Raw genomic sequence first — 56,510 nt, forward strand, 5'->3', positions numbered from 1 at the left:
GCCGTGAGCAGATCACCAACTTCGAAGGCCTCAACGGTGCGCCAGCCTGGTCGCCGGATGGTTCGCGCCTGGCGTTCGTGCTGTCCAAGGACGGCAACCCGGACATCTATGTGATGAACATGGGTTCGCGCGCGATCAGCCGCGTAACTGCCGGCCCTGGTATCAACACCGAGCCGTTCTGGGGTAAAGACGGCAACACCCTGTACTTCACCTCCGACCGTGGCGGCAAGCCGCAGATCTACAAAACTTCGGTCAGTGGCGGTTCCGCCGAGCGTGTAACGTTCGTGGGTAACTACAATGCCAACCCGAAACTTTCGGCGGACGAGAAGACCCTGGTGATGATTCACCGCCAACAAGGCTTCACCAACTTCAAAGTGGCGGCCCAGGACTTGCAACGTGGAAGTGTAAAGATTCTCTCAGAGACCAGTCTTGACGAGTCCCCCACTGTTGCGCCCAACGGCACCATGCTAATCTACGCCACCCGCCAGCAGGGCCGGGGAGTCTTGATGCTCGTCTCTCTCAACGGACGCGTGAGGCTCCCGCTTCCTACCGCGCAAGGCGAAGTCAGAGAACCGTCCTGGTCCCCTTACCTGAACTGATTGCGGCGTTACACCGTTTTGCTTAACACACTGGGGTTTCATTAGGAGTTTCACGATGGAAATGCTGAAGTTTGGTAAATTCGCTGCGCTGGCTCTGGCCATGGCTGTAGCTGTAGGTTGCTCTTCCAAAGGTGGCGACAACGCCGGCGAAGGCGCTGCTGTAGATCCTAACGCTGGTTACGGTGCCAACACTGGCGCTGTTGACGGTAGCCTGAGCGAAGAAGCCGCCCTGCGCGCAATCACCACCTTCTACTTCGAATACGACAGCTCGGACCTGAAGCCAGAAGCCATGCGCGCTCTGGATGTTCACGCCAAGGACCTGAAGTCCAACGGCAGCCGTGTTGTTCTGGAAGGCAACACCGACGAGCGTGGTACTCGCGAGTACAACATGGCTCTGGGTGAGCGTCGCGCCAAAGCCGTACAGCGTTACCTGGTTCTGCAGGGCGTTTCCCCTGCACAGCTGGAACTGGTTTCCTACGGTGAAGAGCGTCCAGTTGCCACCGGCAACGACGAGCAATCCTGGGCTCAGAACCGTCGCGTAGAACTGCGTAAGTAAGTCCTATGCGTACGTGCCGCCGTGCTTTGACCGTCCTCGCACTCAGCCTGCCCTTCACGGCGTGGGCTGCAGTCCCTGTAGTAGATGACAACGCGAGCAGTTATCCGCCCGCGGGTTATGGCACGAGCGGCGCCTATGCCGGAGCAGGGGCTTCAACCCCTGCTTCTGCACAGGGTCAGTTGTTCATGCAGCTGCAACAGATGCAGGATCAGATTTCCCGCCAGCAAGGCATCATCGAAGAGTTGCAAAACGATGTGTCGCGCATGAAGCAGGAAAACCTGGAGCGATACCAGGATCTGGACCGTCGCATTTCAAGTGGTGCCGCGCCTGCCGCGACTCCCGATAATTCTTCAACCGGTGGCGCATCCAATGCTGCTACCGGTGCAGCAGCCGGCGCCGCTGGCGCTGCTGCGCAACAACCGGCCGCGGGTAGCGAGCCGGCTGATCCGGCGAAAGAGAAGCTCTATTACGATGCTGCTTTCGACCTGATCAAGCAGAAGGACTTCGACAAGGCCAGCCAGGCGTTTACCGCCTTCCTGCGCAAATACCCTAACAGCCAGTATGCCGGCAACGCGCAATACTGGCTGGGTGAGGTGAACCTGGCTAAGGGCGACCTGCAAGGTGCAGCTCAAGCGTTTGCCAAGGTCAGCCAGTCGTATCCGAAGCACAGCAAGGTGCCTGACTCCTTGTACAAGCTGGCCGACGTCGAACGTCGCCTGGGTCGTACCGACAAGGTCAAAGGCATTCTGCAGCAAGTGGTTACTCAGTACCCCGGCACCTCCGCCGCGCAACTGGCGCAACGCGACCTGCAAAAGCTCTAAGTAGCCCGTTTGTGAGAAAACCCGCGCCTGGCGCGGGTTTTTTCGTTAGACTCTTGGCCCTTTTACGTAAACACGCTGCTGCGGATAACGCCTTGTCGAGTCCGCGACAGTGCCTGACGGAGGCGGACAGCCTGTTTAGCTGTCACGCCCGTGGCGATCATGCAAGATACCTTACGCATCACCGAAGTCTTTTACTCGTTGCAGGGTGAAACGCGCACGGCTGGCCTGCCCACTGTGTTCGTTCGCCTGACTGGTTGCCCGTTGCGTTGCCAGTACTGCGACAGCGCCTACGCCTTCACCGGCGGCACGATTCGCAGCCTCGATTCGATCGTGGAGCAGGTGGCGGGCTTTCGTCCGCGGTATATCTGCGTAACCGGCGGCGAGCCGCTGGCTCAGCCCAATGCATTGCCGCTGCTCGAGCGTTTGTGCGATGCAGGCTATGAGGTGTCGCTCGAAACCAGCGGCGCGCTGGATATTTCCAAGGTCGACAGCCGCGTCAGCCGCGTGGTCGATCTGAAGACCCCGGCCTCGGAAGAATCGCACCGCAACCGCTACGAGAACATCGAGCTGCTCACCCGCAATGACCAGGTCAAGTTCGTCATCTGTTCGCGCGAAGACTACGACTGGGCTGTTTCCAAGCTGATCCAGTACAACCTCGATCAGCGCGCAGGCGAAGTGCTGTTCTCGCCTAGCCATCATCAGGTCAGTGCCAGTGATCTGGCTGACTGGATCGTTGCCGACAACCTGCCCGTGCGCTTCCAGTTGCAGCTGCACAAGCTGCTGTGGAATGACGAGCCCGGCCGCTGAAACCCAAGGACCAAGACATGACTGACAAACGCGCGGTAATCCTGCTTTCCGGTGGCCTCGACTCGGCTACCGTGGTCGCCATGGCCCAGGCCGATGGCTACAGCTGCTACACCATGAGTTTTGACTACGGCCAGCGTCATCGCGCCGAGCTCGACGCAGCCGCCCGGGTGGCCCGTGATATGGGTGTGGTCGAGCACAAGGTGATCGGTCTTAACCTCGATGGCATCGGCGGCTCGGCGTTGACCGACAGCAGCATCGACGTGCCTGAGGCGCCTGGCGAAGGCATCCCGGTCACCTACGTGCCCGCGCGCAACACCGTGTTCTTGTCGCTGGCGCTGGGTTGGGCCGAGGTCCTGCAGGCGCGCGATATCTTTATCGGCGTCAACGCGGTGGATTACTCGGGCTACCCGGATTGCCGTCCTGAGTTCGTCGAGGCATTCGAACGCATGGCCAATCTGGCCACCAAGGCCGGTGTCGAAGGGCAGGGCTTCCGCATTCAGGCGCCGCTGCAGAACATGAGCAAGGCGCAGATCGTCCAGGCCGGTGTTGCCCGCGGCGTTGATTACAGTCTGACCGTGTCCTGCTACCAGGCCGATGATCAGGGCCGCGCCTGCCGCAAGTGCGACAGCTGCCGCTTGCGCGCCGACGGCTTCAAGGCCGCTGGTGTGCAAGATCCGACCCGTTACTTTTAAGCCTTTTTGCTGATGGGGTGTTGATTTATCTTTATAAATCAGTATTATACGCGCCATCAAAAGGGTCGTTAGCTCAGTTGGTAGAGCAGTTGGCTTTTAACCAATTGGTCGTAGGTTCGAATCCTACACGACCCACCATATTTGCAGCGGTCTGTGATGTACCAGGGACTATTCTCGCGGTAACGCAGCCGTACAGAGCAAGCCTCTAGCTTGTTCCGAAGTGAAATCAAGAAGAAAAGCCCGCCTCTCATGGCGGGCTTTTTCGTTCTGGGTGCTCGGATTTCGGCTTACGCCACTGGCGTAGCGGTTGTTCATCTACAGCATCGACCTGTCAGGCTGTGTCCAGCTGTTGCCTATCTGAAGAAGATCCTCGCGTGAATGCTCGGCCTCAAGGGTCAAAAGACCGCGTTTCTTGTCGATCCCGCCGCTGTAGCCGCTGAGTGTTCCATTGGCAGCAATCACGCGGTGGCAGGGCACGATGATCGAAATCGGGTTAATGGCATTGGCCATGCCAATGGCTCTGGCTGCGCCAGGTTTGCCCAGGGTTCTGGCCAGCTCGCCATAGGTCGTGACTGTGCCGTAGGGGATCTGAGCAAGCAGTGCCCAAGCCTGTTTCAGAAAGGGGCTGCCGCGCGGTGCCATGGGCAACGAGAAATCACGGCGGGCACCGCTGAAATACTCAAGTAACTGCTGCCTGACCTCGGCAACTGCATCCTGGGCTTCACGTGCTTGCGCGTACTCGCTGCCTGGTCCGGCAGCATCTCGCAGACGGAAATCCACGCGCAGTACTGCGCCGTGGTGATCGACCAGCATGTCGATGCGCCCAAGTCGAGTATCCAGGTGGCCACGTGCCTCCTGCGGCATAATCAGCTTTGCCATGGCGGGTTCCCTCAGAGTCGCCCGCGCGCAGTCACGCGGGCGGTGGGGGGTGGCATTACCAGTGCTGGGCCAGGGGTGTCGGGCCTGGCAGCGAAGGGAATAGCGGCAGTACATCGCTGGCCAGTTCATCGATGATCTCGGCGGGTGGTCGTTGCGCCATGTGCATGCCCAGTGCGGCATGGTTGACGCCGGCCTCCTGCCATTCTTGCAGCAGCGCGATCAAGCCTTTGCGCCCGGTCTTCAATACATAGCCGCCATGCAATGGCGTGCGCGGAAAGTTCGGATTCTCATCGAGGTCGATCCATTCGTTGGTGACGTGCGGGCGGAAGCCCTGGTCAGGAATCATGGCGCGCCATGCTCGGACTTTTTCGGCCAGGCGCTTGGGTCCAAGGCTGTTCTGGGTCGACTCCGGATAGGTCAGCCAGCCATCTGCGTGGGTACCCAGCCACTGCGGGGATTGCCTGGAAGAGCCGGTCACCAGCAGCGGGATGCGGCCAGTTGCCGGCCTTGGCAGGAGCCGCGCATTGTCCAGCTGCCCCAGCGAAGAGTTGATCGGGGAGCCATCGCCTTGCGTCAATTGCCGGAAGTAGTCGACCGCCTCGGCAAAGCGTTCGCCTCGGCTCGCATGCTCGATGCCATAGGCTGGAAACTCGACGGGCCGGTCGCCGGAAGCGATGCCCATCACCAGTCTCCCGCCAGACAGCTGGTCGATGCTGGTGGCAGCCTTGGCCAGGTCGATGGGGTGGCGCAAGCTGAATATTGCGCTGCCGGTAGCCAGGCTGATGTGGCGAGTCTGCCCGGCTAGAAATGCCAGGTAGGTAAAGGGATCGAACAGCTGCCCTGCATCGCCGAAATAAGGGTCGAACAACGGCACATCGCGTACCCAGGTGGCTGCAAAGCCGCGGGCGTCCAGCTGTTTGACCAGTTCGGCCTGGCCGGCCAACACGTTCATATCGCCTTCATAAAAGCGCAGCGGGAGAAAGATGCCGAGGGTCAGTTGGCCCTCGGCAAACATCCGCCGGTATCCCGGATGGCTGGCAAATGCCGGTGCGCTGGCGCCGGTAGTGGTAAAAGTTGGGTTTTCGATCACGGGCTGGTTCATGTCAGGTTCCTTCCAGGGGCATGTTCAGGGGCCGGTGGCGGGGTGGGGCAGGCTGATACCGCGCTGCACCGCAGGGCGTTCGGTCATGCGTTGGTACCAGGTGCTCAAGTGGCTGAACTGGCTGAAATCGAAATCGATCAGGTGGGCGATGTGCATCCAGCCGAACGTGGCGATATCGGCAATGCTGTAGGTATCGCCGGCCAGCCAGTGGTTGTCCTTGAGTTGGTTGTCCAGGGTCGCGAACGCCTGCTCGGTCAGCGTTCGAAAACGTCGCGCTACAGCCGGGTCAGACTGTTTGTCGAAAATCTCGTAATGCACCCGTTGCCCAAGAATAGGGCCGGTGCTGGAGGCGTGGAACATCAGCCAGGTGATGGCTGCCCAGCGTTGCTGCGGTGGGTCGGGAAGCAGCCGCTGGGTTTTCTCGGCCAGGTACAGCAGGATCGCGGCGGATTCAAACAGCACGATGTTGCTGCCTTGATCGACCAGCACCGGGATGCGCCCGTGCGGGTTGAGCCGCAGAAATTCCGGCAGGTGGTGCTCGCCGTGTTCGATGCGAACGTGCCGTAACACGTAAGGCAAACCCAACTCTTCGAGCGCAATAGTTATCTTGAAGCCATTAGGTGAGCTATCGGTATAAAGAATCAGGTCTGGCACTTTCATTTGCGTTCAACCTTCTATTCTCGGCTTTCTATCAAATGTATGTGGCGCTATCCTAGAGCTGCTGGGTACCTATGAGAAACGATGAATTCTTCATTCTCGAGTTAGAAAATCTAAATAGTGAGGTGCCTATGGGCGCTGTACTGCCGTTACTTGCTCTGCGGGCTTTCACCGAAACAGGGCGCTTGGGGAGTTTGAAAGCCGCTGCCGAGAGCCTGGGTGTGACGCCCGGGGCAGTCAGCCAGCAGATCCGCCTGCTCGAGGATCGCATTGGCGTGCCGCTGTTCGTCCGCGCGCGCCACGGTGTCTACCTCACCGAAGCCGGTGCACGGGTGCACCCGGGATTGCTCCGTGGGTTCGACCAGATAGAGAAGTCTCTGTCGACCTTGCAATCGCTGGCGTCGGAGAAGGCCATAACGATCAGTACCGTGCCCTCGTTTGCCTCGGCCTGGCTGGTGCCGCGGCTTGGGCGCTTTCATGAACTGCATCCGCATATCGAGGTGCGTGTCGAGGCTTCTGCCAAGATTGTCGATTTCAAGCGCGATCGGATCGACGTCGCCCTGCGCCACGGGCTGGGCCATTACCCGGGCCTGGAATCCATCCGGTTGATGGCACCCGTGCTGCTACCTGTGGCAAGCCCGGCGCTGCTGGCCAAGGGGCGTCCTATCGAGAACCCGCTGGACTGCCTCGACTACCCGCTGTTGCAGGATGCCGACCGGGCTGACTGGACGCTCTGGTTGCAGGCCCTTGGAGTGGACGCGGGCGAGCAGGCCAAGCGCGGTGCCAGTTTCGAGGAAGACCTGCTGCTACTGCGCGCTGCAGCAGCAGGGCAGGGTATCGCGCTGGTGCAAGATACCCACGCTCAGGAAGACATCGACTCAGGCAGGCTGGTGGTAGCCCTCGACAAGCCATGGCCATCGCGCTTTGCCTATTACATCGTGTGCCGTCAGGAGTCGTTACAACGGGCCGAAGTGCAGGCGTTCATCAGCTGGATCAAAGACGAAGCGGCAGTTGATGCCGACCTGCCCGCCTAGCGGGCGAAGGCCGGAGCCCGCAGGCAAAAAGGGCTAATCGCGCTCGGCCAGCAGCCTGCCTTGCTGTTCGGCTGCAAGTTGCCAGCCGCCGCCCAGGGCCCTGATCAGTTTCACGGTGGTACGGGCTTTTTCTGCCTCCAGGCGCGCTGTTGCCAATTGCTGGGCCAGCAAGGTGCGGTCCGCGTCGATCGTATCGAGTTGGCTGTGGCTGCCTTCACGGTATTGCAGGTGAGAAAGCTGAGCCGCCCGCTCGGCAGTATCCAGGGCAATGCGCTGGGCGCGGGACTGTTCGGCGATGATACGCAGGCCGGCCAGTTTGTCCTCGACTTCGGCAAACGCCTTCAGCACTACCTCCCGGTACCGGGCGACATCTTCTTCGTACGCTGCCCGCGAGTATGCGACCGTAGCCTTGCGCCGGCCACCGTCGAACAGTGGCAGGGTCATCACCGCACCTGCCAGCGGGCCCAGCAGGAAGGCACGGTTGGACCACTCGAAGAGGTTGCCCAGTTCCCGCGATTCAAAGCCGCCGGTTGCGGTCAACTGCAGCCTGGGGAAATAAGCCGCTTTGGCGATACCGATCCGGTAGTTGGCCGCAGCCATTGCATGTTCTGCGGCCGCGATGTCCGGTCGTCGTTCAAGTAGCGCCGAGGGCAGCCCGGCGGGGATGCGTATATCGCGCAGGGCAAGGCGCTGTGGCTGGAGACTGAACTGCGCGGGGGGCAAGCCAAGCAGCGTTGCCAGTGCATGCTCTGCCAACAGCCTGTTGTGTTCGATTCCCAGCGCTTCAACTCGGGCGGCTTCCAGTTCGCTCTGCGCTCGCACCTGATCAAGTTCACCCGCGTCGCCATTGTCGTACCGGTGTTTGATCAGCCTGTATGTATCGCTGCGCAGGGCCAGGGTTCCTCGGTACACCTCCATCTGCGTGTCCAGTTCGCGCACAGTGAAGTACAGCTCTGCAACGTCGGCCTGCAAGGCCATCAGCACGCTGCGGTACAGCGCACCGCTGTTGTCCAGCTCGGCGCTTGCCGCCCCCACCTCGGCATCGATCCTGCCAGCCAGGTCGGCTTCGTAGCTTATGCCCAGTTCTGCCCGCCAAAACCCGAATGTGTTGGCTGCCTGCTCGCCATTCAGGCCTTGCGCAGCGGCAGATTCGCGTTGGCGCATCGGGCCGAATGCTGCATCCAGACGGGGTAACATGTCAGCTTTTGCGCTGCGCTGCAGCGCGCGCGCCTGCTTGAGCCTGGCTGCAGCGATTTCCAGCCCCGGGTTGGCTTGTATCGCCTGAGCCTCCAGCGTATCCAGCTGCGGGTCGTTGAATATTGTCCACCACTCGCCGCGCATTTGCGCTTCGCCAGGCTCGGCAGATTTCCACGAGGTTTCGGCTGGCGTTGTCTGGCTCTCCTTGAACAGCCAATGCTGCGGCTCGTCCGGACGGATGTGCTGGGGGACTTGCGAACAGCCTGCCAGCATTGCCAGGAGCAGAGGTGTAAGCCTGGCCTTGCGCGCAGTGAAATAGCGTGGGGCTTTGAGAATGATCATGGGATGTCCTTTCCACGGCTCAGATGGGATTGCTGACCGGTTGTGCAACTGCACCTGCCGGGTCGTGCTGCGGGCTCAGCTGTCGGCCAAAACGGGCATAGATGGCGGGCAATACAAACAAGGTGAATAACGTACCGACCAGCAACCCTGAGATGAGTACCACCGCCAATGCACTTTGGCTGCCTGCACCTGCTCCGCTGGCAAACAGCAGCGGCAGCAGGCCACCGACCATTGCTGCCGTCGTCATGAGGATCGGGCGGATACGCGTGCGCGCTGCAGCTTGTGCTGCCTGCTGGCGATCAAGGCCTTGCTTGCGCTGAGCCATGTTGGCGAACTCGACGATGAGGATGCCGTGCTTGGCGATGAGGCCAACCAATGTCACCAGGCCGATCTGGGTGTAGATGTTGAGTGTGGCGAAGCCAAAGAACAGAGCCGCCAAGGCGCCGCAGGCAGCCAGTGGCACGGTGGTCAGAATCAGTAACGGGTCACGTACGCTTTCGAACTGAGCTGCCAGTACCAGGAAGATGAACGCCAGCGCGAATGCGAAGGTGATTGCGAAGCCGCCTTGCTCCTGCAGGTACTGGCGCGACTCACCGAGGAAGTCGTGCTGATAGCCAGCGGGCAGTTCGCTGGCTTGTTGCTGCAGGAACGCCACCGCCTGGCCCAAGGTAACGTCAGGTGCCGGGATTGCCACCAGGGTCGAGCTGTTCAGCTGGTTGTACTGGGTCAGCGCGTTGGCCTCCACGCCACGCTCCAGGCTAACCACTGTCGACATCGGCACCTGGGTGCCACCGGCTGTACGCAGGTAATATTGTTCCAGCAGTTCCGGAGTCAGGCGCTGGTTCCTGGGCGCCTGTGGGATGACGTCATACGCCCGCCCCTGAGCGCCAAAGCGATTGACATAGGACTCGCCGACCAGCCGGGCGAAGGTGTCACCTATCTCTTTCATGTCCAGACCGAGGTCGTGTGCTTTGGAGCGGTCCACGCGTACCAGCACGGTAGGGTTGGTAAAGGTCAGGTCCGAGTCGATGAAGGCAAACAGGCCACTGCTGCGTGCCGCGGACTTGAGCGTCTCCATGGCCTGGAACACGTCTTCGTGCTTGAGCGAGGACGTCAGCACCATCTGCACCGGAAAGCCGCCTACCGAACCCGGGAGCGGCGCGGGCAGGAATGCGGAGCCGGCTATGCCCTCGACCGACGCCAATTGTTCCTGCAGCTCGCCCATGATGTCTTCGGCGCTGCGTGAACGTTGATCCCAGGGCTTGAGCATCACCCCGGCCCAGCCCTTGTTCAGCGAGGCGCCGACGCCTGTTACACGATATACGGTGCCCGTTTCCGGAATCGCCAGCAGCAGGTCTTCGACGCGCTTCGATTGCTCTTCCAGAAACTCCAGGTTACTTGCCTGGGGGGCTTTCATATCGACCACGATTTCACCCTGGTCCTCGGCTGGCGCCAGTTCTGATTGCAAGCCGTTGAACAGGATCGGCAAGCTGAGCAGTGCGCCTGCACCGATTACCAATGCCAGGCGGGTGTCCTTGAGAACATGGCCAAGCAGCCGGTCGTAGCGCTCGACCAGGTTGTTGGTGACGCGTTCGACCGCGGATGCAAAGCGCCCGGGACGATCGTTGGCCAGCAACCTGGCTGCTACAGTTGGGGACACGGTGAGGGCGACGATGGCCGACACGGCCACAGCAGCGGCCAAGGTAAACGCAAACTCGCTGAACAGCGCGCCTGTCAGGCCGCCGACCATGCCCAATGGTGCATAGACTGCGACCAGGGTAGCGGCCATGGTAAGTACCGGGCCGGCGATTTCGCGTGCGCCATTGCGCGCGGCTTCCAGAGCCTGCTCGCCTTCTTCCATGCGCCGGTGCACGTTTTCGACCACCACGATGGCATCGTCCACGACCAGGCCGATGGCCAGTACCATCGCCAGCAATGTCAGCAAGTTAAGACTGAAGCCCAGTGCCAGCATGATGGCAGCAGCACCCAGCAGCGACAGCGGAATACTCAGTACCGGGACCGCTACGGCGCGCATCGAACCCAGGAACAGGAAGATCACCAGCACCACCTCCAGTGCTGCGACAACGAACTTGAAGGTTACGTTGCTGATGGCCGCGTCGATGAATACCGTGACGTCGTAGGGTATGGCCATCTTCGCTCCGGCTGGCAACTCCAGCCCGCCCAGGATCTGTCGTGCCTGATGGGCGATGGTCAGCGGGTTGCCGCCAGGTGTGGCCATGACTTCAAGGTAAACCGCTGCCTCGCCGTTCATGCCCGTGACCTGATCGCGGCTCTGGGTGCCGATTTCAACAGTGGCGATGTCTTCCATGCGCACCAGGCTGTCGCCTTTTTTCACCACCAGCCGGCGGAAGCCTTCGATGGAGTCCAGGCTGGTATCGATACGCACATTGGCCACCACCAGTTGGCCGCGGATCTGCCCAGGCGCTGCCTGGTAGTTGTTCTGCTCGATGGCGCGGTCGACGTCGGCTGTGGTGACGTCGTGCGCAGCCATGCGCAGTGGGTCCAGCCAGATCCGCATGGAGATGTTCTGCCCGCCCAGCACGTTTACCGCCGCCACACCGTCAATGGTGGTCAGCATCGGGCGCGCCACCCGCATCAGATAATCGGTGATGCCCGTCAGGGGTTGGTCGGCCGCAGGGCTGAAACCGGCATAGATAACCCCAATGGCACCCGGAGACTGGCGTACGACCACCGGGTCGTAGGCTTCCTTGGGCAGCAGGTAGCGAACCTCGTTGACCTTGGCCAGTACCTCGGTCAATGCAGCATCGGAGTTGGCATTCAAGCGCAGGTAAGCCGTGATTGTGCTCAGGCCTTGCTCCGACGAAGAGGTCAGGTATTCCACCCCCTGGGTCGTGGCAACTGCCTGGGCGAGGGTCGTGGTGACGAAACCTTGCATCAGTTCCGCAGGGGCACCGGGGTACTCGGTGGTGATGGTCACCACGGCGCTTTCAATTTTCGGGTACTGACGCAACGGTAGATCGAACAGTGCGCGAATACCCACCAGTGCGATCAGCAGGGCAAACGCCAGTGTCAGCACCGGGCGCCGAATGAACAAGTCAGTGAAGGACATGGCGGCTATCGCTCCTTGCGGTTGTACAGGCCCAGCGCGCGCTCGTCGACGGCTGGGGCGTCGGCGATGCGGGTCGTGACCTGTGCGCCATCCTGCAAGTTGATCTGCCCAGAGATCACTACCAGATCGTCCGGGCCGATGGCCTGACCAAACACCTCGGTGCGGTCCTCGCTCTGCTGACCTGTGCTGACGGCCAGGCGATGGGCGGTTTGACGTTCTCCGTCAGTGCGCAGCACGTACACGAAGTCGCCTGTCAGGGAGCTTTCCAGCGCGACGGTTGGCACAGTGGTGGTCGGTGTGCCAGGCGGCAGCTGCAGAGACACGTGAACAAATTGGCCAGGCGAGATCGGCGCCTGTGGCGCCAGCGTGGCCCGTACCCGGATGGCGCGGTTTTCCTTGCTGATCTGCGGGTCTATGGCGGTGACCCTGCCAAGGTTGGCGGCCTGCTGCGGGTCGTGTCCCTGAATGCGTGTGACCAGTCCGGTCTGCAGCAGCTCGCGGTAGCGTTCGGGGACGCTGAAGTCGACATGCAATACGCTTGAGTCGATCAAGGTCGCAATCGGTGTTCCCGCCTCCACGTATTGCCCAAGGTTGACCTGGCGTACACCCAGTTCACCGTTGAACGGCGCGCGGACCAGGCGTTGTGCCGCCTCTTCCCGGGCTTGTTCAAGCAGGGCCTGGGCTTCGGCACTGGCGGCTACATAGCGTTCGTAGTCTGCGCTGGATAGGGTCTGGCCATGCAAGCGCTTTGCTCGCTCAAGGTCTGTCTGCGCCAGGCGCACGGCAACCTTGCGCCGCTCAATCTCGCTGCGCAGCGGGCCATCATTGAGTTGCACCAGCGCTGTGCCGCTCTTGACCTTCTGGCCGCTGGTGAAGTGGATCTGAGTGATGCGCCCGGAAACTTCCGCGGCAACCAGTACCTGGTGGTCTGCGACCACGGTACCGATGGTTTCCACCTGCCGTGCCAGCGGTGCTCCGCTGGCGCTGGCGACTACCACGGGCACCGCTACCGGTTCACCCGCGGCAACCGCGGCTGCCTGAGCTTCATGCTTGCGAAGCAGGTCGTAGAGATATAGACCGCCTAATGCGCCAGCCAATACCAGAGCGGTCAGGATCAGCTTGCCGCTGACCCGCTGCGTGACGCTGCTCATGCCGCACCTCCATTTACCTTGGAATGCGCTGGTGCGGGCCTCGCGGTGCTAATCACCAGGTTACGGGAACGCCAGGTTCCGGGGGTGCCTTTCCTAAGCATGTGCTTCTCCAGTGTGTTGAGTTCAGCTAAAGCCAGGTCGGCTCAGTGTCAACGGATACTAGAGATAAGGCCTCGTCAGCGAAAACGATATTCCGTGAGTTAAATGGATAGAAAATCTAAAGCCTGAAGAGCATTTTGATTGTGATGAATGCTCGCTGGGCTTAGTCCGTAACCTTGTAACGTGCTACCGCTGCGGCTGCAGGGGCACAAGCACTGCGATTGGTCTTGGCATGATGAACAGTTGAAGAGCCGATGTGCTCAGGGAATAAACTAAAGTTTGTGAAATATTTAGTAACGATAATGATCCATTTACAGGGTCGGGAGTTGTACTAATTTTTGACGGCGGGAATTCGTCGCGCGGGTAAAAGTTTAGCGATCGCATGTGAATCTATAGTTTCAGTGAGGCAGTTATTTGCGCATTAGAAAATCTAAAGCGTACGTTTAGATAAAATGGTTATGCGTGTTTTAGTTCCGATGGTAGCGTGCCTCCCCGTTGCTATTAGGTTCGCCGCGGCGCATAAGTTCACACAGTCGATAGATGCAGTTTGTGATGTGTCTGCTAGTGACAGAGCGGGGTAAGCGCCCGTGTGCGGATAATAAGACGAGACCATCAGGCAGGGAGGCAGTACCGTGCAAAGGGAACACTACGATGTGGTGGGTATCGGCTTCGGTCCATCCAATATTGCAATGGCGATTACATTGGAAGAAGAAGCGGCAGGTCTGAAGTGCTTATTTCTTGAGAAAGAAGCAAACAGTGAATGGCAAACAGGGCTGCTGTTGGCCAACTCGGATATTCAGAACCACCCCTTGCGAGACCTGGCGACGCCGCGTAACCCGCGCAGCCACTATTCGTTCACCAATTACTTGTTCGAAAAACAACGGTTGTTCGAGCACCTGAACATGGGCTTGTACTACCCGTATCGCTATGAATACCGCGATTACATTCGCTGGGCGGCGGACCACTTCGATGAGCAGGTGCGCTACTCGACCACTGTGACCGGCGTTCGCGCATTGACCACTCAGGCCGGGGGTGCTCGTTTTGAAGTGAGCACGAGCGATGGCCAGACCTACACCTGTGCCAATCTGGTCGTCGCAGGCGGTCGTACACCTTTCGTTCCGCCGGTGCTCGCGGCTGTAGAGCCTGACAAATTGGTTCACGGTGTTCGATTCAGGACGGTTGTCGACCGCCTTGAGTCGGGACAAGTGCAGAGCGTGGCGGTGGTCGGTGGCAGTCAGTCGGCCATCGAAATCATGATCTACCTCGCCGACAAGTTTCCACAGCTCCAGGTGCACGGGGTATCTCGAAAGTTTGGATATTGCCTGAAAGATTCGTCTCCCTTTACCGGTGAAGTTTACTTCCCCGAATTCGTTGACCTGTTCCACGACAGCAAACCCGCGCACCGTCGTCGGTTGCAGGACGACTTGCGCGCCACCAACTATTCGGCGTCGGATGGCGATGTGCTGGATGAGTGGTACCGCGTACGTTATCGCGACAGGCATTTTGGCCAGCAGCGCCTGCATGTGCACAACTCGGTGGATATTGTTAGTGCAGTTTCAGTGGGCTCGAAAGTGTCTCTCGAATTAATGGCGGCGCACAGTGACGAGCAAATTACCTCGCTGGAAGTCGACCTGATCGTTACCGCAACCGGTTTCCGCGATTTCGGCCCCGGCTCGCATCAGGAAGTATGCCCGGCGTTACTTGAAGGGCTCTATCCGATGATGGAAAAAGAGCCGGATGGGCAAATTAAAATTCAGCGCGACTATCGAGTTGCTCTGCAAGGCATGGAACTGGGCCTTTATCTGAATGGCCTGTGCGAGTCCAGTCACGGTATGGGTGATGCCGGCTCTTTGAGCCTGGTGTCATTACGCTCACAACACATCATCAAATCAATTGAGGCACGCCATGCTGCGGCAGTCGGCGATGGCGCAATTATCAAGGAAGAGGCTTAACCATGGACCGGATCAGAATAGCCAGTGAAGTACCCGGACCGCGTTCGCAGCAGGCGTTGGCTCGCCAGCATGAGCGTGAATCAACGGCCGTGTCCTACCCGAAACGTTTGCCTATTTCGTTGGCGCGCGGCCAAGGCTGTTACGTGCAGGATCTGGACGGCAACGTGTTCATCGATTTCCTCGCAGGTGCAGGCTCGCTGCCGTTGGGCCACTGCCCAGAAGACGTGGTCGGCGAAGTAATCGAACAGGTTGGCACCTTGTGCATGGGCCTGGACTTCCCAACTGTAGCCAAGGAGCGTTTTACCGATGCCCATCTTGGTATGCTGCCGGCGCACTTGCGTGAAGACTACCGCGTCCATTTCTGTGGGCCGACCGGGGCAGATGCGGTAGAGGCGGCGATCAAGCTGGCCAAGGCGACCACAGGTGCGGATGAGATCATCAGTTTCCGCGGTGGATATCACGGGTGTACCAACGGTGCGCTGTCGCTGACGGGCAACCGAGCAATGAAGCGCAACGTGGCGGGGCGTATGCCGGGAGTGCATTTCCTGCCGTTCGGATCCACATCACAGTCCTCCCGCAGTGCCGTGCTCAGTGCCAGCCAGGTTGATGCAGCCCTGTTGCTGGAATCAGCCCTGGATGACGTCAACTCTGGCTTGGGCAATGTTGCCGCGATCATCCTCGAGCTGGTTCAGGGCGAGGGCGGCGTATACGTGGCGGATCAGCAATTCGTTGAACGAGTAGCAGCCGCCGCGCGCAAGCATGGCGTGATGTTGATCGTCGATGAAATTCAGACAGGCTGCGGGCGTACCGGCAGCTGGTATGCGTTTGAGCAATACGCGATTGCCCCGGACATTTTCGTTACGTCCAAAGGCACCAGCGGCATCGGCCTGCCGTCATCGCTGATGTTCTACAACAAGCGTTTGAACAACTGGCCGTCCGGCAGCCACATCGGCACCTTCCGCGGCAACCAGCTGGCCTTCGTGGCAGGCGCACGGGCCATTGATGTCATCCGCCGCGAGAACGTTCTTGGCAACGTGCAGGCGCGTTCGGCACAACTGATTGAAGGTTTCCAGGCATTGCGTAGCGAGCACCCGCAGATCGGCGAGATACGCGGGCTGGGGCTGATGCTTGGGGTGGAGATCATCGACCCGGCGACTGGCGAAGCGTGTGAGAAGACCGCTGCATGGATCCAGTGTAAAGCGCTGCAGGCCGGTTTGATCACCGAGCTTGGTGGTCGCGATGACACCATCTTGCGCGTGCTGCCGCCACTGAACGTCAGCGAATACACGATTACCGAAGCGCTGGGCGTGCTAGGCCGGGTATTGGCCGCGTATGCAGTCAGTCAGGAGCGCGAATGATGCAGGTATTCCGCAAGATGAACTGGGCTGGATTGGTGCACGAGTACGAGCTCGACGGTTCCCGCCTGTTGCCCTGGGAAGGGTTGAAGTCGCCATTTGGCGGTGCATGGTGCGTGGTGCGTCCCGGTACCGAGAGCCGGCGCCATTCCCATGATGAGTACGAGATGTTCATTGCCATTGATGGCAAGGCACGGATCCGTGTGGGTGAAGAGTTTGTCAGCGCCGAAAAGGGTGATCTGATCATGCTGCCGCTGGACACCGAGCATTCGGTGATCAACGACAGCGCCGAAGATTTCCACTTCTACTCGATCTGGTGGGACAAGCAGAGCGCGACGAACTTCCTCGACTCGATCAAGGTGCAGCCATGAGCAATCAGTTCATCGTAACCATCACGCCGCCGACGCCCAACGGTGATTTGCATATCGGCCACATTGCCGGCCCTTACATGGCGGCCGATGTTTTTACTCGCGCCCAGCGCTTGCAAGGTATGCAGTGCTACCTGGTGTCGTACTCGGACGATTACCAGTCCTACCTCACGCGAAAAGCCCTCGAGCTGGGTGTAGATGGCGCGCAGCTGGCACATGAGAACTCGGTGAAGATCCAGCAATCGCTGCGCATGGTGGGGATAGAGGTCGACCACTGGCTTGAGTCCCACGGCAACCCACATTTCGAGTGGGCGGCCAAGATGCTGTATGAGCGTGGTCAGGCCAGTGGGTTGATTCGCTCTGCGCAAACCCAGGCGCCGTACTGCGAGCATTGCCAGGTGTGGGGTTACGAAGGCTTCGCCCGTGGCAACTGCAACCACTGCGGTGCATCGTCCGACGCCAGTCAATGCGAAGCCTGCGCGATGGCGCCTGATGCGGCGAAGATGACCGACCTGAAGTGCATCCTTTGTCATGCGCCAATGACCATGCGACCGGTACAGCGACAGTTTCTGGCCTTCGATCGCGTGGCTGATGCGCTGCGCGCGCGCCTGGCTGCAGCACCCATGCGCGGGCAGTTGCGCCGCTGGCTGGATGCTGCCTTCGAGAAGGGCCTGGGCGATTGGGGGGTTACCCGGCCAGGGGAGTCGGGGCTCAAGCTCTATGATGATGAAGCACATCGCTTGCACACCTGGTTCATGGGGCAAGCGGGCTACCTTGCTGCGCTCAAGGAGCTGTCCGAACGTGATGAAGCGGCCGATGCCTACGCTCTTTTGTCCAGTGCCGATACGCGCATGGTCAACTTCCTCGGCATGGACTGCTCGTACAGCCACGTGCTGGCGTACCCCGCTCAAGTCTTGGGGGATCCGGCGTTCAAATTCAGCCAGGCGTTCTTCACCAATGCCTTTCTCAAACTCAACGGTGAAGATTTCTCCACCAGCCGCGGCCACGCCATCTGGGTACGTGACCTGGTCCGCGATGCCTGCGCCGACAGTGTGCGCTTCTATGTCTCGTTGATCGCGCCAGAAGAGCAGACGGGTAATTTTTCGGTCGACGATTTCTGGGCATGGCGCCGGCGCGTATTCGACACTGTGCTGCCCCACATTTATCGGCAGCTGGCGCAAGAGCGCGCCACGCCGCCGGCCTGTTTGGCAGCATTTGAGCGAGGCGTGGCGCAGCGCTGGCTGCAGTGTGCCAGCGTCGAACAGTTCTCGATGAAAGGCATGGCTGAGCAGTTGATGGTCCTGGTCGATGCAATTCAAGGCGAGCTGAGTAGCGGAAAGGTACGTCGGGAGCTGTTGGTGCTGTTTGCTGTGCTGTGCGGGCCGACCATGCCTGGGCTTGGCAAGGCCCTTGCCGGGCACGTCGATGATGACGAGCGCACGGCCTGTCTGGCCGAGCTGGGGCTGATTCCGGCGCAGAAGGAGGCCTGTCATGGCTGAGGCAGCACGTGTGATCGTGATTGGTGGCGGGATCACTGGCACCACCATTGCCGCTACGCTGACCGAGGCGGGGCATCAGGTGACACTTCTGGAAAAGGAAACCGTGGGCGGCAATGGTGCTACGCGCTTTTCCGGGGCGCTGTTCCGCCTATACGACCCGGACCGGGAGATTGCCAAACTGGCTCATGCCAGTGTCCAGCTGATGGCGCATACGAGAGTGGGTGATGTATTTGCGCAGAGCTTGCAGCGCTCCGGCATCCTCTACGCAAGCGAGAAGAACCAGCATGGCTATGACTCTGTAACGGCATGCATCAAGCGCTACAGCAATGACCTTTATCCGATGGAGCTGGTAAGCGCGCAGCGCGCTTACGAACTGAGCTGTGGCTGCTATTCCGCTGAGAATCAGCGCACCATCCTGCACGAACCCAAGGGTGGCTTTGGTGATATACGCAAAGCCGCGCGCGACATGGCCTTCATGGTTCGCAGTGCAGGCGGCTCTATCATGGAGCACACGCGCGTCGAGGGGCTGCATGCAGATGCCAATGGCGTAAGCGTACGCTGCGGTGCGGTGCAGATTGAAGCTGACTACGCCGTGTTGGCTGCGGGAGCCTGGTCGGGCACCCTGTGCGACTTCTTGCCCATCGAGACTCAGAGCATTCCGTTGGTCAGCCTGGAGGCAACCAGACAGATTCCGCTGCCTATCATCGATACCAAGACCGGCACCCACCTGATCCCGCTAAACAGGGGTTTCTATCAAGCTGGCTCGAAAATCCGCATCGCTGCCAAGTTGCCTGAAGCGCTCGACTACGACAACCAGCCAGTAGTCCCGGACGTGCTTGCACGCCTTCGCGGCTCGTTGATCGAGCACGATGACAACGATGTGGCAGCAGTGATCAAGGGCTATGACTCCTATACGGCTGACGGGCGGCCGTTGCTGGACTTTATCGATGAGCACCAGCGCTGCATGGTTGCTACCGGTTTTTGTGGCATTGGTTACAAGATTGCGTTGGCAGTGGCCCGCAACGTCTGTGACCGCCTGCTGGATGAAACCGGGCACAGCGATAGCGATTCCAGGTTGTACGCCCTCGAGCGCTTCGCCGCCAGCGAGCTGGTGTCATGAGTGCCACGCTGCGCTGCGGCTTTGCCGCGATCCTCGACCCTGCCCGGTCTATCCATAGCGAAACCGTATTGCGTGCGTTGCAGATTTTCCGTGAGCTGCAAAGCGGCTTGAACATGGAGTTCGTGATCTGCGAGGACTACGGCTCCTACGAAGGCGGGTCGCATGCGGCGGACTACCTGGTCTCGCGTGGTGTCGATGTTGTTGTTGGACATTACGCCAGCAACTCGGCGCTGGGAGCGGCGAGTTTCTATGCCGAGCATGGGGTGCCCTTGCTTCTGCCCAGCGCCACGGACGTGAGCCTGACTATCGACCAGAGCAATGTGTTCCGCTTGTGCCCACACAACCAGGACATTGTCGAGGCGTTGCTGGGGCTTTGTCATGAAGGCCGTGAGTACGACCTGCAGGTATACACCGACGACTCGCTCTATGCGCAGAACCTTGCCGGTTTGCTGCGCACTACGTTGGCCGCGCGAGGGTTACCGGAAGATGTCGGGCAGGCGGCTTCGCAGATCCTCTTCATTGGTACCGGGTCGCGCAGCGAACAGTTTCTGACGGCTTGCCAGGAGCGCCAGGTCAGGGACGATTTTATCCTCACCGATGATGCTGCCTGCGCGCAGCTGCGTCTGCCCGACGAGTTCATCGCTGGCAGGGTGCGCGGTGTGGGTTTTGCACCGCCCAGCCTGGTCAACCCCGGATCTCCCTACGTTGCCGAGTATCAGCGCCGCTACGGGCAGTCGCCCGGGGTGTTTTTTCTCGAGACCCTTGCCGCGCTTGAGATTGCCGCTGTGATGCAGCCAGGGGAGATTCCGGCCGGTGAGCAACTGAGTCGGCAGACCTTCGATACCTGCCTGGGCCCCCTTCGTTTCGATCATGGCGAGCAGAGCCGGGCGAACTTGTGCCTGTGGCTCAGCGATGCCGGTCAGCGCATGCAGCCTGTTGAACTTATTCGAACCTTTCGAGAGCAATGACATGAATCACGCCAAGTCAACTTCCCCCTATATCGACACCCTCAGCATTGGCTGCGGCCCCGCCGGCCTGGCCTTGGCCTGCGTCTTTGACGAAGCGTTCCACGCCCAGGGCGGGCATGGGATGCGCGGTTTCCTGGCGCTGGAAAAAGCCTCGGACAGCGCCTGGCACCCCAACCTGTTGCTGCACAGTACCGACATCAATCACCACGTCTATCGCGACCTGGTTACGCCACGTAACCCGCAGAGCCCCTACAGTTTCGCCATGTACCTGAAGGAGAAGAACCGGCTGTTCAAGTTCGGCCTGCTGGGCCGGCCGGCCAGCCGCTTCGAATGGTCGGACTACATGACTTGGGTAGGCGCTAAACTCGCTCCGTATGTACGCTACGAGCATGGTGTGCAAGCCATCGAGCCGCTGCTGGAGGATGGCGAACTCACCAGCCTGCGCGTCAAGGGCGAGGGCTTCAGCTACGAAACGCGCAAGCTGATCCTTTCCAACGGTTCGACGCCCAACGTGCCGGAGCTGTTTGCTCGTCACCTCGGCTCGCATGTGTTCCACGCCAGTGAATACCTGCAGCGCCTGGCCCTGCTCAAGCACGACATGCCGCGTCGCTGGCTGGTGCTCGGCTCCGGCCAGAGTGCTGGTGAGGTGGTGGCTGACTTGATCCAGCAGCGTGAAGATATTCACGTTACCTCGGTGCATCGCTCGATCGGTTTCAAGGTTGCGCAGCTAGGCCAGTTCCCTAACCTGGTGTTCCTGCCTGAGCGCATCGAGTACTTCAAACGCCTCGACGACGAGGGCCGCAGCCGCTTCTTCAACCACGTCAAAGGTACCAACTACTCCGGTATCGATGTGGATGAAAGCCAGCACCTCTATTCGCTGATCTACGAAGACGAGATCGCCGGGCGCGAACGCTTGAGCATGGCGGTCAACGCCGAGGCGTTGACCCTCCAGCAGGTGCCGGATGGCTACCGTGTCACTCTGCGCGATGTGTTCACCGGTGAGGTCAGCGAGCATGTGGTGGACGCTATCGTGCTGGGTACCGGCTACCGCCAGGCGAAAATACCGGCGCTGCTGGAGCCGTTGGAGGAGTTCCTGATCAAGGACAGCCAGGGTGGCTTGCAGGTAAACAGCCAGTATCAGGTCGCATTGCGCAACAGCGGCAATGTCCAGGTCTATGTCAATGGCTTGTCCGAGCGCACCCACGGTATCAGCGATGGTCAGTCATTCTCGGCCGTGGCCTACCGTGCAGGGGTGATTCACGAGGCGCTGCTCAGCAGTGTGGTTGAACCTGTCGACTACTCGATTTGATCTAGGAAAGGAAATTCTGGATGAGCACTATTCCTGATGCCTTGGACAACAGCAGCACAATCATCGCATCGCTGTTTCCTGAGGCCACCGAGCGCGAGCATATCTTTGCGTTTTTGCGCCAGATGGTGGACGGCTATGCCGATGAGATTGGCTCGCTCAAGGTTGAGCCTACGATGTCGAAGGCTGATATCGCCGGAGTGATGGCCCGCTATGATTTCAGCGGCAGCCATGCACCCAGCGCGGTGCTGGGAGACCTTGTGCGCCTGATGGAGCAAGGTATGGTGCACGTCACCAGCCCTCGCTATTTCGGCCTGTTCAACCCGTCCACTTCTTTTTGGGGCACGGTCGCTGACTTCATCACAGCGCTTTACAACCCGCAGTTGGCGGTATGGAGCCACGCGCCAGCCTGCGTCGATATCGAAACCAAGTTGATACGGTATCTGGCCACGCTGGCGGGTTACGACCCGGCCGTCGCAGGCGGTTCGTTCACCACCGGTGGCGCCGAGGCCAACTGTACGGCGATGATCTGTGCCCTCAATCAGCGTGTCCCAGGCTTTGCCCGCGACGGGCTGGTCGGCCAGGCCGCACGGCCGGTATTTTACATCTCTGCTGAAAGTCACCTGGCCTGGGTGAAGATTGCCCTGCAATCAGGGCTAGGCCATGAGTCGGTGCGCCTGGTGGGAGTCGATGCGCAGGGGCGTATGGACGTGCGCCAACTGCGCAAGGCTATTGCCGATGATCGCGACAATGGGCTGCTGCCGTTCATGTTGGTCGCCACAGCCGGTACGACCAACGCCGGCAGTATCGACCCCTTGCAGGAACTTGCAGCGGTGTCCCAGGAGCAGGGCTTGTACTTCCATGTCGATGCAGCCTGGGCAGGTGCAATCCTGTTGAGTGATCGGCACTCGCATTTGTTGGCGGGTATCCAGTTTGCCGACTCGATTACCCTCGATGCGCACAAGTGGCTGACAGCGCCAATGGGAACGGGGATGTTCATCTGCGCCAACAGGCGGGTGCTCAGTGAGCCATTTGCCGTGACGACCAACTACATGCCTGTTGGCGATGACCTGAACCTTGACCCGTATGTGAACTCGATGCAATGGTCGCGCAGGTTCAACGGGTTGAAGCTGTTCATACCACTGGCGATTCTGGGTCGTGGTGGCTTTGCCGAGATGATTGACTACCAGGTCGAGCTGGGCAACTACCTCAAACAGTCGCTGGCGCGCGATGGTTGGGAAGTGGTCAACGCTACCGAACTCCCGGTCATCTGTATCCGCGACACGGCAGGTGCCGATCTCGATGCAATCATGGCCAAGGTATTGGCGGCTGGGGAGGTATGGTTCTCCATCACGACCTGCGGCAAGCAGAAAGCCTTGCGTACCTGCATCACCAGTTACCGTTCCACCCCTCAGGATGTTGATCAGCTTGTGTTTCAACTGAACGCTGCGCGCGCATCGCTTTAGCGTTACCGGGGCGCCCTGCGCCCCTTTTTTCAGAAGACGTTGGACCCCGCCAGCCCCCCCCTCAAAACGCAGTCTTGCCTTTTTCTAACGTCAGTGTTTAGAAAAAATCAGAATTGCTATCGCCTGTCAAAGGTTTATCCTCGATGCATCGATCGCCTCGGGCCCTTCTGCTGTGAGCTAAAGCGGACCCTCAGGCCTCGTCCTGCCAAGAATGGAGTTCTTGGAGCGTATAAATTTGAGGATAGTTTTACTAAACCATGAAAAAGCCTTCGCTTCCTTTGTTGGCGCTGCGTACCTTCGTCGAGGTTGGTCAGCACAGCAGCATCAAGATCGCCGCCCAGGCGCTGAATGTCACCTCAGGTGCTGTCAGCCAGCAAATCCGCCTGCTTGAAGAACGCGTGGGTACCTCGTTGTTGATTCGGGATCATCAAGGCGTGCGCTTTACCGAAGCGGGCGCGTTGGCTCACCCGCAGTTATGTGCGGCTTTCGAGCGCATAGAAGGGGTCGTTCGCCAATTGGAAGGGGTACAGCACCGCAAGATCCTGCGGATCAGTACAGTGCCGAACTTTGCCGCTTCCTGGCTGGTGCCCCGCCTTGGGCGCTTTACAGAGCGACATCCCGATATCGAAGTGCGGGTTGAGGCGACGTCTTCATTGGTGGATCTGCGCAAGCACCCTGTGGACATAGCCTTGCGCCATGGGCTGGGCTATTACCCAGGTTTGCAGGTAACCAGGCTAATCACGCCGATCATGGTGCCGGTGGCCAGCCCGGCACTGCTGGGCGCTGGCCCGCGATTGATCAACCCGGAAGACTGCCTGAACTATCCCTTGCTGCATGACGCTGATCGTGCCGACTGGGCGCTGTGGTTGAAGGCGCACAACGTCGGCGATGACTCGCGTGCGCAGCGTGGCACCAGTTTTGAAGATGACCTGTTACTGATGAAAGCTGCCGAAGCGGGGCAGGGCCTGGCATTGGTGGCGCAGGAGCTTGTCAGGCCAGAAGTTGAGGCCGGACGGTTGGTGCAGGCGTTGGATCACCCGTGGCCGATGCGTTTTTCCTATTACTTGCTGCATCAGAAGGAAGACGCTGAGCGTGCAGAAATCAAGGCCTTTACCGAATGGGTGCTGGAGGAAATGGAGCAAGCCTGAATACCCCTGAACGGCATGCCGAGCAGCTTATTCCGCCCACTCCGGATCCCCGGTAAACACCACGGTGATCCACCGATCCGGCCCTTCACCGCCCACCGCATCGCCGATTTCGTTGCGCAGGGCGTCCCACTCGGCGATGGTCCTTGCCCCCATGTCGGCAGGCACGATGAAGTACAGCTCGATCTCGCGCGAGCGCCCGACCTTGGCCACATAGGCCCGAAACGACTGCAGGCCATGCTTGCGCACGAAGGCCTGGGCGACGCTGTCGACGTGTTGCTTGAGATCGCTCGGCGTCACCAGGAAGATATCGGCCAGGGCCCGGCGGACCACCGACAACGGCAGCGGAATGATCACCAGACACACCAGCCCGAGCACCGCCGGGTCGATGTACGGTGAAATCCACTGCCACCGCGTGCCCTGAATTGCCAGGCCAACGCAGAAGGCAATCAGCAGCGCTGCGGTAATGCTCGCCGACATGACCCAGCCCTTGACGTCCATGCGCACGAAGTCGGAGTTGAGCGTGCGGTTGGCGCGTGCCTCAACCACGGCAATGGTGATGCAGGCGATCACGGTCAGCACGGCGTAGATCAGGGCGAGGCCGAATTCGAGGTCGCGGCCGCCTTCAAGCAGGCTGCTGACTGCGTTGATCAGGGCGTAGATGGCCACGCCGCTGAGCAGAATGCCGTTGAGTGCCAGCACCATCGGTTCGAGGTGCCAGAAGCCCATGCTGAAGCGTTCGCGCAATTTGCGTGACATCTGCGCGCTGCTGACGTGGGCGGTGATCAGCTTGACCACCACCAGCGACAAGCCGCTCATGCTGGCGTCGACCAACGAATAGACGCCGTCGAACACAATCGAGAACGAGCCCGAGGCCAGGCCGAAGGCGATGCCGATGGTGGCGATGAACAGCGTGACGGCGATCGAGGTGCGCAGCAGGCCTTGCTCGCAGGTCAGGTCGAAAAAAGCCGGTTTGGGTGTGATCTGCATGACTGAAACTCTTGTGCGGCGGTAACGCCGGGGGATAGCGGCCTCGGCATTGCCGAGGCCAGTACAGACTAGACGCGAAACTGCGCCATCAATGCTTGTTGCTGATTGGCCAGGTGGTTCAGCGCCTGGCTGATGCGCGCCGATTCGTCTGCCTGGCCGGCGAGCGAGTCGGTTACATCGCGAATGCCGGCCACATTGCGGTTAACTTCTTCGGCAACGGCGCTTTGCTCTTCGGCAGCCGAGGCGATCTGCATGTTCATGTCGGTGATCACCGCGACGGCCTCGCCAATCCGCTGTAGCGCGGGCATTGCCTGCTCCATCTGCTGTGCGCTGTCCTGCGCCTGACGCTGGCCGGCCTGCATGGTGCCGACCACGGCCTCGCTGCCTTGCTGCAGGCCTTCGATCACCTGGCGGATCTCTTCGACCGATACCTGGGTACGCTGGGCCAGGCTGCGCACCTCATCGGCCACCACCGCGAAACCGCGTCCGGCTTCACCGGCGCGGGCTGCTTCGATGGCGGCGTTGAGTGCAAGCAGGTTGGTTTGCTCGGCAATGGCGCGGATCACCTCCAGCACCGAGCCGATCTGCTCGCTGCGGCTCTCCAGCGCTTTCGCCTGGCCCATCGCCGCGTCCATGTCGCTGGCCAGTTGGGCTATTGCCCGGCGGGTGTCGGCTACTCGTTGCAGGCCTTCACGGCTGGCCTGATCGGCGCCGCGTGCCGCTTGGGCGGCTTGCGCGGCGTTGTGGGCGACGTCCTGCGCGGTGGCGCTTATTTCATTGGCGGCGGTCGCTACCTGTTCGATCTCGCGTTGCTGTTGCTGCATGCCATTGCTGGTCTGGCTGGCGATTGCTGCGGACTGGTCCGCTGTGCCTCGTGCGTCCTGCAGCGAGGCTTTGACCTGGGCAATCACCGGTTGCAGCTTGTCGAGAAAACGGTTGAACCAGCCGGTCAACTGTCCCAGTTCATCATCGCGGGCGTAGTCCAGCCGGCGGGTCAGGTCGCCTTCGCCGCTGGCGATATCCTGCAGACGCCGGGCTACCATCAGGATTGGCCGGGTGACGCCACGCGCGGTCAGCCAGACCAGCAGCAAGCCCAGCACCGCAGCAAACAGGCCGATGGCCAGGCTGATCAGGTTGGCGTCCTGGTTATGCCCGGCCAGGCGTTGATTGAGCGCTACTGCGGGTGCCTGCAACACGGCCTCGGGCAGCTCCAGCAGAACTTGCCACGGCGCGGCGTCAGGGATAGGCGCAAATGGCTGCGAGACGCGCATCTGGCCGTGATCCAGGCGCCGTACTGGCTGCCCGGCAAGCAAGCTTGGCAACAGCTCGCGGGCAGGGCCGCTGAGCACTTGTTCCAGTGGTTTGCTTAGTTGCGCGGCGTTGGCGCTGTGGCCGGCGAGCAAGCCCGCCGGGCTGACAATACTGACCTGACCCTGGCCATCGAACAGCTCCTGACGGCCGCTCAGGCTCAACTGCTGGAGGTTGTCCAGGCTGATGTCCAGGCCGACTACGGCGATGACCTTGCCGTTATCCATGATCGGTAGGGCGATGCTGGTGATCAGCACCTGCTGGCCGTTGATTTCGTCAAAATAGGGATCGACCACACAAGCCTTGGCGGTTTGTTCCGGGCAGGTCAGCCAGCGGTTGTAGGGCGAGCCGTTGGCGCCAATGCTGCTGTCGGCAAGCATCGCCTCGGGCATGGTTTCGGTGGTCAGCGTGCCGGACTGTGCCTGCGACCAGTACAGCGAGAAGCGCCCGCTGTCGTTGCTGCCTTGCTCGGGCTGGTTGATGAAGCGGGCATCCTGTTGATCGAGGGCGTTAGGTTGGAACACCAGATACAGGCCGATCAGGCCAGGGTTGCCTGCCAGCGCCGCGCGTGCCTGGGCGCTCAATGCCGCGCGCAGATCGCTGTCGCCGCGCTGCCTGAGCACCTGCACCAGGCGGCTGAAACCGCTGCCGTATTGGTAGGCATCCGTGAAGTAGCGCTGAATCCGCAGTGCCTGGGTCTCGGCCTGGGCCTGCAGGCGCAGGCGGGCGCTGTGGTCGAGCAGTTCGCTGTTGGCACTGAACACCTGTGCTGCGCTACGGCGCGCCTGGGTCAGCGAGGTGGCCACCAGCAGGGCGACGATGACCAGCAGGCAGAGGCCGGCGAGCAGGGTGATCTTCCACTGGATGGAAAGGCGGCGCAGGAGCATGGGTTTTCCTTCTCGAACAGAGCGACGCCCGCATCAAGCGGGCGTCGGTGGGGGAGGCTCAGTCAGCGATACAGTTGGGCGGCGCGATGCGAAACGCCTTGGTCAGCCAGCCAAGGTAGATCAGCCCGGCCAGTGCCCAGGCGCCGCCAAACAGCAGCGAGTGCTGATTGAGGTCCAGCCACAGCGAGACGATGATGCAAAAGCCAATGGTCGGCAGCACCAGGTACTTGAAGGTCTGGGCCAGGCTCTTGCGACCCTTCTCGCGCAGGTAGCAGTGGTTGATCACCGCCAGATTGACGAAGCTGAACGCAACCAATGCGCCGAAGTTGATCACCGAGGTGGCCGTGACCAGATCGAAGAAGATCGCCGACAACGCCACCAGACCCACCACGGCAATGTTCAGCACCGGCGTCTTGTACCGAGGATGCAGGCGGGCGAACACCCGAGTCGGGATCACCCCGTCGCGGCCCATCACATACAGCAGGCGCGACACGCTGGTCTGCGAGGCCAGTCCCGAGGCGATGGTGTTGATCACCGTGCAAGCGATGAACACCGACTGGAACAACTTGCCACCGACGTACAGGGCGATCTCCGGCAGCGCCGCTTCCTGGTCATGGAAGCGCTGCATGGTCGGGAAATAGGCCTGGATGAAGTAGGACACAAGAATGAACACCACACCGCCGATCAACGCCGTGAGGAAGATCGCTCGCGGAATGGTCTTGCCCGGATCGCGGGTTTCTTCCGACAGGCAGGTCACTGCATCGAAACCCAGGAACGAGAAGCACAGAATGGTCGCACCTGCGGCCAGCGCGCTGAACTGCACTTGCGGGTCGACAAACGGGATCAGGCTCCAGGCCGTACCCAGGCCCTCGCCATGCTCCAGGCCGCGTGCACAGAGGTAGATGAACACACTGATGATCACCACCTGCACGGCCACGAACAGGGCATTGAAGTGGGCCACCAGGTTGACGCTGCGCATGTTGACCAGGCTGATCAGGGTGACGAAGCCAGCTACCCAGATCCACTGCGGCACCTCCGGGAACATCGCCGACAGGTACAGCTTGGCCAGCAGCGCGTTGACCATCGGCAGCAGCAGGTAATCCAGCAGCGATGACCAGCCGACCAGAAAACCCACGTGTGGATTGATCGCCCGCTGAGTGTAGGTATAGGCCGAGCCAGACTGCGGAAAACGCCGTACCAGCGTGCCGTAGCTCACCGCGGTGAACAGCACGCCCAGCAGCGCCAGGATGTAGGCACTGGGCACGTGTCCGGCAGTAATCCCGGAGACGATGCCAAAGGTGTCGAAGACGGTCATCGGCGTCAGATAAGCCAGGCCGATGATTACCACATGCCACAGGCGCAGTGATTTGCGGAACTGGCCGCCGGTACTTGGTTCAGGCTGCATGCGCGCGATGCTCCTGAGCCTGAACGGTGGGCGAGTGGGCGGGCGGGCACAGCCAGGTCGTGCGGATGAGCTCCATGTTGTTCACCTTTTATGTCGGAGCGAGGGCGGGCGCATGCGAAGCGCCGGTGGCATGGCTGACAGAGCCACAGCGAAGTTCAACGCGCGCAGAGTCCCTTGTGGGGCGGGTAAGCGCGCTGCAGTTGTTCTTCGTTGTCGGGCGCTGAAGCAAGGTGGTTAAAATAAAAAACGATGCGGGTTAGGGTGTCAAGTTAAACATGACAAAATGTAACCTGGATCGAGCTTTTATCGAGTTTTTGCGGGTTATATCTTCAGATGTGTGCGAATTTTTACTTATAGACAGATTTTAATGTCCGTAAAAATTTACGTGAGTGGATTGCCATCCACATCCTCAACAGATTTTTGCCCACTGAGCCCGGCGCATCCGGCAGGCGTCAGTGGTACCCTTCGTGCCCAGCGCGACGACGTCGCACCCAGCCCTCTTATGGAAAGCAATCGGTTCAATTCATGAAGAAATCAGTAGGCATCCTCTCCGGCCTGGCCGTCGCCATCGCCATCGCAGCCACCGCTGGCGCCTGGTACACCGGTAAGCAACTGCCCGCCGAGTTGCAGGCCTCGGTCACCCGTGCCAACGAAGAACTGCTCAAGACTACGGCCGGTACCGGCGGCAGCATGAGCCTGGAGCTGACCTCGCTGGAGCAGCACTTCTTCAGTAGCACCGCGCATTACCGGCTCAAGGCCAAGGACGTCTGGCTGGGCGAAGGCCAGGCACTGAACTTCGATGTCGGCATCACTGATCAGCTTGAGCACGGGCCATTCCCGTGGTCGCGGGTCAAGGCGCTGAAACTGATGCCGGTGATGGTCTCGAGCAACAGCGTGCTCGACAAGGATGAAGCCACAGCCAAGTGGTACAGCGCTGCGGGCGAGCAACCGCCGATCACCGCCAATGTCGATGTCGGCTATGGCGGTCACATCGACAGCGATATTCGCCTGGCGCCGGTCAAGCTCAATGAGGTCGACGGCAACAGCGTCGACTTCTCCGGCATGCAGGTGCTGCTCAGCGGCGACCGTGAAGGCAAGGCTGTGAAAATTCACGCCAACGCTGATCGTCTGGTGATGAAACTGGTGGGTGAAGAGCATCCGCCAGCGACCTTCACCCTGGACAAGTTCAAGGTCGGCGGCAACCTCGCCAGCACCGACCACGACATGGTCTATGTCGGTAACGTCGATGTCCTGCTCGGCCAGATGCAGGCTGTGCTTGGGCCAAAGCAGGAAGTGCTGCTGCTCAAGGACCTGGAGCAAACTAACCTGTACACCGCTGAGGGTACTGACAAGATCGGTGCGCGAATCGCGTACAAGGTTGGCGACATCAACTACGCCAACCGCGCCGTGGGCAGTGGCAAGATGGTCGTGACCATGAACTCGGTCGACGTGCCGGCCCTGCAGTCGCTGGCCGAGTGGTACCAGACCAAGCTGCCTGAGGTGCAGGCCATGCAAGCGGCCACTGCCGCTGGCGAGCCAATGCCGTCGTTCAACATGAGCGAGGAAGAGAAGGTCAAGGTTCAGGCAGACCTGCAGAAGATGCTTGCCGCCAAACCGAAGCTGGCCCTGGAAGAGCTGTCGTTCAAGACTGCCAACGGCCAGAGTCACTTCAAGCTGGCGCTGGACTTTGCCCCGCCAAGCTCGTTCGACCTGCCGCCTGATCAATTGGCCAAGCAACTGATCAGCCAGCTCAACGGTGAACTGCTGGTGTCCAAGTCGATGGTCGGCGACCTCACTGCCTTGCAGGCCCTGCTCGAAGGCCAGACCGACCCTCAGGCGATTGCTCAGCAGTCCAGCCAGGCCGGTGAAATGCTCGGCATGATGGCGCTGCAAAGCGGCATGGCCACGGTCAAGGGCGACGACGTCGTGTCCAACCTGCACTACGCCGATGGCATGGTCGACTTCAACGGCAAGAAAATGACCGTTGAAGAGTTCGCCATGATCCTCGCTGCGCACTTGGCGGCGCTGTCGCCACAGGGCTGACATGATGCTGGCGGGGCTGCAGGGATGGCGGGGCAAGCCCGCGCTCGCTCGGCCCCGCAGGTGTCAATGCTTGCGCGCAATCAGGCCGGTTAGGCCGGCCTGATTGGCACGCGCAGAAATCGCTTTTGCAAAGACCTGATTGGCTGTAGCCTTCGGCGCGATAATAATCCGTGCCCGCAGAAGGCCGTGATGGCCTGTCTGGCCGTCCGGCGTCATTAGCCTGACTGCCAGGGCTCGGTGATACTCTTGACTGACGCGCACGCGCGCCCGCAGGTCCAGCGATCATGACCCAGATTTCCGAACGGCTGTTGGTTCAAGCTCACCTTGATGCCAAGCAACCCCATCCTCTGACGCCCGCGCAGGAGGCCGAATACCGTGCGGCCATCGCTGCCGAGCTCAAGGCCCAGAATGCTGTGCTGGTTGCGCATTTCTACTGTGACCCGGTAATCCAGGCCTTGGCCGAAGAAACCGGCGGCTGTGTTTCCGACTCGCTGGAAATGGCCCGCTTCGGCAAGAACCACCCGGCCGAAACCGTGATTGTCGCCGGCGTGCGCTTCATGGGCGAAACGGCAAAAATCCTCACCCCGGAAAAACGCATCCTGATGCCAACTCTGGAAGCGACCTGCTCGCTCGACCTTGGTTGCCCGGTAGAAGAGTTTTCGGCGTTCTGCGACAAGCACCCCGAGCGCACCGTGGTGATGTATGCCAACACCTCGGCTGCGGTCAAGGCGCGTGCCGACTGGGTGGTGACCTCCAGTTGCGCGCTGGAAATCGTCGAAACTTTGATGGATAACGGCGAGAAAATCATCTGGGGGCCGGACCAGCACTTGGGCCGCTATATCCAGAAAAAGACCGGCGCCGACATGCTGCTGTGGGACGGGGCCTGCATCGTCCATGAGGAGTTCAAGTCGCGCCAGCTCGCCGACATGAAGGCGCTGCACCCGGATGCGGCGATTCTGGTCCACCCGGAGTCGCCTGAGTCGGTGATTGACCTGGCCGATGCGGTAGGCTCGACCAGCCAGCTGATCAAGGCGGCGCAGACCCTGCCGAACAAGACCTTCATCGTCGCCACCGACAGCGGCATCTTCTACAAGATGCAGCAGCTATGCCCGGACAAGGTCTTTGTCGCCGCGCCTACCGCGGGCAATGGCGCTGCCTGCCGCAGCTGTGCGCACTGCCCGTGGATGGCGATGAATACCCTCGAGCGCACCCTCGACTGCCTGCGCACCGGCAGTAACGAAATATTGGTCGACCCGGCCTTGATCCCGCGCGCGATCAAACCGCTCAACCGCATGCTCGACTTCACTCAGGCGGCCCGCCTGAAGTTGTCCGGCAACGCCTGATCCGCAGCGTGGGCGACGCCGGGCAAACCGGCGCCGCCTGAACGCTGCCTAGCGCATCATGTCCTTGACCATCCGCTGCTGCTCGAGAATCTGCCGCTGACGCGCATCGATCTGCGACGCCAGCGGGAAGTTGCTACCCGCGCGGCGTTTGGCGAAGTCCAGCTGCTGCACTGCCTGGTCAAAATCACCGACCAGCGTGAAGTACTCGGCGCGTGCCCGATGCAGGCCAATGGTATTGCCCGACAGCCCGCGCACTTCAGCCACTTCGTACCAGACGTCCGGGTCATCCGGGCGCTTCTTGACCAGGTCATCCAGCACTTTCTCGGCCTCAGCCGGCTTGCCCTGCTTGATCAGCAGATCGGCGCGCGCCTGCTGCAGCGGATAATTGTTCGGATACAGGCTGCGTAGCCGCTCGACCCGCTGCTGCGCGTCGGCCAAGCGATTGTTGGTGATCTCCAGGTCGATCTGCGCCAGGTTGTAGGTGATGTCGTTGGGCGCCTTGGCCAGCAGTTGCTTGAGGTTGTCCCGCGCTTCGTTGAGGCTGCCGCCTTTGATCTGCGCCAGGGCAAGGCCGTAGCGTGCCGCATCCAGCTTGGGGTCATCCGCGAGTTGATCGCGGAAGCGCTTGGCCGCAAGCCCCGGCGTGCCTTCGTAGGTCAAGGCGACGCGGGCGCGAATCAGCTGATAGCGCAGGCTGTCCTCGACGCCACCCTTGGGCATCTGCTCGGCGCGGTTGCGGGTGTCGGCGATACGCGATTCGGTCACCGGGTGAGTCAGGAGAAACTCCGGCGGCTTGGCGCCGTAGCGGTACTGCCGGGCCAGGCGCTCGAACATGCTCGGCATGGTGCGTGGGTCGAAGCCGGCTTTTTCCAGGTTCTGGATGCCGATGCGGTCGGCTTCCTGCTCGTTCTGCCGCGAAAAGCGCCGCTGCTCCTGAATCGCAGCTGCCTGGGTGCCGGCAATCAAGCCGATCCCGGCGTCGCCACCACCGCCGGCTGCCAGCACGATACCGGCCAGCAGTGCGGCCATCATCGGTACCTGCATACGCTGCTGAGCTTCTATCCCTCGAGCAAAGTGGCGCTGCGACAAGTGCGCCAGTTCGTGGGCCAGTACCGAGGCGTATTCACCCTCAGTCTGGGCATTGAGGAACAGCCCGCCGTTTACCCCGACAATCCCCCCTGGAGCCGCGAAGGCGTTCAGCTCGCGGCTGTCGATTAGCACGAATTCCAGCCGGCGGTCCTGCAGCTGGCTGGTCTCGGCCAGGCGATAGACGCTGGTTTCGACATAGTCCTTGAGCTGCGGATCATTCAGCTGGCGCACTTGCCCGCGCAGCAGGCTGAGCCAGGCGCGGCCGAGTTCATGTTCTTGCTGCGGGGAAACGATTGCAGAACTGGCATCGCCCAGCGACGGCAGGTCATCGGCATGCCCAGGCAGGGCCATCAGGCAGGCCAGCGTCAGCAGGGTAGGGCGCAGTAGATTCATGCACGAAGCTCGCGTCGGATCAAAGACCCGTACTGTAGCCCGCTCACACCTTGGCGACCAGTGGCGGTATCCTACCAGGCTTGTCTGCCATGCACCGTTGCCACCGCCAGGAGCCCTTGGATGATCGATACCCTGACCTGCGACGCCGAACTCGACGCCAGCGGGCTGAACTGCCCATTGCCGCTGCTGAAGGCGAAAATGCAGCTTAACCAGATGGCCGCGGGAACAGTGCTCAAGGTGATTTCCACCGACGGCGGCTCGCAGCGCGACTTCAGCACTTTCGCCCGTTTGTCCGGTCATAGCCTGCTGCAACAAAGCGCCGACGCCGGCGTGTATACCTACTGGCTGCGCAAGGCCTGAGTTTTCCTCAAGGATCGTCAATGTTCAAAGTGCTTCGCGACTGGATGCAGCGCTACTTCTCCGATGAAGAAGCCGTAGTTCTAACAGTCCTGCTGGTTCTGGCCTTTACTGCCGTGCTTACCCTTGGCGGCATGCTCGCGCCGGTGCTGGCGGGGATGGTCCTGGCGTATCTGATGCAAGGCCTGGTCAACGCCCTGGAGCGGATGCGGGTGCCCAGTGGGGTTGCCGTGGGCCTGGTATTCGCCTTGTTCATCGGCGCGCTGGGGGTGTTCCTGCTGGTGCTGGTGCCGCTGCTCTGGCACCAGTTGATCACCCTGTTCAACGAGCTGCCGGGGATGCTCGGCAAATGGCAGTCGCTGCTGTTGCTGCTGCCTGAGCGCTATCCGCATCTGGTCTCCGACGAGCAGGTACTGCGCGCAATCGAATCGGTGCGGGGTGAGATCGGCAAGTTTGGCCAGTGGGCGCTGACCTTCTCGCTGTCGAGCCTGCCGCTGCTGGTCAGCGCCATGATCTACCTGGTGCTGGTGCCGATTCTGGTGTTCTTCTTCCTCAAGGACCGCGAGTTGATCGGGCGCTGGGTCAGCGGCTACTTGCCGCGCGAGCGCAGGCTGCTGACCCGGGTCGGTGACGAGATGAACCGGCAGATCGCCAATTACATTCGCGGCAAGGGCATCGAGATTCTGATCTGCGGGATCGCCACCTACATCGCCTTCATCAGCCTGGGGCTGAACTACGCCGCGCTGCTGGCGCTGTTGGTCGGGCTGTCGGTAGTAGTGCCGTACGTGGGGGCGGTGGTAGTCACCGTGCCGGTCACCTTGATCGCGCTGTTCCAGTGGGGCTGGGGCGATCAGTTCATCTACCTGATGGCGGTGTACGCGATCATTCAGGCGCTGGATGGCAACGTGCTGGTGCCGCTGCTGTTTTCTGAAGCGGTCAGCCTGCATCCGGTCGCGATCATCTGCGCGGTGCTGCTGTTTGGCGGGCTGTGGGGCTTCTGGGGGATCTTCTTTGCCATCCCGCTGGCGACCCTGTTCAAGGCCGTGCTGGATGCCTGGCCCCGCCAGGAGCCGCCGGTGGCACCACTGCTGTAACGAAATCGGGGCCGCGCAATGCGGCCCCGACTGTTTCAGCCCTTGTTCAGGGCTTGCGCCGCTGCAAGCACGGCATCGACATGGCCTGGCACTTTCACCCCGCGCCATTCCTGGCGCAGAACACCGTCCTTGTCGATCAGGAAGGTGCTGCGGTCAACACCCAGGTATTCCTTGCCGTAGAGCTTCTTCAGCTTGATCACGTCGAACAGTTGGCAGAGCGCCTCGTCCTTGTCGCTGATCAGCTCGAAGGTAAAGCCCTGCTTGGCCTTGAAGTTCTCGTGCGACTTCAGGCCGTCACGCGAGATGCCGAACACCACGGTGTTGGCAGCGCTGAACGCGTCGAGCTGGTCGCGAAAGCCCTGGCCTTGAGTGGTGCAACCGGGGGTGCTGTCCTTGGGGTAGAAATACAGCACCACCTGCTTGCCCTTGAGCTCAGCCAGGATGACGCTCTGGCCGCTGGTGGCCTGGGCCTGGAAGTCGGCGACAGGTTGATCGAGGGTTACCGCCATGTGAGGCTCCTTACACCGGGTTTTGAGGGCGCCATGGTTCGATCAAGGCATCCAGGTTCAATGCGTCGGCAAAGTCCAGGAACTGATCGCGCAGCCAGCTGATCTGGGTGCCGGCCGGCAACACCACGGTGAACTGGGCGTTGAGCATGCTGCTGCCGGTTTGCGGCGCCAGGTAGGTATCGCAGGTCATCGCTTCGAGCTCGACGTTGTGGTCGAGGAAGAACTGGCACAGCTCGTTGATGATGTCCGGGCGATAGGCGGCGCTTACATAGGCCACATAAGGCAGGGCCTGCGGGCGCACTTCCTGATCGGCGCTGCGCACCACATCAAGGGTCAGGCCGTGCTTCTTGCCCAGGCCCGGCAGGGTGGCTTCAAGACGTGCAAGGGCATCCCAGCTGCCACCGACCTGCAACACCAGGGCGCTGGTTTCGCCATGGCGCGACAGGCGCGAGGTGACGACCGCGCAACGATTGTCGACGGCGGCGCGGCTGAGGACGTTGGCCAGCTCCATGGGATTGGGGCCCAGGGCACTGATGACAAGGAATTGTTCGCGGACTGTGGGGGTGGACATGCAGCATTCCTAAAACGATGAGCGGTCGGTGCAGGACCTGGGACAGCCTCCTTTACACCAAGGTTCTGAGCCGATTGCAGCGGCTGTAGACACCCGCGGGAGGCACTGTCGACGGCCCGGCGGGCCGCTCTGCACTGATCAAAGGATCAAGGGTAGCGAAAAGCAGCGCCGAGGGGAATGCTCCGCCCGCCAGCTTTGCTTGTGCAAGGCCGATGGCGCCAGTACCATTACCGCTCTCTTTTTCCGGCAGGAGCAGTTACATGATTGCGGGCAGTATGGTGGCACTGGTCACTCCCATGGATGCACAAGGGCGTCTGGACTGGGACAGCCTCGGCAAGCTTGTAGACTTCCACCTGGAAAAAGGCACTCATGCGATCGTCGCCGTCGGTACCACCGGCGAGTCGGCCACCCTCGATGTCGAAGAGCACATCCAGGTCATCGAATTTGTAGTCAAGCGTGTCAACGGCCGTATTCCGGTCATTGCCGGCACCGGTGCCAACTCCACCTCCGAAGCCGTGCACCTGACCCAGAACGCCAAGAACGCCGGCGCCGACGCCTGCCTGCTGGTGGTGCCGTACTACAACAAGCCGACCCAGGAAGGCCTGTATCAGCACTTCAAACACATCGCCGAGCGGGTCGACATCCCGCAGATTCTGTACAACGTGCCCGGCCGCACCTCCTGCGACATGCAGGCCGAGACCGTGATCCGCCTGTCCACCGTGCCGAACATCATCGGTATCAAGGAAGCCACCGGCGACCTGGTCCGGGCCAAGGCCATCCTCGATGGCGTCAGCAGCGACTTCATCGTGCTGTCGGGTGATGATCCGACCGCGGTTGAGCTGATCCTGCTCGGCGGCAAGGGCAATATCTCCGTTACCGCCAACGTCGCCCCGCGCGAAATGGCCGATCTGTGCGAGGCCGCGCTTGCCGGCGATGCCGACAAGGCCCGCGCGATCAACGAACAACTGATGCCGCTGCACAAGGACCTGTTCTGCGAAGCCAACCCGATTCCGGTGAAGTGGGCGCTCGTGGAAATGGGCCTGATGCACAAAGGCATTCGCCTGCCACTGACCTGGCTGAGCGAAAACTGTCACGAAAAAGTCCGTACTGCCTTGAGCAAGTCCGGCGTACTGGTTTAATCGAGGAAGTACACCGCATGAAGCGATTGGCTGGTCTATCCGCCCTTGCCCTGATCATTTCCAGCACCAGCGGCTGCGGCTGGCTATGGGGCGACGAGGGTTATTTCCGCGACCGCGGCAGCGATTACCTGCAGGCGCAACCGACCGCGCCGATGCAGCTGCCGGCAGACGTGGCCAACGTCAAACGCCTCGATCCGCTGTTGCCGATCCCGCGTAACGTTGCCGACGACACCGCCACTGGTGAGTACGAAGTGCCGCGTCCGCAGCCGCTCTCCGCCGCTGCCGACATCAGCGATTTTACCCTGCAGCGCAGCGGTAACAGCCGTTGGGTACTGGCCCAGCGTTCGCCTGCCGAAACCTGGCCGGTGGCGCATCAGTTCTTTGAAGACAACGGCTTCCGCATCGCTGAAGAGCGCCCGCAGACCGGCGAATTCACCACTACCTGGCAGCGCTTCGACGAGTTGTCGGCTTCGCTTGGCCAGCGCCTGGCGAGTTCGGCCAGCAGCGCCGACAGTGAAGTACGTGTGCGTGTGCGCATGGAGCCCGGCGTGCAGCGCAACACCTCCGAGGTGTTCGTGGTCAGCGTCGAGCGTCCGGCTGGCAGCACTGCCCAGACCGATTTCCCGAGCAACTCGACCAACACCGGCGTCGATGCGCTGCTGGTCGACGAGATGCTCGCCAGCATGAACCGCAGCGCCGAGAAGGGCGGTTCGGTTTCGCTGCTGGCTGAGCGCGACTTCGATGCCCCGAGCCGGGTCAGCCTGAGCGAAGACGGCAGTGGCAACCCGGTGCTCAACGTCGGTTCTGACCTCGACCGCGCCTGGTCTGGCGTCGGCCGTGCGCTGGAGCAGGGCGAATGGCGCGTTGAAGACATCAACCGCAGCCTGGGCCTGTACTACATCAACTTGTCCGAGAAGCCCGAAGACAAGAACAACCAGCCCGGCTTCTTCAGCCGCCTGTTCGGCAGCGAGCCGACCCAGGAAGAGCGTGAAGAGCGCGCCGAGCGTTATCAGGTGCGCCTGAGCAAGGTTGGCGAGAGCGTGCAGGTAACGGTCGAGAAAAACATCAACACCGTGGCCCCGGCCGATGTCGCCCGCCGCGTGCTGAGCGCCATTCAGGACCGTTTGGGTTAAGTGCGCTTCGCAGTACTTGGAAGCGGCAGCCAGGGCAACGGCACGCTGATCGCCAGTGGTGACACGTACATTCTGGTCGATTGCGGGTTTTCCCTGCGGGAAACCGAGCGGCGCCTGGCGCTGCTCGGGGTCTCGCCAGCACAGCTGAGCGCGGTGCTGGTCACCCACGAACATGCCGACCACGTGCATGGCGTGGGTTTGCTGTCGCGGCGCTACAATGTACCGGTCTACCTCAGCCAGGGCACCTTGCGCGGCTTGCGCAAGCCGGTCGAGGTCGCCGGTTTTCTCGGTTGTGGTGACAGCATCAGCATCGGCGCGCTGCAGGTCAGCGCGGCGCGGGTCGAACACGACGCCCATGAGCCCCTGCAGTACGTGCTCAGCGATGGTCGCCGGCGCTTCGGCATGCTCACCGACCTGGGCTGCTACGACGCCCGGTTGCTGGAGCGCTATCAGGGCCTGGATGCCCTGCTGATCGAAGCCAACCATTGCCGCGACTTGCTTGCCCGCGGTCACTACCCGCACTTTTTGAAGTTGCGCGTAGGCGGCAGCCAAGGACATTTGAACAACCACCAGGCCGCCAACCTGGTGGCCGAGCTGGGCTGGCAGCACCTGCAACACCTGGTGCTGGCGCATCTCAGCAGCAAGAACAACCTGCCACAGCTGGCCCGTCAGTGCTTTGTCGACGCCCTAGGGTGCGACCCGGACTGGCTGCAAGTGGCGAATCAGGAACATGGGCTCGACTGGCGCGAAATCGCCTAGCCCACCAACTCAAGCAAGCGGAGCCCATCATGGAAAAACGCGACGAACTCTACCGCGGCAAGGCCAAATCGGTTTACAAGACCGACGACGCCGACCGCTTGATCCTGCTGTTTCGCAACGACACCTCGGCGTTCGACGGCAAGCGCATTGAACAGCTCGACCGCAAAGGCACGGTGAACAACAAGTTCAACGCCTTCATCATGCAAAAGCTTGAAGAAGCCGGCATCCCGACTCAGTTCGACAAGCTGCTGGGCGACAACGAGTGCCTGGTAAAGAAGCTCGACATGATCCCGGTCGAATGCGTTGTGCGTAACTACGCCGCCGGCAGCCTGGTCAAGCGTCTGGGTGTGGAAGAGGGCATCAAGCTCGAGCCATCGACCTTTGAACTGTTCCTCAAGAACGACGAAAAGGGCGACCCGTTCATCAACGAATCCCACGTTGTTGCCTTCGGCTGGGGCACCGCCGAGCAGCTGGTCGAGATGAAGAAGCTGTCGCTCAAGGTCAACGAAGTGCTGAACAAGCTGTTCGATGACGCCGGCCTGCTGCTGGTCGACTTCAAGCTTGAATTCGGCGTATTCCATGGCCAGATCGTCCTCGGCGACGAGTTCAGCCCGGACGGTTGCCGCCTGTGGGACAAGGAAACCCGCAAGAAGATGGACAAGGACCGCTTCCGCCAAGGTCTGGGTGACGTGATCGAAGCCTACGAAGAAGTTGCCAAGCGTCTGGGCGTGCCGCTGTAAGGCCCGCTGTGACGCAAGCGTTTGATACCACGCGAATTTTTTTCAGATAAAGGTTTGCCTTTTGCGAAATCGCTGGTATGATGCGCGCCATTGGAGAGATGCCGGAGTGGTCGAACGGGACGGATTCGAAATCCGTTGTACTGGCAACAGTACCTAGGGTTCAAATCCCTATCTCTCCGCCATACATCGAAAAGCCCCGCAGATGAGAGTCTGCGGGGCTTTTTCGTTTTTCGGGTTGTCTGAAATGTGCGCAGGTATGGTGTTACCGTCTTTGCTGATTTCATTTTCATAAGCGGTTTGTTTGCTACGGCATAGCCACCCCGCGACATTCGGCCACTGAGACATCCCGTCACCTTGCCTGCCTCTCGCGAATTTGTTTGTGCTGGCATTTCGGTTACAATCGGAAAAACGTTTCAGCCCTGGCCGGTCAATTCGACCTTAGGCTGGCGTCCCTGTTTCTCAAGCTGCTGACTCCAATGATCAATAAAAAGCGCGCGCTGAAGGACATGGATAAACGAGGCCCTGCCTAGGCCTTCCTTACGTGCTATCGATTGGAATTGATCAATGTTCAAGAAAGCTGGCAAGACCCTGCTGGGTCTGGCTGTCGCGGCGAGCCTGATGCAGGCGCACGCCGATGAAGCGAAGAAAGTAGACGTGCTGCTGGTTGGCGGCGGCATCATGAGTTCGACCCTGGCGGTCTGGCTCAATGAGCTGGAGCCGAGCTGGTCGATGGAGATGGTCGAGCGCCTGGATGGCGTCGCTGAAGAAAGCTCCAACGGCTGGAACAACGCCGGTACCGGTCACTCTGCGCTGGCCGAGCTGAACTACACGCCAATGGATAAAGACGGCACCGTCAATATCTCCAAGGCCATCGAGATCAACGAATCGTTCCAGATCTCCCGCCAGTTCTGGTCGTGGCAGGTCCGTCAGGGCGTGTTGAACAACCCGCGTTCGTTCATCAACACCACGCCGCACATGAGCTTCGTGTGGGGCGACGACAACATCAAGTTCCTCAAGAAGCGTTACGACGCGCTGCAGGCCAGCCCGCTGTTCCGCCCGATGCAGTACTCGGAAGACAACGCGCAGATCGCCAAGTGGGTCCCGCTGATGATGGAAGGGCGTGATCCTTCGCAGAAGCTGGCCGTGACCTGGACCCCGATCGGCACCGACGTCAACTTCGGCGAGATTACCCGCCAGTTCGTCAAGCACCTGCAAACCCGGGAAAACTTCGACCTGAAGCTGTCCACCGAAGTGCAGGACATCACGCGTAACGAAGACGGCTCGTGGCACGTTGAGTACAAAAACCTCAAGGACGGCAGCAAGTCGGCCACCGACGCCAAGTTCCTGTTCATCGGTGCTGGCGGCGGCGCGCTGAAGCTGCTGCAGAAGTCGGGCATCCCGGAAGCCAAGGAATACGCAGGCTTCCCGGTCGGCGGCTCGTTCCTTGTGACCGAGAACCCTACCGTGGCCATGCAGCATATGGCCAAGGCCTACGGCATTGCCTCCACCGGCGCGCCACCCATGTCGGTACCGCACCTGGACACCCGCGTGCTGGATGGCAAGCGCGTGATTCTGTTTGGCCCATTCGCCACCTTCTCGACCAAGTTCCTCAAGAACGGTTCGTACCTCGACCTGCTGAGCAGCACCACGCTGCACAACGTATGGCCGATGACCAAGGTAGGTGTTGATCAGTACCCGCTGGTCGAGTACCTCGCTGGCCAGCTGATGCTGTCTGACGATGATCGCTTCGCAGCGCTGCAGACCTACTTCCCGAACGCCAAGAAAGAAGACTGGCGTCTGTGGCAGGCCGGTCAGCGCGTGCAGATCATCAAGCGTGACGAAGACAAAGGCGGCGTACTCAAGCTGGGTACTGAAGTCGTGACCTCGCAGGACCGCAGCATTGCCGGCCTGCTGGGCGCTTCGCCAGGCGCTTCGACCGCGGCACCGATCATGCTGACCGTGCTCGAAACCGTGTTCAAGGAAAAGGTCGCAACGCCTGAGTGGCAAGCCAAGCTGCACGAGATCGTGCCAAGCTACGGCACCAAGCTGAACGATTCGGCTGCTGCTGTGCAGAAAGAGTGGAACTACACCGCTGAAGTGCTGCAACTGGAAAAACCACCGGTTATCGATCAGAGCGTTGGCACTGATACAACCGTGAGCAAGCCAGTTGAAAGCAACCCTGCCAGCGACATGGCGCTGTAATCCGGCTTTAGCTGCGCGGTAACCATTTACCGCTACGGCAACCAGCCCAAAAAAACCACGAGGTGCTGCCTCGTGGTTTTTTTATGCCTGTGGTTTGCGGATTGTCAGCGCTGGCCGGCGAAGCGTGCGGCGATGGCCTGGAGTTCGCTGTGCAGCGGATGAAACGGCGCGCGGGTGCCTTGGTTGTCGGCATAGCCGAATACACCGCTGGGGCAGTAGCGGTCGTTGTCCCAACCGGGGTAGTCGAGAAACGGATACCAGCACAGGCCTTCGATGGTGACGCCACGCTCCCGCGCCAGTTGCAGCTGCTCGGTGATGTAGCGTAGCCAGGGCACTCGGTGGCAGTCTTCGGCGCCGGTTTCGGACAGCAGAATCGGCCGTTGATAGCGTTGGTGCAGTTCGCGCAACATGCCGGCCAGTGGCCGAAAGTGCGGGTCGCCGAACGGGATCTTGCTGCCGTGGTGGTACCACTGGTTCTGCGGGTAGAAGTTGGCGCCGATGACATCCAGGTACTCTTCACGCCCGCCGAGGCCCGGCCAGCTGCGGCCAGTGAGCAGGTCCCAGGCTTCGAACTGCGACTGGCGATAGGCTTCGGCGGCATCGACATCGTCAGCGCGTTTGCTCGGTGGCAAGACGTTGATCAGCGGGTCACCCTGAATAAACCGCGCAGCCGGCGCAACCTCGCGGATTGCCTCGATGGCGGCGATGCTGGCGCGGACCAGTTGGTGCTTGAGTTCCAGGCCTCGATTGCGCGCACAGGGGTTGAAGTAGGCCACCTCGCCACCGGCCCAGCTCCAGAAGGAAATCTCGTTGATGGGCGAGATCAGCGGCACCTCGACGCCACGCTCTATGAGCAACTGGGCGAAGGCTGCGGCAAAACGAGCGAAGCGCTCGACGAACAGTGGCCGCCAGATATCCAGATCGTCTGGATAGCCGTAATGGCACAAATCCCAGATCACCTGCACATCCTGGCGCTGCGCGGCATCGATCATCGGCACCACGCTCGACCAGTCGTAGCGATACGGCTGGCGCTCGATCAAGTGCCAGCGCAGGCCGTCGCGGGCCGTGCGAATGCCCAAGGCCGCGAGTTGCTGGTAGTCCTGTTCAGCCCAGCGGGCATGGCCGGTGCGCTCCTGCATGTCCAGGCGGCGGCCGTCGCAACGCCGCTGCGAGGCGCATTCATAACCGGCCATGACGAAGCTGTTGAACAAGCCCGTGCCGCTCATCCGGGCTCAGCGACGTGCTGTTCCACCTCAACCCCGGCTTCGCGAGCGATACGCTGATACAAGGCCAGCGCCTGACCGACCACCTGATCCATGTTGTAGTACTTGTAGGTACCAAGCCGGCCGAGGAAGGTGACGCCAGGCGTCTGATCGGCGAGGGCTTTGTAACGCTTGTACAGCTCGGCGTTTTCCGGGCGTGGGATGGGGTAATACGGGTCGCCATCGGCGCAGGGGAATTCGTAGCTGATGCTGGTCAGCGAATGCGTCTGGCCGGTCAGGTGTTTGTATTCGGTGATCCGCGTGTAGGGCACGTCTGGGTGCGGATAGTTGACTACGGCTACGGGTTGGAAGCGCTCCTGATCGTGCGTCTCGTGTTGGAAGCGCAACGAACGATACGGCAGCTTGCCGTAGCAGTGGCCAAAGTACTCATCGATAGGGCCGCAATACACCAGCTCACGGTAGCGCAGCTGCTTGCGGACTGTGCTGAAGTCGGTCGCCAACAGCACGTCGATGGCCGGATGTTCGAGCATGCGCTCGAACATCTGCGTATAGCCATGCAGCGGCATGATCTGGAAGGCATCGGTGAAGTAGCGGTCGTCAGTGGTGGTGCGAGTGGGCACCCGCGCGGTCACCGATTTATCCAGCTCGCTCGGGTCCAGGCCCCATTGCTTGCGGGTATAGCCGCGGAAGAACTTCTCGTACAGCTCGCGGCCGATCTGGTTGATCACCACATCTTCGGAGGTGTGAATCGCCGCCACCGGCTCGGCGCGGCTGGCCAGAAACGCCTCGGCCTGGGCCTCGTTCATCGACTGCGCGTAGAGGATATTCAACGTGGTCAGATTGATCGGAATCGGCAGCAAGTGCCCATCGACCTGCGCCAGCACGCGGTGCTCGTACGGGCGCCATTCGGTGAAGCGCGAAAGGTAATCGACGATGCGCTGGGCGTTGGTGTGGAAGATATGCGGACCGTAACGGTGCACCAGCACCCCGGCGGCATCGAGGTGGTCGTAGGCGTTGCCGCCGATGTGCTCGCGGCGGTCGATCAGTAATACCCGTTTGCCCATGCCGGCACTCAGGCGCTCGGCGAGCACGCTGCCGGCGAACCCTGCGCCGACGATCAGGTAGTCGTAGGGCTGTGCCGCCAGCGCCGTCTGCAGGGTTATCGTTGGCATTCGATCAACTCCTTCATGTCGGCGCAGGTCTTGTCCCACGACATGCCATCGAGCGCCCGGTCCGCGCGTTCGGCGATCACTCCGTTCTGCTTGCGCAGAGCCAGGGCAGCGTCGATGGCGCTGATAAACTCCGCCGCGTTGCTGGCAATGCTGACCACGCCGCTGTGCGCGTATCCGTTGACCACATCGCGCACCGGCGTCGACACCACCGGGCAGCCGCCGGCGAGATATTCCGGGGTTTTGGTGGGGCTGATGAAGCGCGTTGACTCATTGATCGCGAAGGGCATCAAGGCGACATCCCAGCCGGCCAGGTACGCAGGCAACTGGTCGTACTGCCTGGCCCCGAGGTAATGGATATTGGCCAGGCGCGGCAGCAGCGCGGGGTCGATCTTGACCACCGGGCCGATCAGCACGATCTGCCAGTCGGGCCGTCGCTTGGCAATGTCGGCCACCAGCTGAATGTCGAAGCGTTCGTCGATCACCCCGAAAAAGCCCAGGCGTGGGTAGCCGATAGCGGCCTGGTCAGCAGGCTCTGCCAGCGCTGCGCGGGCCTGGCCGAAGTGCGCTATGTCGACGCTGCTGGGCATGGCATGGGCATTGGCGTGATGCTCGCGCTTGGCCTCCCACAGGCTGTGGCCGCCAGTAAACACCACGTCGGCGCGGCTGAGCAGGCGTTGTTCCATCTCCAGCATGGCCGGCGGTGCGAACTTGAACGCGGACAGCTCGTCCATGCAGTCGTAGATCACCACCTGGCCTTGCAGATGGTCGGTAAACGCCAGGCTCATTGGCGTCCAGTACCACAGCAGCAGCTCGCCGCCATTGCGCGCCGCCAGCCAGGTGTCGAGCAGCTGGCGTTGGGCAGCGATGACCTGCTGCTCATCCAGCCCGTTCGGCAGCAGCGGCACCAGTACGGTCACGCCGTCGCTGACCGCGTGCGGTTGCAGCTGCGGCGTTTGCTGTGGCTCGAAGATCGGCTCCTCGAGAAACAGCACGTCGTAGTCCTTGGCCAGCCGCGACATGACGTGCTGCGGCCGCTGGTAGACAAAACCCCAGCGTAGGTGCGACAGGCACAGCAAGGTCGGGCGCAGGCCGATGGCCTGCAGCGGGACTGCCGACAATTCGCTGGAATGCGGCTGCAGATCAGGCTCGAGCTGAATGTGAGTCATGCGAAGTACCTTGTCTGGTGTCTGAATTCAAACCTGCGCGATCGGCAGATCTGCGGCTTGTCACCAAGGCCCCGCTGGACGGCGCATGCTGTGCCTTGTGATCAGTAGAGAAGGGTGCTTCGAACGGCGTTCATTACGCCTGCTGCGCGAGCCGATGAAGGGTGCATCGGGCTGCGCAGGGGAGGGGGTGCAGCACTAATCAGTGCTGGCGCAGGATGCACTCAAGCAGGCCGGGGAAGCGGCTGTCGAGCATTTCGCTGCGCAGCGAATTCATGTGCGTGGTGCCGACATTGCGCGTCTGCACCAGGCCCGCGTCACGCAATACGCGAAAGTGATGAGACATGCTCGACTTGGGCCGGCCACCATCCAGCTCGCCGCAGGTGGCTTCGGTGACACCCGCCAGATGGCGCACGATCGCCATGCGCACGGGGTCGCTCAAGGCGTACAGCACGCGTTCGAGGATGAGGTCTTCACAGCTGGGATGTTTGTAGGCTCGCATGGTCGACATGATAACGGGGCTTTCATTAATTGCCATAGTTCGATTATGATCGAACTATCGTATACCCAACCTGCTGGAGCTGGCTCATGTCTGCATTGTTCGAACCCTACACCCTCAAAGACGTCACCCTGCGCAACCGCATCGCTATTCCACCGATGTGCCAATACATGGCCGAAGACGGCATGATCAACGACTGGCACCACGTGCACCTGGCCGGTATGGCCCGTGGCGGCGCTGGCTTGCTGGTAGTCGAAGCCACTGCTGTATCGCCCGAAGGGCGCATCACCCCAGGCTGCGCCGGGATCTGGAGCGACGCCCACGCCGAAGCATTCGTGCCCGTGGTCAAGGCGATCAAGGCGGCCGGTTCCGTACCCGGCATCCAGATCGCCCACGCCGGGCGCAAGGCCAGCGCCAATCGCCCGTGGGAAGGTGACGACCACATCGCCGCTGACGACGCCCGCGGCTGGGAGACCCTGGCACCGTCGGCAATCGCCTTTGGCGCCAACCTGCCGAAAGTGCCAAAGGCCATGACTCTGGACGACATCGCCCGAGTCAAACAGGACTTCGTCGATGCTGCACGCCGTGCCCGTGACGCAGGTTTCGAGTGGATCGAGCTGCACTTCGCCCACGGCTACCTCGGCCAGAGCTTCTTCTCCGAACACTCCAACCAGCGTACCGATGCCTACGGCGGCAGCTTCGAAAACCGCAGCCGCTTCCTCCTCGAGACGCTGGCGGCCGTGCGTGAAGTGTGGCCCGAGAATCTGCCTCTGACCGCCCGTTTCGGTGTACTGGAATACGACGGCCGCGACGAGCAGACCCTGGTTGAGTCGATCGAACTGGCCCGTCAGTTCAAGGCCGGTGGCCTCGACCTGTTGAGCGTCAGCGTTGGTTTCACCATCCCCGACACCAACATCCCGTGGGGCCCGGCCTTCATGGGCCCGATTGCCGAGCGCGTGCGCCGCGAAGCAGGCCTGCCGGTGACTTCGGCATGGGGCTTCGGCACGCCGCAGCTGGCTGAAGGCGCGCTGCAAGCGGGTCAGCTGGATCTGGTCTCGGTAGGCCGTGCGCACCTCGCTGACCCACACTGGGCCTACTTCGCCGCCAAAGAGCTGGGCGTGGACAAAGCCTCGTGGACCCTGCCAGCGCCGTATGCGCATTGGCTTGAGCGCTACCGTTAAGGTTTGACCTCAAGCTAGCCAGCACCGTTAACCACGCGGGGCCAGTCCAAGCAGCACAGCGCTGCTAAGACCGGCCCCGCGTTTTTTTTGTGGCTAGCGGTTACTGGCCAAACACTATCCGTGCCTGGTCAAAGCACTGCTCGGCAATCGCCGACCTCGGCTCGCTGCGGCGCAGCAGCAGGCCGACCGGGCTGAGCACGCTGGCCTCGGTGATGGGGGTGATGCGCATGTGTTCGCTCAAATCCTCCAGCCCACAGTTGAGCGGCATCACCGCGCAGCACATGCCGCTGGTGATGGCCTGGATCAGCTGGAAGGTCGAGTCGCTTTCCAGCACGGCCAGCGGCGCAAGGCCGCGGCTGCGAAAGCTCAGGTCCAGCGACTGGCGGTAATGCATGCCTTTACTGAGTAGCCCCAACGGCAGATCGCCGAGCTCGTCCCAGCCCAGCTCGCTTTGCTCGAACTGATAATGGCGGGTGTCGTGCAGCAGGCCCATGGTGGTGGTGCCCAGTTCGATCACATCGAAAAAGCTGGAGTTGACCTGATCCAGATAACAGATCCCCAGATCGAGCTGATTACGGCTGAGGCCGTCGACAATCTGCTCGGAAGTACTTGAGCTGAGCTGAAACTGCAGCTCGGGAAACTTCTCCCGCAGCGGCAGCAGCAGCGCCATTGGATTGAAACTGGCCAGCGGTACGCTGCCCAGGCGCAGGCTGCCGACCACCTGGCCGCGGCAGCTGGCCGCTTCGGCCTGGAGGCCGTCATGGGCGGCCAGCAGTGTTCGCGCCCAGGCCAGAATGCGTTCGCCGGCCTCGGTGAAACCCTCGAAACGCTGGCCACGTTCGACCAGTACCAGATCAAGTTCCTCTTCCAGATTACGCAGGCGCATCGACAAGGTCGGCTGGGTGATATGGCACAGCGCAGCGGCCTGACCGAAGTGCCGGGTCTGGTCCAGGGCGATAAGAAACTTGAGCTGCTTGATGTCCATGGGGCGGCCTGCGCAATCGGAATGCGTTGACCTTAACCAAGTTGAGCGGGGCTAGCCATTGTTTAGTCGCCGCCGCCCGGTTCAGCTGAGCACGTGATCGACCGGCAGCAGGGCGGGCGGCAGCGGCTCGTGGCCAAGCGCCGAGAGCACATCGCGCTCCAGGGTGCGCACCAGTGAGTCGGTGGGCAGGTCGTTTTCGTCGCGGCCAAACGGATCTTCCAGCTCGTTGCCGATCGCATCCAGGCCAAAGAACGTGTAGCTGACGATGGTGGTGAACAGTGGCGCCAGCCAGCCCAAGGGCTCTGCCAGGGCGAACGGCAGCAGCAGGCAGAAGATATAGATAGTCCGATGCAACAGCAGTGTGTAAGGGAAGGGTAGCGGCGTGCCCTTGATCCGTTCACAGGTCGCCTGCACTTCGGCCAGGCCAACCAGACGCTGTTCGAGCAGGGTGTAGCGCCATTCGCTGATCTGTTGCGTCTGCGCCAGCTCCGAGCAGCGCTGGCCGATGTTGCGCAGGATGCCGTCGCAGACGTTGTGCGGGCTGAGCGAATGAGCTGGGTTCAGCCAAGGCCGCGCCGCTTCGAGGGCATCCTCACTGCGCAATCCAGCGTTCAGGCCATGGGCAAAGCCGCACAGGCTGCGCAGTAACTCGCGGCGCAGCTCGGGTTCGGCAATCGCCACGCTCTCGCGCACGAATGAGCGGACTTCGATGAGCATCCGCCCCCAGGCCTTGCGGCCCTCCCACCAGCGGTCATAACAGGCCGTGTTTCGAAAACTCATGAAAATCGACAGCGACAGGCCGAGCAAGGTGAAGGGCGTGGCGCTGACGGGTGAGAACATCTCTGGATAATGCCGCTCGACCAGCACGATCAACGCCGCCAGCAAGGTGACCAACAGGCAGCGCCAGGCAATGCGCTTGACGATCGAGCCTTTCAGGGTGAACAGAACACGCAGCACATCGGGCCGGGAATGGACGATCATGGGGATCCAGAGGCGGTTGTGTCAGCCGCCAGTCATGTTCATGAAGCGCAATATCTGCACCTCGCCGCCCACTTCGAAGTGGTGGCGGTAAGGCTTGAGCTGCACCGCTTCGCGGATGGCCTGTTCGAGGCGCTCGGCATCACCTGGGTGCGCGCGTAGCACCTGTTTCAGGTCCAGCGAATGTTCGTTGCCCAGGCACAGCAGCAAGCGGCCCTCGACGGTCAGGCGGACACGGTTGCAGGTGGCGCAAAAGTTGTGGCTATGCGGCGAGATGAAACCGACCCGCGTCTGCGCCGCCTCGGCCAGGCGCCAGTAGCGCGCCGGACCCTGCGATGATTCGGCAGATTCGATCAGGCTGAAGTGCGCCGCGAGGCGGTCGCGCACGTCATCGCTGGAATAGAACGACTCGCCGCGCTGATGCTCGCTGATCACGCCCAGCGGCATCTCTTCGATGAAGGTGATGTCCAGCTCACGTTCGATGGCAAAGCGCACCAAATCGACCAGTTCGTCATCATTGCGGCCCTTGAGCACCACGCAGTTGAGCTTGATCCGCTTGAAGCCGGCGCGGCGCGCGGCGTCGATGCCGGCAATGACCTGGGCCAGATCGCCGGTGCGGGTCAGCTGGCGAAAGCGCTCCGGGTCGAGGCTGTCGAGGCTGATGTTGAGGCGGCTGAGGCCGGCGTCGAACAGCGGTTGCGCCAGCCGGTCGAGTTGCGAGCCGTTACTGGTCATGCACAGCTCACGCAGGCCGGGCAGGGCGGCGATGCGCCGGCACAGCTCGACGATACCCTGGCGCACCAAGGGCTCGCCGCCGGTCAGGCGGATCTTGCGGGTGCCGAGGGCAACGAAGCGTTCGGCTACCTGATACAGCTCTTCAAGGCTGAGGATCTGCTGGCGCGGCAAGAACTGCATATCTTCAGCCATGCAATAGACACAACGAAAATCACAGCGGTCGGTGACCGACATCCGCAGGTAGTCGATTTTTCGGTTGTAGCCGTCGATCAGGGCCTGGCCGTTGGGTTCCACAATCGCGCTCGCGTCTAAGGAGGGTCGGCCAGTTGGCCGCAGGGCAGTGAGTCCAAGCTATAACCTGTGCCCCACGCCGTCAAATTGCTTTGTCCACTCGGTTGATCGGCGCGCTCTATCAGCCGTTCAAACCAATTGATCGACGCATCAGCGATGCACAGGGAAGGCCGTGGTGTACTTCATCTGCTCCATGGCAAAGCTGGAGGTGATGTTCGACAGGCCATCGGTGCGGGTGATCAGCTTCTTGTAGAAGCGATCGTAGGCGGCAATATCGCTGACCACCACCCGCAGCATGTAATCCCAATCGCCAGACATGCGGTAGAACTCCATGACCTCCTCGAAGCCGCTGACGGTGGCGGCAAATTGCTCGAGCCAGGCATTGTCGTGGCGCTGGGTCTTGAGCTGGACGAACACGGTCAGACCCAGGCCGAGCCGTTGCGGGTCAAGCAGCGCGACGCGGCCGAGAATGTAGCCCTCGTCCTGCAAGCGCTTGACCCGTTTCCAGCACGGGGTGGTGGTGAGGTTGACCGCTTCGGCCAGCTCTTTGAGCGAGGTGGAGGCATCGCGTTGGAGCAGGGTGAGGATGTGCTGGTCGAAACTGTCCATGCCGGTGCGTCGCTTTGCCGAGAAAAATATGCTTCAGACTAGCCGTTAACGAGCACGAATAGAATGCATGGGTCGGGGTATCGCGAGCCTCCGCCCGCGCTCGGCCAATGGCGGCGGATATGCGATAGTGACGGCCATCAACCCCGCCTTCTAACAGTCACTGGGCCCGATCATGTCCGACAAACCGCGCAACTTCGCCACGCGTACCATCCACGCCGGCGAGCAATCCAGCGTTGCCGACAACGCCATCTTCCCGCCGATCTACACTGCCAGCTCGTACATCAAGCGCGGCCTCGACGATAACCCCGAGTACGCCTACAGCCGCGTTGCCAATCCGACCCGGCATGCCTACGAGACCTGCGTTGCGGCGTTGGAAGAAGGGCTTGGTGCGGTGGCCTGTGCTTCCGGCGTGAGCGCCACCTCGACAGTGCTCGAGTTGCTCGACAAGGACGCCCATGTGGTGGTGATGAATGGCGTCTACGGCGGTACCTTCCGCCTGCTCGAAGACTACCGCAGTCGCACCTCCGGGCTGACCACTACGTATGTCGATCTGAATGACCTGGACGCCCTGGCGGCGGCGATTCGCCCGGACACGCAACTGATCTGGATCGAGTCGCCGACCAATCCGCTGCTGCATCTGGTCGATATCGAAGCGGTGTGCAGCCTGGCCCGTGCCCGCAATATCCTCACCTGCATCGACAACACCTTCTGCTCGCCGTGGAATCAGCAGCCGATCACCCTCGGCGTGGATCTGGTGATGCACTCGGCGAGCAAGTACATCGGTGGTCACTCCGACCTCACCGGCGGCGTGGTGGTGGCGGCCAACGCCGAGCTGCTGGCGCGCCTGCGCAATATCAGCATGGCGGTCGGTGCCGTGCAGGGCCCGTTCGATTGCTACCTGGCCTTGCGCGGGCTGAAGACGCTGGACGTGCGTATGGAGCGCCAGAGCGCCAATGCGCTGCGGGTGGCGCAGTTCCTTGAGACTCATCCGCTGGTCGACAAGGTGTTCTACCCAGGCCTGCCAAGCCATCCGCAGCATGAGCTGTGCAAGCGCCAGATGCGCACGGGCGGCGCGGTCGTAAGCCTGCAAGTGAAGGGCGATCGCGAGGCGCTCAAGCGCTTTGTCGACGCGCTGTCGATCTTCGTCCTGGCCGATTCGCTGGGCGGCGTCGAGAGCATGATCAACCATTCCTGGAGCATGTCGCACAACTCGCTGAGCCCGGAACAGAAAGGTGTGATGGGGATTACCGAGGGCCTGCTGCGGTTGTCGTTGGGCATCGAGGACTGCCGCGACTTGATCGATGATCTGCAAGGCGCGTTGCAGGCCAGCGCGGCGGTCTGAGGTGCTATTGATCGCCATCGCAGGCTTGCCCCGCGATGGCGGTTTGAAAATTAATGCAGCCGGGTCAGGACTTGGCTGGATGAATGATTCGTTCGATCTTGTCCTTGATCAGCAGCCGCTCCTTGCGCAATTGCGTGACAGTGTCATCGGCGGCGGCGGTGCGTTCAGCGACGTCCACCTCTTTGTCCTTGGCGTTGTAGTCCTTGTACAGCTTGAGCAGCTCGGGGTCCTTTGCGCTCAATGCGTGAAAATCGTCAGCCTGGATGCTGAGGTCTGCGAACAGATCATGCGGTACGGGCATTTCTTCACCTCCGTCAGGGGTTGGCCACTGGTGCAGAACCTTGAGGATAGCCGCGTTTGCCGATGGCGTGGGCGCAGGTGGTTCTGCAACGGTTGGCTGAACGTTGGCTGAATGAAACGCAAACAAGTGTAATTGTTGCTGGATGTTAGAGTTTGTTGGCAGGTTTTTCACAAAAAAACGATGGTCTGCTTCCCACAATCCGCTTCGAATTGCCACGCGCTGCATCGCGCCTGGGCCAACATCAAACTCGATAGCGAAGACCATGCTGAAACTCAACAATCTGCGGACCGAATGGGTCACGTTACTGGCCAGCCTGTACCTGTTGATTGGCTTCAACAGCCTGCTCTGGAGTCACCTCCAGGCGCTGGTGCCGCCAGGGTTGACGGGGCTTTGGCTGATTCTGGCGTTTGCCCTGCTGATGCTGTTGGCGTTCAACCTGGTGTTGACCCTGATTGCCTTCAAGTATGTGTTGAAGCCGGTCTTGATGGTGCTGTTTGTCAGCGGTGCGGCAGTGGCTTACTTCATGAATCAGTACGGTGTGCTGATTGATGCAGGCATGTTTCGCAACGTTGCCGAGACCAACATCAGCGAAGTGCGTGATCTGCTCTCGTTGAAGTTCATCGGCTATATCGTGCTGCTTGGTTTAGTGCCTGCCGCACTGGTGTGGAAGGCGCCAATCGCCTATCGCCCGTGGCACCGCGAAGTGTTCGGCAAACTGCTGGTTGGCGGTGCCTGTGCGGTGGCGTTGGGCGCGGTGGCGCTGGCCAACTATCAGGGCCTGTCTTCGCTGTTTCGCAACCACCATGAAATCCGCCTGATGCTCACCCCAAGCAACATCGTTGGCGCCTCGTTTGGCTACGCCAGCGAGCGGCTGGGCAGTGCGGCCGCGCCGTTTCAGCGCTACGGCGAAGACGCCCGCCGCGATGCCGCTGCCTGGCAGCAGCACAAGCGCAAATCGTTGACGGTGTTGGTAGTGGGTGAAAGCGCCCGTGCAGAAAACTTTGGCGTGCTCGGTTATGGCCGCGATACAACCCCGCGCCTGAGCAAGGAAGACGGCCTGCTGGGCTTCACCGACGTGCATTCATGCGGCACCGAAACCGCTGTGTCGGTGCCGTGCATGTTCTCCGGCATGCCGCGCAAGGACTACGATGCCAGCGTCGCCCGTAACCGTGAGGGGTTGTTGGACATGCTCCAGCGCGCCGGCCTGACGGTGCAGTGGCGTGACAATCAATCAGGGTGCAAGGGCACTTGCGACCGTGTGCAGTTCGTCGACGTCAGCAACCTCAAGGACCCCGCCCTGTGTGCCGGCGGCGAGTGCCACGACGAGATCCTCCTGCAAGGCCTGGCCGAGCTGCTCGACAGTCTCGACCAGGACACCGTGCTGGTCCTGCACCAGATGGGCAGCCACGGTCCTGATTACTACAAGCGTTATCCGCAGGCGTTCGAGCGGTTCACCCCGGTGTGCCGCAGCAATGCCCTGAACCAGTGCGACCAGCAGGCAATCATCAACAGCTACGACAACACCCTGGGTTACACCGACCACGTGCTCGCCTCGCTGATCGACCTGCTGCGCAGCCGTCAGGACAAGGTCGACACGGCCATGCTGTACCTGTCCGACCATGGCGAGTCGCTGGGTGAGTACAACCTCTACCTGCATGGCACGCCGTACATGCTGGCGCCCGAGCAGCAACGCCATGTGCCGATGCTGGCGTGGTTCTCCGACAGTTACCGGCAGGACTTTGGCCTCGACAACGAGTGCCTGGCGCGCCTGCGTGATGCGCCGCTGAGCCAGGACAACCTGTTCCACTCGATGCTCGGCCTGCTGCAAGTGCACAGTGCGGTCTACCAGCAATCACTGGACCTGTTCGCCGGTTGCCGGCCGTGGCTGGCGGCTGGCCGCTGACGAAGGCGGCGGGCGATGGTCGCCATGTTTCGCGTGCGCGGCCCACGGCGTATATACTGCGCGCCACTGTTTGTGGGAGAGCCTCGTGGCCAACGAAATACACTGGATCTGTGACGACCAGAGCCTGGCCGAGCACTGCCGGACCTGGCGCGAATTGCCCTTCGTAGCGCTCGACACCGAATTCATGCGGGTAGACACCTTCTACCCCAAGGCCGGGCTGCTGCAGGTTGGCGACGGTCAAAAAGCCTTTCTTATCGACCCGTTACGGGTCCATGACTGGCAGCCCTTGGCTGACCTGCTCGAAGACCCGCAAGTGGTCAAAGTGGTGCACGCCTGTAGTGAGGACCTCGAAGTCCTCCTGCGCCTGACCGGCAAGCTGCCCCAGCCGCTGTTCGATACCCAGTTGGCCGCAGGTTACCTCAACATCGGTTTCTCGATGGGCTACTCGCGCCTGGTGCAGGACGTGCTCGGGCTCGATCTGCCCAAGGGCGAAACCCGCTCCGACTGGCTGCAGCGGCCGTTGTCGGAGACCCAGGTCAGCTACGCCGCCGAAGACGCCGTGCACCTCGCCGAGCTGTTCACCGCGCTGCGCCCGCGGCTGTCCGATGACAAGTACGCCTGGGTGCTGGAAGACGGCGCCGAGCTGGTCGCGCAGATGCGCCGTGAAGTCGAGCCGCAGCTGCTCTATCGCGAGGTTAAGCTGGCCTGGAAGCTGTCGCGTCAGCAATTGGCAGTCCTGCGTGAACTGTCGGCCTGGCGCGAGCGGGAAGCGCGCAGCCGTGATGTGCCGCGCAACCGCGTGCTGCGTGAGCATTCGCTGTGGCCGATCGCCAAGACCCAGCCAGACAGCCTTTCTGCACTGGCCAAGATCGACGACATGCACCCGCGCACCCTGCGTCAGGACGGCGAGTTCCTCCTGCAATTGATCAAGCAGGCCGGCAGTGTGCCGGCTGAGCAGTACCCGCCAGCGCTGCCTGAGCCATTGCCGATCGAAGCCTCGGCCATCCTCAAGCGCCTGCGCGCCATCGGCCAGGCCGAAGGTGAGCGGCTGGGCATCGCCCCGGAGCTGATGCTGCGCAAGAAAACCCTCGAGGCGCTGCTCAAGAGCGGCTACCCCAATGGGCCCTATCAACTGCCCGATTCGCTGCGGGGCTGGCGTCGCGAGCGGATGGGCCAGGCGCTGCTGGATGATCTGGCCGCGCTCGGAGAATCCTCATGAAACGCATCTGCTCGATTTACAAGAGCCCGCGCAAAAACGAAATGTACCTGTACGTGCTCAAGGCCGATGGCCTGGAGCGGGTCCCAGCCGGTTTGCTGCCGGCCTTCGGTTCGCCGATTCATGCCTTCGACCTAGTGCTGTCACCAGAGCGCAAGCTGGCCCGGGAAGACATCGAACAGGTGCTGAACAACCTCGAGACTCAGGGCTATCACCTGCAGATGCCGCCGCTCGAAGACGAGTACATCGAGCACCTGCCGGAAGAGCTGCTGCGCCGCAACGATCCGGTCTGATCGGCCCGCGCTGTCCATCGTTTGCCCAAGCGGCCCGTCACCCGGGCCGTTTTCCGTTATCTGCCAAGGTTGTCTTTTGAGATGCGCGTTCTGATCGCTGAACAGGATCATGCCAACTATGCCGGCCTGCTGGCCGCTGCTGCCCCCGACCTTGAAGTGCTGACCAGCGGTAACTCCGCCGAGTTGGCGCTACTGGCGCCGCAATGCCCGGTTTGGCTGGGCCAGCCGGACCTTTTGGCGACTCTGCTACGCCAAGGCCACAAGCCAGAATGGGCCCAGTCGACCTGGGCAGGGATTACGCCGCTGCTCGCCGACGGCCTGTCGCGTGATTACCGTCTGACCCGCGCTGTGGGCATTTTTGGCCAGGTCATGGCCGAATACATGCTGACCTATATGCTTGGCCACGAGCGCGAAGTGCTGTCGCGCCTGGTTAGCCAGGTCGAGCGGCGCT

51 protein-coding genes, 2 tRNA genes and 1 pseudogene (2 of these 54 cut by a window edge) are annotated in these 56,510 nt (G+C 61.2%); 32 read left to right on the forward strand and 22 right to left on the reverse strand.

Annotated features, from left to right (window positions below; all coding sequences use genetic code 11):
* From tolB to ACQZ2L_RS04785, 6 genes are all read left to right on the forward strand, one after another.
* A protein-coding gene (gene tolB, locus ACQZ2L_RS04760) for a Tol-Pal system beta propeller repeat protein TolB (protein WP_189691595.1) crosses the window boundary here: on the forward strand, positions 1–599 show its final stretch. The gene continues 673 nt to the left of window position 1, outside the view; the window shows 599 of its 1,272 coding nt (coding positions 674–1,272); the start codon falls outside the window, past its left edge; it ends in the stop codon at positions 597–599.
* Between the two features lie 55 nt (positions 600–654).
* On the forward strand, positions 655–1,155 hold the full coding sequence (pal, locus tag ACQZ2L_RS04765) for a peptidoglycan-associated lipoprotein Pal (RefSeq protein ID WP_043201913.1): 501 nt from the start codon (positions 655–657) through the stop codon (positions 1,153–1,155).
* A 5-nt stretch (positions 1,156–1,160) separates the two neighbouring features.
* Complete coding sequence (gene ybgF, locus ACQZ2L_RS04770) at positions 1,161–1,976, forward strand: tol-pal system protein YbgF (RefSeq protein ID WP_430324867.1); 816 nt, start codon at positions 1,161–1,163, stop codon at positions 1,974–1,976.
* Between the two features lie 159 nt (positions 1,977–2,135).
* Positions 2,136–2,783 carry a 7-carboxy-7-deazaguanine synthase QueE gene (gene queE, locus ACQZ2L_RS04775; RefSeq protein ID WP_150570882.1) on the forward strand — a complete coding sequence of 216 codons (648 nt, stop codon included), beginning with the start codon at positions 2,136–2,138 and terminating at the stop codon, positions 2,781–2,783.
* A gap of 17 nt (positions 2,784–2,800) precedes the next feature.
* The gene (queC, locus tag ACQZ2L_RS04780; RefSeq protein WP_430324868.1) at positions 2,801–3,475 is read left to right on the forward strand and encodes a 7-cyano-7-deazaguanine synthase QueC; all 675 of its coding nucleotides are present in this window, start codon (positions 2,801–2,803) and stop codon (positions 3,473–3,475) included.
* 62 nt (positions 3,476–3,537) lie between these two features.
* Positions 3,538–3,613: transfer RNA gene (locus ACQZ2L_RS04785), tRNA-Lys, on the forward strand.
* 177 nt (positions 3,614–3,790) lie between these two features.
* Here the strand turns inward: ACQZ2L_RS04785 and ACQZ2L_RS04790 are convergent.
* The 3 genes from ACQZ2L_RS04790 to ACQZ2L_RS04800 are packed head-to-tail and all read right to left on the reverse strand — an operon-like array spanning position 3,791 to position 6,110.
* Positions 3,791–4,354: a methylated-DNA--[protein]-cysteine S-methyltransferase gene (locus ACQZ2L_RS04790; protein ID WP_430324869.1), complete on the reverse strand. Its 564-nt coding sequence runs from the start codon at positions 4,352–4,354 to the stop codon at positions 3,791–3,793.
* Between the two features lie 55 nt (positions 4,355–4,409).
* Positions 4,410–5,456 carry an LLM class oxidoreductase gene (locus ACQZ2L_RS04795; protein WP_430324870.1) on the reverse strand — a complete coding sequence of 349 codons (1,047 nt, stop codon included), beginning with the start codon at positions 5,454–5,456 and terminating at the stop codon, positions 4,410–4,412.
* Positions 5,457–5,480: 24 nt separating this feature from the next.
* Positions 5,481–6,110, reverse strand: a complete 630-nt coding sequence (locus tag ACQZ2L_RS04800; protein ID WP_430325158.1) for a glutathione S-transferase family protein — start codon at positions 6,108–6,110, stop codon at positions 5,481–5,483.
* A gap of 134 nt (positions 6,111–6,244) precedes the next feature.
* Here ACQZ2L_RS04800 and gcvA point away from each other — a divergent pair, with 134 nt between their 5' ends.
* Positions 6,245–7,147, forward strand: coding sequence for a transcriptional regulator GcvA (gene gcvA / locus ACQZ2L_RS04805; RefSeq protein WP_430324872.1), 903 nt, complete (start codon positions 6,245–6,247; stop codon positions 7,145–7,147).
* Between the two features lie 33 nt (positions 7,148–7,180).
* Here the strand turns inward: gcvA and ACQZ2L_RS04810 are convergent, their stop codons facing one another.
* The 3 genes from ACQZ2L_RS04810 to ACQZ2L_RS04820 are packed head-to-tail and all read right to left on the reverse strand — an operon-like array spanning position 7,181 to position 12,928.
* Complete coding sequence (locus ACQZ2L_RS04810) at positions 7,181–8,686, reverse strand: efflux transporter outer membrane subunit (RefSeq protein WP_430324874.1); 1,506 nt, start codon at positions 8,684–8,686, stop codon at positions 7,181–7,183.
* Positions 8,687–8,705: 19 nt separating this feature from the next.
* On the reverse strand, positions 8,706–11,777 hold the full coding sequence (locus ACQZ2L_RS04815; protein ID WP_430324875.1) for an efflux RND transporter permease subunit: 3,072 nt from the start codon (positions 11,775–11,777) through the stop codon (positions 8,706–8,708).
* A gap of 5 nt (positions 11,778–11,782) precedes the next feature.
* Positions 11,783–12,928 carry an efflux RND transporter periplasmic adaptor subunit gene (locus ACQZ2L_RS04820; RefSeq protein WP_430324877.1) on the reverse strand — a complete coding sequence of 382 codons (1,146 nt, stop codon included), beginning with the start codon at positions 12,926–12,928 and terminating at the stop codon, positions 11,783–11,785.
* 731 nt (positions 12,929–13,659) lie between these two features.
* Between ACQZ2L_RS04820 and ACQZ2L_RS04825 the strand changes: the two genes are divergently transcribed.
* From ACQZ2L_RS04825 to ACQZ2L_RS04865, 9 genes are all read left to right on the forward strand, one after another.
* Positions 13,660–14,979, forward strand: coding sequence for a SidA/IucD/PvdA family monooxygenase (locus tag ACQZ2L_RS04825; RefSeq protein ID WP_430324878.1), 1,320 nt, complete (start codon positions 13,660–13,662; stop codon positions 14,977–14,979).
* A gap of 2 nt (positions 14,980–14,981) precedes the next feature.
* Positions 14,982–16,337: an aspartate aminotransferase family protein gene (locus tag ACQZ2L_RS04830; protein ID WP_430324880.1), complete on the forward strand. Its 1,356-nt coding sequence runs from the start codon at positions 14,982–14,984 to the stop codon at positions 16,335–16,337.
* Positions 16,334–16,705: a cupin domain-containing protein gene (locus ACQZ2L_RS04835; protein WP_430324882.1), complete on the forward strand. Its 372-nt coding sequence runs from the start codon at positions 16,334–16,336 to the stop codon at positions 16,703–16,705. Before ACQZ2L_RS04830 ends, ACQZ2L_RS04835 begins: the two co-directional genes overlap by 4 nt.
* Complete coding sequence (locus ACQZ2L_RS04840) at positions 16,702–18,201, forward strand: methionine--tRNA ligase (RefSeq protein ID WP_430324883.1); 1,500 nt, start codon at positions 16,702–16,704, stop codon at positions 18,199–18,201. The genes ACQZ2L_RS04835 and ACQZ2L_RS04840 overlap by 4 nt, the downstream gene beginning before the upstream one ends.
* Positions 18,194–19,321: an NAD(P)/FAD-dependent oxidoreductase gene (locus ACQZ2L_RS04845; protein WP_430324884.1), complete on the forward strand. Its 1,128-nt coding sequence runs from the start codon at positions 18,194–18,196 to the stop codon at positions 19,319–19,321. The genes ACQZ2L_RS04840 and ACQZ2L_RS04845 overlap by 8 nt, the downstream gene beginning before the upstream one ends.
* Positions 19,318–20,289 carry an ABC transporter substrate-binding protein gene (locus ACQZ2L_RS04850; RefSeq protein ID WP_430324885.1) on the forward strand — a complete coding sequence of 324 codons (972 nt, stop codon included), beginning with the start codon at positions 19,318–19,320 and terminating at the stop codon, positions 20,287–20,289. The genes ACQZ2L_RS04845 and ACQZ2L_RS04850 overlap by 4 nt, the downstream gene beginning before the upstream one ends.
* A 1-nt stretch (position 20,290) precedes the next feature.
* Positions 20,291–21,598, forward strand: a complete 1,308-nt coding sequence (locus ACQZ2L_RS04855; protein WP_430324886.1) for a SidA/IucD/PvdA family monooxygenase — start codon at positions 20,291–20,293, stop codon at positions 21,596–21,598.
* Between the two features lie 20 nt (positions 21,599–21,618).
* Positions 21,619–23,061 (forward strand): pyridoxal phosphate-dependent decarboxylase family protein, encoded by a 1,443-nt coding sequence (locus tag ACQZ2L_RS04860; protein WP_430324887.1) that lies wholly within the window; start codon positions 21,619–21,621, stop codon positions 23,059–23,061.
* A 257-nt stretch (positions 23,062–23,318) separates the two neighbouring features.
* Positions 23,319–24,209 (forward strand): LysR substrate-binding domain-containing protein, encoded by an 891-nt coding sequence (locus ACQZ2L_RS04865; RefSeq protein ID WP_430324888.1) that lies wholly within the window; start codon positions 23,319–23,321, stop codon positions 24,207–24,209.
* A gap of 27 nt (positions 24,210–24,236) precedes the next feature.
* On the opposite strand, the gene ACQZ2L_RS04870 is transcribed toward ACQZ2L_RS04865, so the two are convergent.
* The 4 genes and pseudogenes from ACQZ2L_RS04870 to ACQZ2L_RS04885 all read right to left on the reverse strand — a co-directional run bounded on the left by ACQZ2L_RS04870 (position 24,237) and on the right by ACQZ2L_RS04885 (position 28,796).
* Entirely contained in the window at positions 24,237–25,196 is a 960-nt protein-coding gene (locus ACQZ2L_RS04870; RefSeq protein WP_430324889.1) for a cation diffusion facilitator family transporter, read from the reverse strand.
* A 68-nt stretch (positions 25,197–25,264) separates the two neighbouring features.
* Complete coding sequence (locus ACQZ2L_RS04875; protein ID WP_430325159.1) at positions 25,265–26,020, reverse strand: methyl-accepting chemotaxis protein; 756 nt, start codon at positions 26,018–26,020, stop codon at positions 25,265–25,267.
* Between the two features lie 102 nt (positions 26,021–26,122).
* A pseudogene (locus ACQZ2L_RS04880) lies at positions 26,123–27,391 on the reverse strand (HAMP domain-containing protein); the annotation flags it as partial.
* Positions 27,392–27,449: 58 nt separating this feature from the next.
* Positions 27,450–28,796 carry an APC family permease gene (locus ACQZ2L_RS04885; RefSeq protein WP_430324890.1) on the reverse strand — a complete coding sequence of 449 codons (1,347 nt, stop codon included), beginning with the start codon at positions 28,794–28,796 and terminating at the stop codon, positions 27,450–27,452.
* 525 nt (positions 28,797–29,321) lie between these two features.
* Here ACQZ2L_RS04885 and ACQZ2L_RS04890 point away from each other — a divergent pair.
* Together ACQZ2L_RS04890 and nadA are read left to right on the forward strand one after the other, a co-directional pair.
* A complete protein-coding gene (locus ACQZ2L_RS04890; RefSeq protein ID WP_430324891.1) occupies positions 29,322–30,839 on the forward strand; it encodes a YdgA family protein in 1,518 nt (505 codons plus the stop codon).
* A 284-nt stretch (positions 30,840–31,123) separates the two neighbouring features.
* The gene (nadA, locus tag ACQZ2L_RS04895) at positions 31,124–32,182 is read left to right on the forward strand and encodes a quinolinate synthase NadA (protein WP_430324892.1); all 1,059 of its coding nucleotides are present in this window, start codon (positions 31,124–31,126) and stop codon (positions 32,180–32,182) included.
* A gap of 48 nt (positions 32,183–32,230) precedes the next feature.
* Here nadA and ACQZ2L_RS04900 read toward each other — a convergent pair whose 3' ends face one another.
* Positions 32,231–33,664, reverse strand: a complete 1,434-nt coding sequence (locus ACQZ2L_RS04900; protein WP_101317440.1) for a M48 family metalloprotease — start codon at positions 33,662–33,664, stop codon at positions 32,231–32,233.
* A 120-nt stretch (positions 33,665–33,784) separates the two neighbouring features.
* Here ACQZ2L_RS04900 and ACQZ2L_RS04905 point away from each other — a divergent pair, with 120 nt between their 5' ends.
* Entirely contained in the window at positions 33,785–34,024 is a 240-nt protein-coding gene (locus ACQZ2L_RS04905) for a sulfurtransferase TusA family protein (RefSeq protein ID WP_430324893.1), read from the forward strand.
* 20 nt (positions 34,025–34,044) lie between these two features.
* Positions 34,045–35,115 carry an AI-2E family transporter gene (locus tag ACQZ2L_RS04910; protein ID WP_430324894.1) on the forward strand — a complete coding sequence of 357 codons (1,071 nt, stop codon included), beginning with the start codon at positions 34,045–34,047 and terminating at the stop codon, positions 35,113–35,115.
* A 35-nt stretch (positions 35,116–35,150) separates the two neighbouring features.
* On the opposite strand, the gene ACQZ2L_RS04915 is transcribed toward ACQZ2L_RS04910, so the two are convergent.
* Positions 35,151–35,624: a peroxiredoxin gene (locus ACQZ2L_RS04915; RefSeq protein WP_430324895.1), complete on the reverse strand. Its 474-nt coding sequence runs from the start codon at positions 35,622–35,624 to the stop codon at positions 35,151–35,153.
* A gap of 10 nt (positions 35,625–35,634) precedes the next feature.
* Positions 35,635–36,195 carry a glycine cleavage system protein R gene (locus tag ACQZ2L_RS04920; protein WP_101317448.1) on the reverse strand — a complete coding sequence of 187 codons (561 nt, stop codon included), beginning with the start codon at positions 36,193–36,195 and terminating at the stop codon, positions 35,635–35,637.
* Between the two features lie 260 nt (positions 36,196–36,455).
* Here ACQZ2L_RS04920 and dapA point away from each other — a divergent pair, with 260 nt between their 5' ends.
* The 6 genes from dapA to mqo all read left to right on the forward strand — a co-directional run bounded on the left by dapA (position 36,456) and on the right by mqo (position 42,168).
* Entirely contained in the window at positions 36,456–37,334 is an 879-nt protein-coding gene (dapA, locus tag ACQZ2L_RS04925; RefSeq protein WP_430324896.1) for a 4-hydroxy-tetrahydrodipicolinate synthase, read from the forward strand.
* Positions 37,335–37,351: 17 nt separating this feature from the next.
* Positions 37,352–38,467, forward strand: a complete 1,116-nt coding sequence (gene bamC / locus ACQZ2L_RS04930; RefSeq protein WP_430324897.1) for an outer membrane protein assembly factor BamC — start codon at positions 37,352–37,354, stop codon at positions 38,465–38,467.
* On the forward strand, positions 38,468–39,226 hold the full coding sequence (locus ACQZ2L_RS04935) for an MBL fold metallo-hydrolase (RefSeq protein WP_101317454.1): 759 nt from the start codon (positions 38,468–38,470) through the stop codon (positions 39,224–39,226).
* Positions 39,227–39,255: 29 nt separating this feature from the next.
* On the forward strand, positions 39,256–39,966 hold the full coding sequence (gene purC / locus ACQZ2L_RS04940; RefSeq protein ID WP_103436385.1) for a phosphoribosylaminoimidazolesuccinocarboxamide synthase: 711 nt from the start codon (positions 39,256–39,258) through the stop codon (positions 39,964–39,966).
* 92 nt (positions 39,967–40,058) lie between these two features.
* A tRNA-Ser gene (locus ACQZ2L_RS04945) sits at positions 40,059–40,148 on the forward strand.
* A 382-nt stretch (positions 40,149–40,530) separates the two neighbouring features.
* A complete protein-coding gene (gene mqo / locus ACQZ2L_RS04950; RefSeq protein ID WP_430324898.1) occupies positions 40,531–42,168 on the forward strand; it encodes a malate dehydrogenase (quinone) in 1,638 nt (545 codons plus the stop codon).
* A 104-nt stretch (positions 42,169–42,272) separates the two neighbouring features.
* On the opposite strand, the gene ACQZ2L_RS04955 is transcribed toward mqo, so the two are convergent.
* The 4 genes from ACQZ2L_RS04955 to ACQZ2L_RS04970 form a co-directional block, all read right to left on the reverse strand.
* Entirely contained in the window at positions 42,273–43,394 is a 1,122-nt protein-coding gene (locus ACQZ2L_RS04955) for a beta-glucosidase (protein ID WP_430324900.1), read from the reverse strand.
* Positions 43,391–44,563 (reverse strand): UDP-galactopyranose mutase, encoded by a 1,173-nt coding sequence (glf, locus tag ACQZ2L_RS04960; RefSeq protein ID WP_430324902.1) that lies wholly within the window; start codon positions 44,561–44,563, stop codon positions 43,391–43,393. Before glf ends, ACQZ2L_RS04955 begins: the two co-directional genes overlap by 4 nt.
* The gene (locus ACQZ2L_RS04965) at positions 44,551–45,729 is read right to left on the reverse strand and encodes a glycosyltransferase family 1 protein (RefSeq protein ID WP_430324903.1); all 1,179 of its coding nucleotides are present in this window, start codon (positions 45,727–45,729) and stop codon (positions 44,551–44,553) included. The genes glf and ACQZ2L_RS04965 overlap by 13 nt, the downstream gene beginning before the upstream one ends.
* A 199-nt stretch (positions 45,730–45,928) precedes the next feature.
* On the reverse strand, positions 45,929–46,264 hold the full coding sequence (locus ACQZ2L_RS04970; protein ID WP_314876055.1) for a helix-turn-helix domain-containing protein: 336 nt from the start codon (positions 46,262–46,264) through the stop codon (positions 45,929–45,931).
* A 50-nt stretch (positions 46,265–46,314) separates the two neighbouring features.
* Between ACQZ2L_RS04970 and xenA the strand changes: the two genes are divergently transcribed.
* Entirely contained in the window at positions 46,315–47,406 is a 1,092-nt protein-coding gene (gene xenA, locus ACQZ2L_RS04975) for a xenobiotic reductase XenA (RefSeq protein WP_430324904.1), read from the forward strand.
* A 100-nt stretch (positions 47,407–47,506) separates the two neighbouring features.
* On the opposite strand, the gene ACQZ2L_RS04980 is transcribed toward xenA, so the two are convergent.
* The 4 genes from ACQZ2L_RS04980 to ACQZ2L_RS04995 all read right to left on the reverse strand — a co-directional run bounded on the left by ACQZ2L_RS04980 (position 47,507) and on the right by ACQZ2L_RS04995 (position 51,004).
* On the reverse strand, positions 47,507–48,391 hold the full coding sequence (locus ACQZ2L_RS04980) for a LysR family transcriptional regulator (protein WP_430324906.1): 885 nt from the start codon (positions 48,389–48,391) through the stop codon (positions 47,507–47,509).
* A gap of 81 nt (positions 48,392–48,472) precedes the next feature.
* Complete coding sequence (locus ACQZ2L_RS04985) at positions 48,473–49,372, reverse strand: bestrophin family protein (RefSeq protein ID WP_430324907.1); 900 nt, start codon at positions 49,370–49,372, stop codon at positions 48,473–48,475.
* 21 nt (positions 49,373–49,393) lie between these two features.
* Positions 49,394–50,398: a GTP 3',8-cyclase MoaA gene (gene moaA, locus ACQZ2L_RS04990; protein ID WP_430324909.1), complete on the reverse strand. Its 1,005-nt coding sequence runs from the start codon at positions 50,396–50,398 to the stop codon at positions 49,394–49,396.
* Between the two features lie 147 nt (positions 50,399–50,545).
* Positions 50,546–51,004, reverse strand: coding sequence for an Lrp/AsnC family transcriptional regulator (locus ACQZ2L_RS04995; protein ID WP_430324910.1), 459 nt, complete (start codon positions 51,002–51,004; stop codon positions 50,546–50,548).
* A 160-nt stretch (positions 51,005–51,164) separates the two neighbouring features.
* On the opposite strand from ACQZ2L_RS04995, the gene ACQZ2L_RS05000 reads away from it, so the two are divergent.
* Positions 51,165–52,346: a trans-sulfuration enzyme family protein gene (locus ACQZ2L_RS05000; RefSeq protein ID WP_430325160.1), complete on the forward strand. Its 1,182-nt coding sequence runs from the start codon at positions 51,165–51,167 to the stop codon at positions 52,344–52,346.
* 64 nt (positions 52,347–52,410) lie between these two features.
* Here ACQZ2L_RS05000 and ACQZ2L_RS05005 read toward each other — a convergent pair whose 3' ends face one another.
* Complete coding sequence (locus tag ACQZ2L_RS05005) at positions 52,411–52,647, reverse strand: YdcH family protein (RefSeq protein WP_430325161.1); 237 nt, start codon at positions 52,645–52,647, stop codon at positions 52,411–52,413.
* Between the two features lie 262 nt (positions 52,648–52,909).
* Here ACQZ2L_RS05005 and ACQZ2L_RS05010 point away from each other — a divergent pair, with 262 nt between their 5' ends.
* From ACQZ2L_RS05010 to ACQZ2L_RS05025, 4 genes are all read left to right on the forward strand, one after another.
* A complete protein-coding gene (locus tag ACQZ2L_RS05010; protein WP_430324911.1) occupies positions 52,910–54,550 on the forward strand; it encodes a phosphoethanolamine transferase in 1,641 nt (546 codons plus the stop codon).
* Between the two features lie 85 nt (positions 54,551–54,635).
* Entirely contained in the window at positions 54,636–55,769 is a 1,134-nt protein-coding gene (gene rnd, locus ACQZ2L_RS05015) for a ribonuclease D (protein WP_430324912.1), read from the forward strand.
* Positions 55,766–56,059, forward strand: a complete 294-nt coding sequence (locus ACQZ2L_RS05020; protein ID WP_430324913.1) for a YcgL domain-containing protein — start codon at positions 55,766–55,768, stop codon at positions 56,057–56,059. The genes rnd and ACQZ2L_RS05020 overlap by 4 nt, the downstream gene beginning before the upstream one ends.
* A gap of 81 nt (positions 56,060–56,140) precedes the next feature.
* A protein-coding gene (locus ACQZ2L_RS05025; protein WP_430324915.1) for a D-2-hydroxyacid dehydrogenase crosses the window boundary here: on the forward strand, positions 56,141–56,510 show its start. It continues 563 nt past the right edge of the window; only the first 370 of its 933 coding nucleotides appear in the window; it begins with the start codon at positions 56,141–56,143; the stop codon falls past the right edge of the window.

Source organism: Pseudomonas shirazensis (genome assembly GCF_050496565.1).
GTDB lineage: Bacteria > Pseudomonadota > Gammaproteobacteria > Pseudomonadales > Pseudomonadaceae > Aquipseudomonas > Aquipseudomonas shirazensis_A.

Bases quoted from the DNA above. Each gene is read 5' to 3' on its own strand.
- ACQZ2L_RS04795 (WP_430324870.1), bottom strand. From the start codon at position 5,456: ATGAACCAGCCCGTGATCGAAAACCCAACTTTTACCACTACCGGCGCC.
- ACQZ2L_RS04790 (WP_430324869.1), bottom strand. From the start codon at position 4,354: ATGGCAAAGCTGATTATGCCGCAGGAGGCACGTGGCCACCTGGATACT.
- ACQZ2L_RS04850 (WP_430324885.1), top strand. From the start codon at position 19,318: ATGAGTGCCACGCTGCGCTGCGGCTTTGCCGCGATCCTCGACCCTGCC.
- ACQZ2L_RS04955 (WP_430324900.1), bottom strand. From the start codon at position 43,394: ATGAGCGGCACGGGCTTGTTCAACAGCTTCGTCATGGCCGGTTATGAA.
- ACQZ2L_RS04845 (WP_430324884.1), top strand. From the start codon at position 18,194: ATGGCTGAGGCAGCACGTGTGATCGTGATTGGTGGCGGGATCACTGGC.
- ybgF (WP_430324867.1), top strand. From the start codon at position 1,161: ATGCGTACGTGCCGCCGTGCTTTGACCGTCCTCGCACTCAGCCTGCCC.
- ACQZ2L_RS04815 (WP_430324875.1), bottom strand. From the start codon at position 11,777: ATGTCCTTCACTGACTTGTTCATTCGGCGCCCGGTGCTGACACTGGCG.
- ACQZ2L_RS04810 (WP_430324874.1), bottom strand. From the start codon at position 8,686: ATGATCATTCTCAAAGCCCCACGCTATTTCACTGCGCGCAAGGCCAGG.
- ACQZ2L_RS04920 (WP_101317448.1), bottom strand. From the start codon at position 36,195: ATGTCCACCCCCACAGTCCGCGAACAATTCCTTGTCATCAGTGCCCTG.
- ACQZ2L_RS04970 (WP_314876055.1), bottom strand. From the start codon at position 46,264: ATGGCAATTAATGAAAGCCCCGTTATCATGTCGACCATGCGAGCCTAC.
- ACQZ2L_RS04980 (WP_430324906.1), bottom strand. From the start codon at position 48,391: ATGGACATCAAGCAGCTCAAGTTTCTTATCGCCCTGGACCAGACCCGG.
- dapA (WP_430324896.1), top strand. From the start codon at position 36,456: ATGATTGCGGGCAGTATGGTGGCACTGGTCACTCCCATGGATGCACAA.
- glf (WP_430324902.1), bottom strand. From the start codon at position 44,563: ATGCCAACGATAACCCTGCAGACGGCGCTGGCGGCACAGCCCTACGAC.
- ACQZ2L_RS04900 (WP_101317440.1), bottom strand. From the start codon at position 33,664: ATGAATCTACTGCGCCCTACCCTGCTGACGCTGGCCTGCCTGATGGCC.
- purC (WP_103436385.1), top strand. From the start codon at position 39,256: ATGGAAAAACGCGACGAACTCTACCGCGGCAAGGCCAAATCGGTTTAC.
- queE (WP_150570882.1), top strand. From the start codon at position 2,136: ATGCAAGATACCTTACGCATCACCGAAGTCTTTTACTCGTTGCAGGGT.
- ACQZ2L_RS05005 (WP_430325161.1), bottom strand. From the start codon at position 52,647: ATGCCCGTACCGCATGATCTGTTCGCAGACCTCAGCATCCAGGCTGAC.
- ACQZ2L_RS04965 (WP_430324903.1), bottom strand. From the start codon at position 45,729: ATGACTCACATTCAGCTCGAGCCTGATCTGCAGCCGCATTCCAGCGAA.
- ACQZ2L_RS05020 (WP_430324913.1), top strand. From the start codon at position 55,766: ATGAAACGCATCTGCTCGATTTACAAGAGCCCGCGCAAAAACGAAATG.
- ACQZ2L_RS04840 (WP_430324883.1), top strand. From the start codon at position 16,702: ATGAGCAATCAGTTCATCGTAACCATCACGCCGCCGACGCCCAACGGT.
- queC (WP_430324868.1), top strand. From the start codon at position 2,801: ATGACTGACAAACGCGCGGTAATCCTGCTTTCCGGTGGCCTCGACTCG.
- ACQZ2L_RS04830 (WP_430324880.1), top strand. From the start codon at position 14,982: ATGGACCGGATCAGAATAGCCAGTGAAGTACCCGGACCGCGTTCGCAG.
- ACQZ2L_RS04890 (WP_430324891.1), top strand. From the start codon at position 29,322: ATGAAGAAATCAGTAGGCATCCTCTCCGGCCTGGCCGTCGCCATCGCC.
- nadA (WP_430324892.1), top strand. From the start codon at position 31,124: ATGACCCAGATTTCCGAACGGCTGTTGGTTCAAGCTCACCTTGATGCC.
- mqo (WP_430324898.1), top strand. From the start codon at position 40,531: ATGTTCAAGAAAGCTGGCAAGACCCTGCTGGGTCTGGCTGTCGCGGCG.
- ACQZ2L_RS04855 (WP_430324886.1), top strand. From the start codon at position 20,291: ATGAATCACGCCAAGTCAACTTCCCCCTATATCGACACCCTCAGCATT.
- bamC (WP_430324897.1), top strand. From the start codon at position 37,352: ATGAAGCGATTGGCTGGTCTATCCGCCCTTGCCCTGATCATTTCCAGC.
- ACQZ2L_RS04865 (WP_430324888.1), top strand. From the start codon at position 23,319: ATGAAAAAGCCTTCGCTTCCTTTGTTGGCGCTGCGTACCTTCGTCGAG.
- ACQZ2L_RS04835 (WP_430324882.1), top strand. From the start codon at position 16,334: ATGATGCAGGTATTCCGCAAGATGAACTGGGCTGGATTGGTGCACGAG.
- ACQZ2L_RS04885 (WP_430324890.1), bottom strand. From the start codon at position 28,796: ATGCAGCCTGAACCAAGTACCGGCGGCCAGTTCCGCAAATCACTGCGC.
- ACQZ2L_RS04910 (WP_430324894.1), top strand. From the start codon at position 34,045: ATGTTCAAAGTGCTTCGCGACTGGATGCAGCGCTACTTCTCCGATGAA.
- ACQZ2L_RS04915 (WP_430324895.1), bottom strand. From the start codon at position 35,624: ATGGCGGTAACCCTCGATCAACCTGTCGCCGACTTCCAGGCCCAGGCC.
- xenA (WP_430324904.1), top strand. From the start codon at position 46,315: ATGTCTGCATTGTTCGAACCCTACACCCTCAAAGACGTCACCCTGCGC.
- ACQZ2L_RS04905 (WP_430324893.1), top strand. From the start codon at position 33,785: ATGATCGATACCCTGACCTGCGACGCCGAACTCGACGCCAGCGGGCTG.
- ACQZ2L_RS04860 (WP_430324887.1), top strand. From the start codon at position 21,619: ATGAGCACTATTCCTGATGCCTTGGACAACAGCAGCACAATCATCGCA.
- ACQZ2L_RS04820 (WP_430324877.1), bottom strand. From the start codon at position 12,928: ATGAGCAGCGTCACGCAGCGGGTCAGCGGCAAGCTGATCCTGACCGCT.
- pal (WP_043201913.1), top strand. From the start codon at position 655: ATGGAAATGCTGAAGTTTGGTAAATTCGCTGCGCTGGCTCTGGCCATG.
- gcvA (WP_430324872.1), top strand. From the start codon at position 6,245: ATGGGCGCTGTACTGCCGTTACTTGCTCTGCGGGCTTTCACCGAAACA.
- ACQZ2L_RS04870 (WP_430324889.1), bottom strand. From the start codon at position 25,196: ATGCAGATCACACCCAAACCGGCTTTTTTCGACCTGACCTGCGAGCAA.
- ACQZ2L_RS04995 (WP_430324910.1), bottom strand. From the start codon at position 51,004: ATGGACAGTTTCGACCAGCACATCCTCACCCTGCTCCAACGCGATGCC.
- ACQZ2L_RS04985 (WP_430324907.1), bottom strand. From the start codon at position 49,372: ATGATCGTCCATTCCCGGCCCGATGTGCTGCGTGTTCTGTTCACCCTG.
- ACQZ2L_RS05010 (WP_430324911.1), top strand. From the start codon at position 52,910: ATGCTGAAACTCAACAATCTGCGGACCGAATGGGTCACGTTACTGGCC.
- ACQZ2L_RS04875 (WP_430325159.1), bottom strand. From the start codon at position 26,020: ATGCAGCAACAGCAACGCGAGATCGAACAGGTAGCGACCGCCGCCAAT.